Genomic DNA, 56,381 nt, shown 5'->3' on the forward strand with positions numbered 1-56,381 from the left:
AGGGAGAGACGCATGCGGCCGTCGACGACCTTCGACAGCGCTGACCCGACCGGTGTGCCGGGGCCGGCACCGGTGATGCGGGTACGATCCGCGTCCGCGCCGGCTCCGGACCGGCCGGTCAACGAGGACATCGTCTTCCGGTTCGGCCCGCTGGTCGGTGTCCTGGACGGCGCGACGGTGCCGGACGGCTTCGACACCGGCTGCGTGCACGGGCCCGAGTGGTACGTCCGGCACCTGGCGGCCCGGATCGGCGTCGCCGAGGCGGTGCGCCCGGCCGCCCGGCTGACCAGCAACCTGGCCGCGGCCATCCTCGCGGTGCGCGCCGACCACGGCGGGCAGTGCGACCTCGAGCATCCGGGCACCCCCTCCAGCACTGTCTGCCTCCTGCGGGACTGCGGCGACCAGGTGGACTATCTGGTGCTCTGCGACAGCCCGCTGGTCCTCGACACCGGAGGGCAGGTCAGCGTGGTCACCGACAACCGGCTGGACGCGGCGATGGCGGAGCTGCGGGAGACAGTGGCCGTCCTGCCGGGCGGCGCGGAGGACCCGGTGACCCGGTTCCGGCACGCCGTGACCGTCCAGCGGGAGCGGATGAACCGCACCCACGGCTACTGGGTGGCGGCCTCCGACCCGGACGCGGCCTTCCACGCGGTGACCGGGACCGCCCCCCGGCACGGTCCGGAGGCGCTCCGGCGGGCGGCGCTGCTCAGTGACGGCGCGTCCAGCGCGGTGGAGCAGTTCGCGCTGACCGACTGGGCCGGTCTGCTGGACCTGCTGACCGCTGACGGTCCGGCCGCGTTGATCGACCGGGTGCGGGACGCCGAGCGCGACCACCCCGACCGGCTGCGTCGACACAAGTCCACCGACGACGCTTCGGTGGTGTTCTGCGAGTTCGGGTAGGGGTTTTGGCGCCATGACACCCGGTCGGGTGACAACAGAGCGTGATGTGGAACACCAGGGCCGCCCGACCGGCCGGTACCGCTGTCCGGACCGCCAGTGGATGGCCAATGGGGTGGACTTCGGCCGATGAGGGCGGCAGACTGCGGCACGTGGCGGGTGCGGTCCGGCTGGAGCCGGTGGACGAACGGAACCTGGAGCCGTTGCTCTCCGTAGCGGCTGCGGAGGCGGAGCCGGGTGACGTGATGCCCCCGGTCGAGGCGCCCGCCGGCTGGTCGCTCGCCCGCCGTGAGGCGTTCCGCGAATTCCACCGGGCAAGCTTCCGCGGGCTGGACGGCCCGACCGGTTCGCAGATGTACGCCATCCTCGTCGGCGGCGAGGTGATGGGCATGGTCCGGATGACGCGCTGTGACGAGCCCGGCACTGTGGAAACCGGGATGTGGCTCGGCCGGTCGGCGCGCGGGCAGGGAATCGGCGCGGCCGCCCTACGGGAGCTGCTGAACGCCGCCGCTCGGGCGGGCATGCGGGCGGTGGTCGCCGAGACGATCCCGGACAACATTGGCGCGGTATCGGTACTGCGGAAGTGCGGCGCGAAACTGCGCGAGGACGACGGCAAGGTACGCGCCGAGATCTGTCTCGATTCGACGCCGCCCGCCTTCTGAGCTGCCGGTCGGGGCCGGCGGCGACCGGAGGGGTCGCCACCGACCGCCTGGGTCAGGCCGGCAGCCGAACGATGTCGTAGTCGGTGCTCGGCGTGGACTCCACGTCGAACCGGCCGTTCACCACGTACAACGCCGAGCCGAGCAGGTCGCCGGTGGCTGGCGAACGCAGCTGCGGGCCGGTGATCTCCCGCTGCACCACTCCGGCGGTGTATCCGGCGTTCATCCGGACCACCGCGACGACGTTGGTCAGGTTCCGGATCACGTAGAGGGTGCGTCCGCGCAGCACCAGCCCGTCGGCCCGCTCCACCGAGTAGCCGCCGAGGTCGACGAGTCGGCTGCCCCCGGTACGCGGGTCGACGCGCACCAGCCGGCCGGACAGCATCTGCGCGACCAGCAGATCGCCGTCCGGCAGCGCCACGATCCCGTTGTGGTAGACGTCCGGCGTGGCGGCCGGACCGCTGAGCGGCAGCACCCGGAAGGCGGTGGGGGCCGGAAGGCGGCCACCCGGGCCCAGCGGCACCACGTACAGCACCTGCCTCGCGGAGTCGGTGAAGTAGACCGCCCGCTGGGTGATCACGAGGTCGTTGACGTAGCTGCCCGGCACGTCGGTGAACTGGTAGTGGGCCAGCTTGGCGCCGGTGCCCGCGTCGTACACGCTCGCGCCGCCGCCGGAGAAGTCGGCGGTCCAGAGCCGGCCCTGTGGGTCGAGCTTGAGGCCCGCCTTGTCGGTGCCGGGTGTGCCCGGGATCAGCACCGAGCCGCGGCCGGTGCGTAAGTCACCCCGCCACACCGCACCGTCCAAAATGGACCCCACAAACACGGTGGTGCCCCGGCCGATCGTCAACCCTTCCGGGGTGAACCCGTCCGGCAACGCGATCCGGGCGGGGAACGGCTTCGCCGGATGGGCCGTCGCCGGTGCGCCGACCGAGATCAGGGTCGCCGCCGCCACGAGGGGGACGAGGAGGAGAGAGAGCCGCTTGCGCAAGGAACACCACCTGACGTCGCAGTGGATGACTCCACTGGGGAATGTGACGTACTAGGAACGTCCCGGGCGCGGCGGAAGGTTGCCCTGCTCTGATCATTCCCGGTCGGCGGCGTACGCGGCCAGGCCGGCGACCTGGGCCGGGTCCAGCGACGGTCGCACCCGGGCCCGTGCTGTCGACACGTGCTCGGCGGTGACAGTGGCGGCGGCGAGCGACTCCCGCATCGCGGCCAGCGCCGCCTCGCGGATCAGCGCCGCACAGTCCGCGGCGGAGAAGCCGGTCAGCTCGTCACCGAGGGCGGGCAGGTCGACGTCCGGTGCCAGCGGCACCTGTCGGGACGCTGCCCGCAGGATCTCCGCGCGGGCTGGCCCGTCCGGTGGTGGCACATAGACCAGCCGCTCCAACCGGCCCGGCCGCAGCAGTGCCGGGTCGACCAGGTCCGGCCGGTTCGTCGCACCGACCACCACCACGTTGCGGAGTGTCTCCACCCCGTCCAACTCGGTGAGCAGGGCGGCGACCACCCGGTCCGTGGTGCCCCCGTCGGTGGCCTGGCCACGCACCGGCGCCAGCGCGTCCACCTCGTCCAGGAAGATCAGCGTGGGGGCCGCCTCCCGGGCCCGACGGAACAGCTCGCGGACCGCGCGTTCGCTCTCACCGACCCACTTGGAGAGCAGTTCGGCGCCCTTGACCGACAGCACGTTGGCCCGCCCCGACCCGGCCAGCGCGGTGACCAGGTAGGTCTTGCCGCAGCCCGGTGGCCCGTAGAGCAGCACGCCGCGCGGCGGCTGCACGCCGAGCCGGGCGAAGGTGTCCGGGTAGGTCAGCGGCCACAGCACCGACTCGGTCAGCCTCTGCTTGACCTCGTCCAGGCCGCCCACGTCGTCCAGGGTCACCGAGGCGAGATCCAGTGTGGACGCCGCCATCGTGGTGGGCCGGACCACCTCCCGGGCGGCGGTGAAGTCGGCCATCGACACCGTTGGCGTCTCGGCGGACTTCTGCCGCAGCGCCGCGCGTACCCCGGCCTCCCGGACCAGGGCGGCCAGGTCCGCCGCGACGAACCCGGGGGTACGCGCGGCCACCTCGTCCAGCCGCACGTCGTCGGCCAGCGGCACCTGCCGGGTCAGCACTGTGAGCTGTTCGCGGCGCAACGCCTGATCCGGGAGCGGGACGCTGATCCGCAGCGACAGCAGGTCGGGCGCGCGCAGTGCGGGATCGACAGCTTCCGGTCGGCCGGTGGTGCAGACCACTGCGACGCCGGCGCGGATGCTCTCCGCCAGCACCTGACGGAACACCGTCGCCACCGGACCGGGCTCGTCGGCTGGTGCGAGCGCCTCGACGTCGGTGACCAGCAGTACCGCAGGCCCTTCCGCCCGGGCAGCCGATGCCGCGACCCGCAACCGCTCGGCGGCGGCCTGATTGGCCAGCGCGGCCACCTCCGGCGCCCAGATCGGGTGAACGCGGGCACCGACCCGGGCGGCCACGGCCCGGACCAGCGCCGACTTTCCGGAGCCCGCGGGGCCGACGAGCAACACCCCCAACGAGATGGTGGTGCCGAGCCGGCCCAGCACCTCCCGGTGGTGGAAGCCGAGGTCCAGCAGCTCGGTCAACTCCTCGGCCTGGGCCCGCAGCCCGGGCAGCTCGTCCACGTCGGGCGCGTCCTCCGCCGGAACAGAGTCGGCGCTCGTACCCGGCCGGATCGACGTGGTGCCGACCGGGGAGGGCCCGCCGTGTGTCGTCGCACCGTGCTCCCAGGCGACCGATGTGCCCATGGTGACCAGCGCGCCGGCCGCCGGCTCGACGGTGACCACGCTGAGCAGGGTGCTGGTCCAGGCGAAGCCGACGGTGTTGGCGAGGCTGCGTCGCGCCGCCTCGACCAGGCTGCGGACCGAAGCGTCCGGCAGCACATCCTGTGGCAGCAGCGACACGTCGTCCCCGGCGGTGAGCACCTTGCCCAGCAGGGCGAGCCGAAGCATCTCCGGGCTGACCGCCGCGACGACCCCCACCGGCCCGGCCAGGACGACCCGGCTCGCCGGCACCAACGGCACCGGGCTCACCCGCACCTGACCGCCGTCACGCAGACCCAGGTTGCCCAACGTCAGGTCATCGGCGTACAGCAGGGCGCTGCTCGATCCCGGCCCGGCCGCCGCCGCGATCCCGGCAGTCTCCCGGCGGCCGGCAAGGCGGACCGGGTCGCCGGGGCGCAGCCCCAGCGCGGTCAGCGCCTCCGGGTGCAGGCGGACGATGCCCCGTCGGGCGTCCAGCGCCGCCGGCCGCAGGCTCGCCGTCAAGGTCAGGTCGGGTTGCGCCACTGCCCGACCGTAGCCGCCGCCAGCCAGCCCCGCCGGTCAGCGGCGCGGATCCAGCTCGTCCAACAGCGTCGGGTCGCGTCGGATCAGCTCGGCCAACCGGGCCGCCGGGTCCGAGGTCAACCCGTCCGGACCGGGCGCCCAGGCGGGCACCGTCCGGCCGGAGAGCGGCCAGGCCGGCGGAGGTTCCACCGGCGTCGGCGGGGGAAGCGGTCCGACAGTGACGGCAGGCCCGTCCCAGGAGACCCGCATCGGGTACGTCCGCCCGGCGTGCTCCACCTGCACTGTCACCGCCAGCCCGGGGTAGGCGCCGACGACCTGGCGGATCGCCTCGGCCACCTCCTCGACCGGTCCCCATCCGGCCACCTCGCTCGGGGCCTCCACCCCCGCGTGCCGGCCCGGCCGGGCATTGCGGGCGTCGCCGCCGAGGCCGGGCGGGCTCGACGGTGCTGTGGTCTCGTCACGGTCGGTGGCCCGACGGCGCGACGCCTCCTCACGTCGGGCCAGCCGGGCCAGCGTCTCGTCCAGGTCGCCCCTCACCAGATCACCTCTTCCCGCCACGGCCGGAGCCGGTCGGCTCAGGCCCTCCTGTCCCGGGTAGCGCGGTCCAGCGCGCGGTCCAGGACGACCAGTAGGGCGTCCCGCACCGAGAGCCGGTCGCGGGCATCGAACTGCACCAGGGGTACATGATCGCCGATGGCCAGGGCCCAACGGATCTCGCCGAGTTCCAGGGCCAGTCGCCCGTCGAAGGCGTTGACCCCGACGACGAACGGCAGCCCGGCCCGCTCGAAGAAGTCGATGGCCGGGTAGCAGTCGTCCAGCCGGGCGCTGTCCACCACCACCAGCGCGCCGAGCGCTCCGCGGGCCAGGTCGTCCCACATGAAGCCGAACCGGGTCTGCCCCGGCGTGCCGAACAGGTAGAGCTTCAGGCTGCGGTCGATCGTCACGCAGCCGAAGTCCATCGCCACAGTGGTGGTGGTCTTGGTGGATCGGGCACCCGGGTCGTCCACGCCGATCCCGGCGCTGGTCATCTCGGCCTCGGTGGTCAGGGGCGCGATCTCGGAGATCGCACCCACCGTGGTGGTCTTGCCCACCCCGAAACCGCCGGCCACCAGGATCTTGACCGGGATCGGCGGTGCGCTCGGCTTACCGGCCGAGGGGGCCGACCCCGTGCCGGACGAGGGCCGGTACGGCGGCGGTGCGGTCGGCGGTGGGCCGGCCCGCCCGACTATCGGCCCGGTCCCCGGGGACATGCCGTAACGGGCGGCGGCGCTGTTCGCGGCGACCCCGCCGAGCGGGGCGACCGGCCATTCAGGAGATCGCACGGAGTCCATCAATCACTCGCAGGATGAGATCGGGGTCGACAGCGTCGTCGGTGTCGGTCACGTGCACGTCCAGGTGCCCGGCGGCGCGTAGATCGCCGACCAGGACCCGCGTCACGCCGAAGTGCAGTCGGGCGCGGGCCGAGATCTCGGCCACCGAGATCGGCTCGACGCAGAGCGCGATGATCGTCTGAAGTTCCGGTGCCAGCAGGGCGCCGGGTGGGCCGGCCCACCAGCCGCTGTCCATGCGGGCGGTCACCTGGGTCTCCAGCCCGATCGCCGGGTCGGCACCCGCAACCCGCCCGGAGGTGAGCACGAACGGACGGGGACCGGCCGGTTGGTCCCCGTCCGGCTCCGGCTCGGGCAGCGGTGTCGCCGCCGCTGCGTCCCCGGTCGGGAATGACGTGCGCAGGTACGGGCGGATCCGAACCCTGGGTTCCGGATCCGGATCCTCGCCGGCGACGTCGGGGGTCACTGCTGAACGGCGTTCTTCAACTCGACGATCAATCGCGGGGTCAGGGCGCCACCGGCCCGCCCGGCGAAGAGCGTCATCTCGTACGCGACGGTGCCCAGGTTCGCCGAACGGTCGGCGACCACCCCGAGCACGGAACCGCTGCTGATCGCGCTGATCAGCAGGTAGCCGTCGGCCATGTCGACGATCACCCGGTTCAGGCCGCCGAGGGCGTACCAACTGGCGGCCCCACCGGCGAGGCTGGTCATTCCGGACACGACGGCGGCCAACCGCTCCGCGTTGGACCGATCCTTGATCGCCGACATGGCCATCAGCAGACCGTCCGAGGAGACCGCGATCGCTTCCAGGACCCCGGCGGTGCTGGAGGTGAAGGAGTCCAGCAACCAGTTGAACGTACGGGCCTCCGGGCTGAGGTCCCCACTGGTGCTGGGCTGGCTCTGGTCGACATTTTCGTGCAGGAAGGGGCTGGTCACCGTGATGATCCTTCTTCGTTCCGGTGGTCGGGGCTGACTTCGCGGAGAGCGCGGGCGACGCCCGCCTCGAACTCGCTGATGAGGTCGCGGACCTCGGCCGGGTCACCGAGGTGGGTGCTGAGCGGTTGGCAGACCGGGATGGCGGTGAGGTTCGCTCCCGGCACCCGTCGACTCAACCGGGGTCGCTCCGGGGCGGCATCGGTCGAGCCACCACCACGCGGCACCGTGGGGCCGGCGCCTCCCGGGGTGCTGGGCAGGTCGACGGTCGTGCCCAAGTCCACCATGGCCGCCCCGGCGCCAGCCGTCGGGTCGCCGGCCGTCCGCGCCGACGCGGCGTCGAGGCCCGGCGTCACGTGCGACTCGGCGCGGCGTACACCGGCTTGGAAGGCCTCGACCAGCGCGCGGGCGGCGGCGGGGTCCGCGCCGGTGGCGTCCACCGGCCGGCTCGTCGCGGCGGTGGCGTGCAGCGTCGCCCCGGGCACCCGCTGCCGCACCCGTGGCCCGCCCGGCTTGCCCGCCGGTTCCGGGCTCTGGGGCTCGGGAACGGCCTGCTCCGGCTGGCCCTGACCGAACGCGTTCCAGGAAGGGCCGGCGTCGAGGCTGCGGTTGGCCCGGCTCAGCAGGTCGGAGTCGAAGCGGGCCGGCACGGCGACGGCCACCGCGCTGGGTCGCGCGTCCTGCTCGGGGTCGAGCGTCGCCGTCGTACGCCGGCCCCGATCGGGCACCGCGGCGCGGGCCACGGCGGCCCCGGCCCGGTCGGCGCGGCGCAGCACCAGCGACGTCGACGGGATCTCCAGTTGTGCGGTCACCCCACCGCCGCCGGTGGCGGCCAGGGCGGCCTGCCAGCCGTGCCGACGGGCCAGCCGGCCCACAACGAAGAGACCGAGCACCTCGGTCGGGGCCAGGTCGAGCCGTTCCCGGCGGGTGAACCGGGCGTTCTCCTCGGCCAGTCGTTGCTCGCTCATGCCGATGCCGTGGTCCACCACTGTCAGTCGTGCACCGAGGCCGGACGTCTCGGCGGCCACCAGCACCCGGGTGTGCGGCGGGGAGAAGACTGTGGCGTTCTCCATCAGCTCGGCCAGCGCCAGGACGAGGTCACCGACCACCGCCGGCGCGGCCGAGACGCCCGCCGGCACCTGCACCTCCACCCGGGTGTAGTCCTCGATCTCACCGAGCGCCAACCGGACCACGTCCGCCAACGGCACCGGCGCTGTGTGCGCGTCGGCCCCGGCCGAGCCGGAGAGCACCACGAGGCTGCCGGCGTTGCGCCGCAACCGGCTGGAGATGTGGTCGAGTCGGTACAGGTGCTCCAGGCGGCCCGGGTCGGCCTCCTGCTGCTCCAGCCGGTCGATCAGCGCGATCTGCCGACCCACCAGGTTCTGGGTACGCCGGCCGACGTGGCCGAACATCTGCGCCACGTTGCGCCGGCCGGCGACCTGCCGCTCGACCAGTTGGGCAGCGGTGTTCTGCACCCGGTCGAAGGCCCGCGCCAGGTCGCCGATCTCGTCGTTGGCCCCGACGTCCACCGGCTCCAGCCGGACCGCTTGAGGTCTCTCCGCCTCGTCGTCGGTGACCCGGACCAGCTCCGCCTCGGCGACCCGGGCGACCCGGTCGGCCGAGCGGGTGAGTCGGGTCAGCGGTCGGGCCACAGTCCGCGCGACCGCCACGCTGAGCAGCACCACCAGCGTCAGGATCAACGCCGTCGCCGCACCGACCAGGTACGCGGCGGTCAGCGCGCGCCGCTGCTCGGCCGTCACCGCGGCGAGCACGTCGGCGACCAGCTTCTTCTCGACGAACTGACCGAGCCGGATCATCGTGCGGACGGCCGGGAAGAGCGCCTCGATCGTCACGTCGCGGACCGCGGCGGCCGGGTCCCGGGCGCTTCTGATCAGGAAGTCGGGCTGGGTACGCGCGGCCACGGCGGCGTCGTTGAGCTGGGCCACAGTGAGCTGCTCGGGCGTGATCAGGCTGCGGAAGCGCGAGTTGTCGACCATCAGCGCGGCGATGCATGCCACGTACCCGGCGGTGGTGTCCGGAGTGCCGATCGCCTTGACCAGCAGGCTCAGGGTGGCGCAGGTGCCCAGGCCCTCGTCGGCGCGGAGCAGCCCGTCGAGGGCGAGCACCTGACGGCCCGGCAACGTGTCGGTGTCCACCCCGACCATCAGCCGCAGGGACTCGATGATCCCTTTGTTGACCGGACCGAACGCGTCCATCACCTGACCTGGATTGGCGGCCCGGACCAGGACTGCCGTGCGCAGGTCGATGAGGCTGGACACGCGGTCGAGGGCGCTGTCGACCTGGTCGGTCAGCGCGTCGCTCCGCGCCGCCCGGAGGTCGGCCACCCGGTCGTCCACGTCGGCGGACTTGCGGACCAGCTCGCTGCGTTCGACCCGGCCGAGCAGGAAGCCGACGGAGAGGATGCGTTCCTGCTGAAGGTCCTGGACCAGGCTGCCGACCCGGCTGGCGAGCCGGACCCGCTCGGCGGTGTCGCCGGCGCGCTGTGCCGCGGCGACCCGGTCGAGCATCACCGGCACGGCCAGGCCGACCATGCTGAGCAGCGGAATCACCACGAGCAGCGCGAGCTTGCCGCGGATCCGGAGCCTACCGAGCAGCATCGAACGCTCCCCAATGCGCGGTCTCCGGGTCGCGGGCCGCGCCGGCCGGTTGCAGCGCACGCGCCTCGTCGGCGGGCGGTTGCCACGGGTCGCGGTGTGGCGGGGTGTCGGGGCTCTCCGCGTGGGTGGCGGCCAGGGCGGCCCGACGCTGGGCCCGGCGACCGGCGGCGACCAGCAAGGCGGCGAGCCAGCCCAGCAGCAGGACGGCGACGACACCCGCCCCGGCGGTCAGCCAGCGGTCCCGGTTGAGCCGGTCGATGCGCTCGGCCAGCAGCGCGTCCAGCTCGGTGAGGATGACCGGCTGAAGTTGGCGGGCCGAGCGGTGCGAGTTGAGCGCTGCGGCACTCAACTGGCCCGGGTTGACCACGCCGGTGTCCTTGCCCGGCACGGAGTACGCGGCAAGCGCCTCCACCGAACGCTGGTAGGTGTCCAGCGGGGTCAGCACGTTGGCACCGAGGTCGGTGCTCTCCGAACCGTCCACGGCCGAGCGAAGGTTGTCGACGAGGTCGGCGGCGGGTGCCAGGGCGGACACCCGCAGGCCGGTCAGCTCCAGCAGGCCGCGCGGTTGCTCGGCGGCCGGCCGGCGGGAGACCAGCGTGGCGAGGTCGGCCAGCCGGCCGGCAGCGACCACCGCCTCGGGCAGTTCCTGGCCGGCGCTGTCCTGGAGGAAGAACGAGTCGGCCTCGGGGTCGCGGACCAGCCCGGAGCTCTCCCGGACCTTCCGGTGCAGGGCCAGCAGCAGGTCGGAGGCCTCACCGTAAGCGGTGAAGGCGGCTTCGGGGTCGGTGGCGCCCCGGCCGCGCAGCGCCTCCAGCTTGGCCCGTACGCCGGCCCAGCGTTCCTGGCTGAGCAGCTCCCCGCCGATGCGGGCGTCCACAGCGGCGACCTCCTCGACTGCCCCGTTCAACGCCTCCCGGGCCACGGGGCGCCCGTTGACAGCGTTGGACTGGGCCTCCACGAGGGCGTCGGTGACCGCCGCGAGTGCGGTGAGGTACTGCACGCCGAGCCGTTCCCGGGTGGTGAGGTCCCGGTCGTCGGTGACCTGCCGCCAGTTCGACGTGACGAGCAGGCCCAACGGTGCCAGCAGTGCTCCGATGAGCAGCAGAGGCAGTAGCCGGCCCAGCGTGGACGGCCGTCGACGGGCCCGTGGCGCGGGGACTGTCATGTATGTCTCCTCCGGCGTGGGGCGCTGATCGGCGCGGCGTCGGGCTAGCCGACAAGTCCCGTGCACCGGACCGGAAAACTAATCGAACCCTCGCCTGGTCAGACCTCACTCGGGGAGTCAGGTTCGCGTCACTTCGAGCCATGTCACCATTTGTCCGCGTTACCGGCACGCTCTGTGTCATCTGTGGGTGTGACATGGAGGGATCGGGGTGGATATCCGCGGAAGATCGGAATTCACGGGATCCGAACTCAACTCACTGTGCCGCGTCGGACGGTGCGCGCTCGCACCCGACCGCGCACCGATCGGGGCAACCGGACGAACGTACGGCGGATCTCAGCCAACGCTCAGGCTGCGGGCCGTACCGTGTGCCGCATGACATCGCCGTCGCCGGCCGCGTGGTTCCGGCGTGCCCTGCCCACCCGCCGCCGGGCGACCGCCGCCGCTGTGGTCGTCGTGCTGTTGGCCGCCGCCGTGACCTGGGCGGTGTGGCCACAGGGGCCGGGCGTACGCACCGAGAGCGCGATGCTCACCGTCCGGTCCGGACCGTCCGGCGACCAACCGGTGAACCTGGACACCACCCTCTACCTGCCGGACGACGCCTCGTCCGGTCGGAAGGTGCCGGCGGTGCTGCTGGCGCACGGGTTCGGCGGCACGAAGGAGTCGGTGCGCTCCGACGCGGAGGAGTTCGCCGGGCGCGGCTACGCGGTGCTCACCTGGACCGCGCGGGGCTTCGGTCGCAGCGGCGGTGAGATCCACCTGGACAACCCGGAGTACGAGGTACGCGACGCTGAGCGGCTGCTGGACTGGCTGGCCGCGCGGCCGGAGGTGCGCACCGACGCCGCCGGCGACCCGAAGGTCGGCGTGGTCGGCGGCTCGTACGGCGGTGGGTTGGCGTTGCTGCTGGCCGCCCAGGACCGTCGGGTCGACGCGATCGTGCCCATGATCACGTGGAACGACCTGTCCCGCGCCTTCCTGCCGGAGAGCACCGGCGGCGCGCCGACCGAGGGCGTGTTCAAGAAGGGCTGGGCCGGTCTCTTCTTCGGCGGGGGCGGCAGCGTGGGCTCCGGCCCGGCCGGGCTCTCCGGCGCGACCGCCGCCCAGCCGCAGGGCGCACCGGCGTCCGCCGGCCCGCCCAGCCCCGGGCCGGGCGCCGGTCCCGGCACCGGTAGCGGTGGCGCTCCGACCGGTGCCGCCGACCCGTCCTGCGGTCGCTTCGCCGCCGACGTCTGCGCCGCGTACCTCCGGATCGCCACCACCGGCCGCGCCGACCAGGCCGCCGTGGACCTGCTGCGCCGCTCCAGCCCGGCCGGTGTACTGGACCGGATCAAGGCGCCGACCCTGCTGGTGCAGGGCGAGGCGGACACCCTCTTCCCGCTCGGTGAGGCGGACGCGAACGCGCGCGGCATCGCCGCCACCGGCACCCCGGTACGGGTCGCCTGGTTCACCGGCGGGCACGACGGTGGCAGTGGACCCCGCTCGGACGAAGACCGGGTGAAGTTCCTGACCGTTCAGTGGCTCGACCACTACGTCAAGGGCGAGGGCGACGCTCCCGGCGACGACTTCACCTGGTCGCGGATCGCCGGCTTCGACGCGCTCGACAGGGGTCTCGTCGCCACCGGATTCCGCCGCGCCGACTACCCGGGCCTCGCCGGCAACGCCCGCCGGGAGGTGACGGTCGCCGGTCCGGCCCAGCCGATCGCGAACCCGCCGAACGGCAACCCGGCGGCCATCTCCTCGATCCCGTTCGCGGGCGGGCTCGCCTCGCTGCTGGACGGCGTGGCCGGTGACGTGCCCGGCCAGCACGCCCAGTTCGAGTCCACCCCGCTGACCGAGGCCGTGGACGTGGCCGGTGCGCCCACAGTCACAGTGCGGGCCGCGTCGCCGACCGGCGAGGCGGTGCTCTTCGTCAAGCTCTACGACGTCGACCCGGACGGCGCGGCCACCCTGCCGAACGGCCTGGTCGCCCCGATCCGGCTCACCGGCCTGCCGCAGCAGGTGCAGGACGCCCGCCCGGTCACCGTGACACTGCCCGGGATCGTCCGCCGGGTGGAGGCCGGGCACCGGCTGCGACTGGTGGTGGCCACCTCCGACCAGGCGTACACCACGCCCGCCGCGCCGACCGTCTACACGGTGGCCGCGGACGGCGCGGTCAGCCTGCCCACTGTCAGCGGTGAGCCGATCCCCACCGCCGCGACGATCTGGCGCTGGGTGCTCGCCGGCCTGCTCGCGGCCATCGTTATCGGGCTCGTCGTGGTCGTCGCCCTGGTCCGCCGCCGGCACCGCCGCCAGGACCGGTCGGTGCATCCGGAGTACGCGGACACACCGCTGGCCGTGCGCGCGCTGCGCAAGGAGTACGCGGACGGCTTCGTCGCCGTGTCGAATGTGGACTTCGAGGTGCACCCCGGCCAGGTGGTGGGTCTGCTCGGGCCGAACGGCGCCGGCAAGACCACCACCCTGCGGGTGCTGATGGGGCTGACCCAGCCGACCGCCGGGGAGATCTACGTCTTCGGTCGTCGGCTGGTGCCCGGCTCGCCGGTGCTGTCCCGGATCGGCGCGCTGGTGGAGGGGCCGGGCTTCCTGCCGCACCTGTCGGGTCTGGACAACCTGAAGGCGTACTGGCGGGCCACCGGGCGGCCGTGGGAGGACGCGCAGTTCGACGCGGCGCTGGAGATCGCCGGGTTGGGTGACTCCGTGCACCGGCGGATCAAGAACTACAGCCACGGGATGCGTCAGCGGCTCGCCATCGCCCAGGCCATGCTCGGCCTCCCCGAACTGCTGGTCCTGGACGAGCCGACCGACGGGCTGGACCCGCCGCAGATCGCCGAGATGCGCCGGGTGCTCCAGCGGTACGCCACGGACGGCCGGGCGGTGCTGGTCTCCAGTCACCTGCTGGCCGAGGTGGAGCAGACGTGCACGCACGCGGTGGTGGTGAACAAGGGCCGGATCGTGGCGTCCGGGCCGGTGGAGGAGATCGTGGGCGAGTCGCCGAGCGTGCTCTTCGACGTCAACGACCCGGTGGCGGCGCGGGCGGTGCTGGACCGGCTGCACGGGGTCCGCGTGTTGCCGGAGAGCGACGGCCAACTGGTCGTCGACACCAACGGCACGGCCCGCAGTGAGGTGGTGGCGGAGCTGGTGCGCGCCGGCATCGGGGTGGACCGGGTGGTGCCTCGGCGGCGCCTGGAGGACGCGTTCCTCGCCCTGGTGGGCGAGAACTCTCGGGGAAGCGGTGACCGGTGATGGCTGTTACTGACGCGGGTGAGGCCCGCGGTTACCGGCCGTCGGCCACCATGCCGTTCGTGGCGGAGTTCCGTCGGCAGGCGTCCCGGCGGCGGACCCAGCTGGCGCTCGGGTTCATGGTGCTGCTGCCGCTGATCATCCTGATCGCGTTCCAGTTCGACTCGGGCGGCGACGACGACAACGGTCGCAACGAGTTCGCCAGCCTGGTCGAGCTGGCCACCTCGGGCGGGCTCAACTTCACCCTGTTCTCGATCTTCGTCTCGGCGTCGTTCCTGCTGGTGGTGGTCGTCGCGCTGTTCTGCGGCGACACGGTGGCCAGCGAGGCGAGCTGGGGCAGCCTGCGATATCTGCTGGCGATCCCGGTGCCCCGGGCGCGGTTGTTGACGGTGAAGCTGGTGGTCGCGCTCGCGTACTCGGGGCTGGCCCTGATCCTGTTGGCCGGCACCGCACTGTTGGCCGGCACCCTGCGCTACGGCTGGTCGCCGCTGCGCAGCACCGTCGCCGCCGAGCTGGAACCCACCGAGGGGCTGCTCCGGTTGCTGGCCGTGCTGGGCTACCTGGCGGTCGTACTGCTGGTGGTGGCCGGCCTGGCGTTCCTGCTGTCGGTGACCACGGACGCCGCGCTGGGCGCGGTGGGCGGTGCGGTCCTGCTCTGGATCCTGTCCAGCATCCTGGACCAGATCACCGCCCTGGGCGCGCTGCGCGACTTCCTGCCCACCCACTTCAGCACCGCCTGGCTGGGTCTGCTGTCGACTCCGGTGCAGACCGACGACGTGGTACGCGGCTGCATCTCCGCGATCAGCTACGCGACGCTGTTCTGGGGGCTGGCGTTCTGGCGCTTCACCCGCAAGGACATCACCTCGTAGCGGGTCGGCTCACAGCCGGCTGTCGGGTGGGCTCACCGACGACGGCACCGCGCTCGGCGCCGGTGGCGGGGCCGGCCGGGTCGGTACCGGCGTGGACGGGTCGGCCTTCTTCCAGGCGCTGACGCCGATCCGGCCGGTGTTGCCGAGGTCGATCGGCCCGTCCGGGTCGACCTCCTCGGCCGGCTGCCCGGCGGCGGGCGCCACCGTCAGGAACTCGCCGTTGGTGGCCACCACCGTCGAGTCGGTGACCAGGTTGCGCCAGAGCACCACGGCGGTGGCCCGCTCGCCGGCGGCGAGGGTGACCTGCCGGGGTGGTTGGTCGAACCCCGAGGTGATCTCCTTGGCGCCGTTGACCACCCGCAGCATGACCGGCTCGCGCGCTTCGTCGAACACGTGCAGCACCGGGTACCCGTCGAGCTGGTAGGGGTGCGCGCCGCAGTTGACCAGCTCCAGGCCGAGGGCGCGCAGGCCCATAGCGGCGTCCCCGCCGGTCGACCGGATCCGAACGCCGGAGGCCGGGCACTCGGCCAGCGGGTCGGTGTTGGCGGTCGGGCCTGCTCCCGCCCTCGACCCTGGGGGCGGTTGGCTCGGATCTCCGGACTGGCCGCGATGGTCGCCAGGTACGCACGCGCCGAGAGTGAGAGCCGCCATGACCGTCGCGGACGCCGTACTGACCCGCCGCCGCGCTGCCGTCCCGCGAGAGGTCATCAGTAGATCCTCGCCCACGTAGAACCCACACCGTCACCCCGCCCCGCCCCCCGCCCGCGCCCCCGCCCCACCCCCCGCGCCGATCTTGCAGGTTCAGTCGCCGATACGCACGGAATGCCCGCTATCTCACGACAGCAAGTGCAAGATCGCGAAGATAGGGGCGGGCCCACCTCGTCGATCATGGAAGTAAGCGCTTTGTTCCCCGCCACAACTCCTTGATCGGCGGAGTGGTGCGGGAGCCCGTTGGGCGGCGGCTCTTCGCTGATGCCGTAGACGGTTCAGCTCCAAAGCGAGCGCCTGGGGCAGGTCGGACCCGCGGCGGCGTGGGCCGTGGCCGGGCGGGCCCGGGTGGGGGCGGGGCCAGGGCGGGACGGGGTCAGGCTGGCGGGCGCTGGGTGAGGACCGCGTCCAGGAGGCCGGGGTAGAGCTTGTCCAGCTCGTCCCGGCGGAGCCGGACCAGTCGGCTGGTGCCGGCGGCCCGGGTCCGGGTCAGGCCCGCCTCGCGCAGCACCTTCAGGTGGTGGCTGCGGGTCGCCTTGGAGACGCCGAAGTCGAAGCTGCCGCAGGCGGACTCGCCGCCCTCGGCGAGCGCCCGGACGATCTGTAGCCGCACGTCGTCGGCGAGTGCGGCCAACACGCTTGTGACCGGTACGGCGGTCAGGTCGGGCTCGTGCGGCTCCATGTGACCAGTGTAACCCTTGTTCGACAATCATCGAACAACACCCTATGGTCGGTGTCGTTGGTTCGATGATACTCGAACATTGGAGTTGCCGATGCGATCCCGCGCCACCGCGTACCCACTGGTCGCCGTGCTCGGCTGGGGCGTCATGTTCCCGATCCTGGCCAGCGCCCTCAATCGGGTCGACCCGCTCAACCTGACCACCGCGCGCTACCTGCTGGCGGCCGTCGTCCTGGTCGCCATCCTGCTGCTCCGCGAGGGTGCCGGCGCGCTGCGGCACGGTGGCCGGGCACTGGAGGTGGTGGTGCTCGGAGTGGTTGGCTTCGCGGGCTTCAACCTGCTCACCAACCTGGCGCTCGAACACGCCGCCCCGCAGCAGATCTCCCTCTTCGTGGCCACCACTCCGGTGATCACCCAACTGGTCCGCTGGGCCCGGGACGGCGTACGCCCGAAGCCGCTGCTGCTGGCCCTCTCCCTGGTGGCGCTCCTCGGCGTCGGTCTGGTGATCACGCGCGGCAGCCTGGCCGGGCTCGGCCAGTTCGGCCTCGGCGGGCTCATGATGATCGGCGCGGTGCTGGGCTGGGGCATCTACACCCACGGCGCCAGCCGGTTCGGCGAGTGGTCGCCGCTGCGGTTCACCACACTGACCGCGCTTGCCGGCACGGCTGCCATGCTCGTCCTGAGTATCGGCGCCGACGCCGTCGGCTGGCAGCACGCGCCGGCCGCCGCCGACCTCGTGGCGGTCGCCCCGCAGTTGGCGTACGCCGTGCTGGTGGGTGCCGTGATCGCGGTCCTGGCCTGGAACACCGGCGTGCAGCGACTCGGCGCCGCCAACGCCGCGCTGTTCATGAACCTGGTCCCGGTGACCACCTTCGCGGTGCAGATCGCCCGCGGCTACCGGCCGGAGCCCGTCGAACTGGTCGGGGCCGCCATCACGATCGCCGCCCTGATCGCCGCGAACCTCGCCGCCCGACCCCGGACCACGTCGCTGCCCCGGCCGAGCGCGGTGACGGACCCGATCGCGGTGACCGACCCGGTGGCCGTGAGCGCCCGCTGACCCACCGGCCCGCGGCGGCGGCAGGGGACAGCTCCGGTGGTCCATCCGTGGCAGGATGAACCGCCAGGACCAGCCGTTCCATCGATCCGTGGATGCCTGGTGAGGGGGCCGTTGTGACGTCGCTCGAAACCGAGGCCATGCGCAGGGCGGGCCAGACGATCAGCGAGGACGCGAAGTCGTTCGCCGACACGGTGCTGCCCAAGATCGCCTCGCTGACACTGCCGCGGGATGCCTTTCCGATGTTCGCGTGGAACCTGCCCGACGACTACGAGCGGGTCCGGCAGGGCGTGGGCGACGTGGCAGCGGCGCTCCAGAAGACGATGGACTCGATCGGCACCGCACTGACCACCATCGCCACCCACTACGAGGAGCAGGAGCGGGTGCGGGGCGAGAACTTCACATATCAGGATTGAACGGAGCCGCGATGTCCGACTCCTCGCTCTACTCCGACCGGGTCGACGACGACACCACCGAAAGCCTCTGGATGCTCGTCGGTGTCCTCGGCGCCGGGCTCGCCGCGGCCGTCTGGCCCACAGTTGGCGGTCCGGCGGTGGTGGCCGGCATCACCGCCCTTGTCGAGGTCAACATCCGCACGCCGGACCCATGGGAAAAGGGTTCCGAGGCGTGGAACGACATGAGCGACGTGTTCGAGCAGGCCAAGGCGGGGCTGACCCGGGCGCGAGGTGACGTCGACACCTACTGGGCCGATCAGGGCGCCGAGGCGTTCAAGGCGTTCCTGGAGACGCGCATCGAGCCCGCGCTCGACGCGATCGCTCAGGCGGCGAGCAACGTCCGCAATATGTGCGACGACATGCGGTGGGGTCTGATGACGAACCTGCTCAGCTACGTCGGTGTCACGGGAGCGACGCTGGTGGCGGCCGCTGTGGCCTATCTTTCCGGCCCCTACACACCCGCCGTGCAGTGGGCGATCGTCGGAGCCTGGGCGACATTCGCCATCACGACGCTCGCCGCCGTGCTGACCTTCGTGCAGCAGGTGTGGACGGCTGGGCGTGACGTCGCCGACGCCTTCAGCGTTCTGGAGAACATGTTCACCAGCGACAGTGACCGGATCGACACCACGAGCCTGCAGTTGCCCGAGCAGGTCCGGGTTCGCATCGCCGAGCCGAAGGGCTGGGTGAAGGAGTGAGCGACGTACCAGCCTTCGAGCACGCGACGCGCGAGGCGGAACGCGCTGCCCTGACCACTGGGTCGCTGCGAGCGATGACCGACCAGCTCAACGGGGTCCTCGCCCGGATCGCCGAGGCGCAGGAGACGGTCTACGAGGGCACTGACGACTCGGGCACAGTGGTGGTCAGGGCCACCGGCGCAGGCCGGGTCGAAGACGTCTACCTGAGCCCGCAGGCGGTCCGCGACCTCGACGCGCAGGCCCTCGGGGCAGCGTGCGTGACAGCCGTGGGCGACGCCAGGATGCGCGCCGCCCAGGCGCTGACCGCGACGATCGCCGAGGTTTCCGGGCAGCCCGTCCCGGCCGACGTTCCCGCGCCGGCTCCGCAGACGTACGACCCGGCTTCGGCTGCCGAGGCCCTGCGCGCCGCCGCCCGGAGGGCCAGATGAACCTCGATGCCCTGTCGGCGATCCGTCGTGACATCGCCGCCGCCATGGAGTCGGCGGCGGATTTCGCCGAACGGCCGGCGGGCGAGCAGTACCAGGCTGCGGCCGGCGACGGCGCGGTGATCGCCACCGTCGGAGCGGGCGGTCAACTGCTCGGCGTACGGATCACGCCGCAGGCCCGGCGTGCCGTGGACAACCTCACCCTCGGCGAGCACGTCCGCGATGCGATTCGAGCCGCCGAGGCCGAAGCCGAGCAGGCCCGCACAGCTCTGCTCGGGTCGCTGACCATCGGCGGCCGCTCGGTCGCCGAGATCCTGGCCAACCCGGAGGCCGCGATGCCCGGCACCATCCGACCGAGGCGGCAGCGATGACCCCCGCGCAACGCGCCGTGGTCACCATGGTGTCCGTCCTGGTCGCGCTCCTCGTCGTGTCGGGTGGGATCTGGCTGCTCAGCGGCAGCGAACGGCTCACGGGCGGCGCCATCGCGACCGCCGGCTGGATTCTCGTGGCCGCCATCGCCGTCCTCTGGGCCGTGGCCTTGTACCTCGGGCGTCGACGCCGGCGCTGACCAGCAGCGCGCCGACCGCCGGGATGCCGGCGGTCGGCTCACAGCGTGGGATCTGCGGTAGCAGCGACCGACAGCGTTGTCCTAGACTCGACGGCACAACTGAATACCTCATCCAGAGGGGCTGAGGGATACGGCCCGACGACGCCCCGGCAACCACCCCGCGCGCTCACCGCTGAGCGACCCGTGGGGCAGGTGCCAATTCCGTCCCCGCCGCACCGTGCGATGCGGGGAAAGATGAGAGGACTCTCGACATGACGTCGACGCTCGTCGCCTCCGGCATCGACACCTCCGCCAGCCCCGCCCGTGCCCTGGTCTGCCGTGCCTGTTCGGCCCGCTACCCGCTCGTCGCCCAGCACGCCTGTTACGAGTGTTTCGGCCCGCTGGAGGTCGACTACGACGCCGCCGCGCTGGCCACCGTGACCCGCGAGCAGATCGAGGCCGGCCCGAACAACATCTGGCGGTACGCCGCACTGCTCCCCGCCGGTCAGGACCCGGCCAGCCGGGTCACCCTCGACCCGGGGCTGACCCCCCTGGTGGCGGCCCCGCACCTCGCCGCCGAGCTGGGCATCACCGCGCCGCTCTGGGTCAAGGACGACAGCGCCAACCCCACCCACTCGTTCAAGGACCGGGTCGTCTCGGTGGCGCTCACCGCCGCCAAGGCGCTCGGCTTCAGCCGGTTCGCCTGCGCGTCGACCGGCAACCTGGCCAACTCGGTGGCCGCCCACGCCGCCCGTGCCGGAGCGCCCTCGGTGGTCTTCATCCCCAGCGACCTGGAGCAGGGCAAGGTCATCACCACCGCCGTCTACGGCGGCGAACTGGTCGCCATCGACGGCTCGTACGACGACGTCAACAGGCTCTGCGGTGAGCTGGTGGAGACCGACGAGTTCGAGGACACCGCGTTCGTCAACGTGAACGTCCGGCCGTACTACGCGGAGGGCTCCAAGACCCTCGGCTACGAGGTCGCCGAGCAGCTCGGCTGGCGGATCCCGGCGCAGGTGGTCATCCCGATGGCCAGTGGCGAGCTGCTCACCAAGATTGACAAGGCGTTCTCCGAGCTGGTGGAGATCGGCCTGGTCGAGGCGCCCGCCGACGGGTGGAAGGTGTTCGGCGCGCAGTCCGCCGGCTGCAACCCGATCGCCGTCGCCCTGCACGCCGAGACCGACACGATCGTCCCGGTCAAGCCGACCGGCATCGCCAAGTCGCTCAACATCGGCGACCCGGCGGCCGGCCTCTACGCCCTGGAGGCGGTCCGCCGCACCGGCGGCTGGATGGAGTACGCCGACGACGACGAGATCCGGGCGGGGATCCGCGATCTGGCCCGTACCACCGGGGTCTTCGCCGAAACCGCGGGTGGGGTCACAGTGGCCGTGCTGCGCAAGCTGGTCGAGTCCGGTCGGCTCGACCCGACGGCCGAGACCGTCGTGTTCAACACCGGCGAGGGCCTGAAGACCATCGACGCGGTGGCCGGCCAGGTCGGTCCGACCCACCACATCAAGCCCTCGCTGCGCGCCGCCCGCGACGCCGGCCTCCTCGGCTGAACGGGGGACCGAGTGGATCAGCCGGTAACTGGGTTTTCGCTGTGAGTGTGGAAAACCCGCCGCTACGGACTTGACGGCAGGAACCGGACGGCGCAAGATGCTCCGTGCGGGAGGGCATTTCGCCGAAGACTTTTGAAGTTCTTGCGACCCAACGCCGGAGGCGTTGTGCGAGTGTCCCTCCCGACCACGTTCGATCGGGCCAGCGATTAATCGCTGGCCCGATCGCTTTTCCAGGGTGCACCCTCAGCGGCATGAGCATCACGATCGCGTCGTTCGACGGCGCCGACCGGACTTCCGTCGACGAGGCGTACCGGCTCGGGGTGGCGGTCAACGACGCCGATCTGCCGGACCTGCCGCCCTTCTGCCGGCGCCGGTTCGACGCGTTGTTCCACACGCCGTTGCCCGGCACCCGGACGCTCTGGGCGCTGGCCCGACTGGACGGCGTCCCGGCCGGCTTCCTGCAACTGGACCTGCCGCAGCTCGACAACACCGACAACGCCACCGTCGAGCTGAAGGTGCGTCCGGAGCTGCGGCGCCGGGGCGTCGGTCGGGCACTGCACGAGTACGGCGTACGGCTGCTGCGCGAGCACGGCCGCAAGCGGGTCGTCGGGCTGACCGTCTCCGCGTTGCCCGACGGGCCGGCCCGGAGCGTGGCGGGCGCCGCGTTCGCCGCGTCGACCGGCGCCCAGGCCGCGTTGGTCGAGGTGCGTCGCCGGCTGGAGATCGCCGAGATCGACCGGGTTGCGCTCCGCGCGGCACTCGTCGAGGCCCAGCCCCGGGCCGAGGGGTACCGGTCGGTGTGCTGGCAGGGCGCCACCCCGCAGGAGTATCTGACGGACATCGCCTACCTGGACGGCCGGCTGATGATGGACGCGCCCCTTGGCGACATGCAGTGGGAGCCGGAGCAGGTGGACGCCGAGCGCATCCGCGGCACCGATCGGGCCCTGGAGGCCAAGGGCCGTCGGCGCTACCACCTCGGGATGCGACACGAGGCGTCCGGCCGGCTGGTCGCCTGGACGCTGCTGGAGGTTGGCGCCTCCGCCGACTGGCACGCGTTCCAGCAGATCACCATCGTCGATCCCGCACATCGTGGGCACCGGCTCGGCCTGATCGCCAAGGCGGAGAACCTGCACCACCTGCTCACCCACGAGCCGGCGGTACGCAGCATCGACACCGTCAACGCGGCCAGCAACAGCTACATGGTGGCGATCAACGAGCAGCTCGGCTTCCGTCCGGTGGACGCCTGGACCGACTGGCAGCTCACCCTCTGAACCGACCGTTCAGTCGTCGACCCGTTCCAGGCGCTCGGCCAGCTCGCCGATCGCGGCGTGGAAGTCGTCGTCGGGTGTGAACCGGTGGCCCTGCACCGGCGGGGGCACCGTGTCGGTCGGTGGGATGAGCAGTCCCCTCGGATCCCGTACCCGACGGTCGACCCGGGCGGCCGGGTCGTCGGTTCCGTCGACGAACGGGACGAACACCGCTCCGCCCACCGCGTCGGTGTACCGCCACAGGTTGATCCACCGCCAGGCCAACCGGCTGCCGACCTCGCGCAGCATCTCGTCACTGACGTACGCCGGGAAGATCCGCCGGTACCGGTTGCCGAGCGGGGCGCCGTAGGTGAGCAGTGCCACCCGCCGGCGGCAGTGGTCGGGCAGTTGAAGGATCGTCACCGCCGCGAGCACGCTGCCGTGACTCTGCCCGGACAGCACCACAGCGTTCCCGTCGGCGGTGAGTTGCCCGATCCGGCGGGTCAGCTCCGGGACCGCCCGCTCGACGTAGCACGGCGGGGCGAGCGGGTGCGCGGCACGCGGCCAGAAGGTGGCCAGTTCCCAGAGCACCCCGACCAGCCGGATCGCGCCGGATCGGTAGGCGACAAGTCCCATCACCGCGAGGACCGTGGCGAACAGCCCGATCAGCAGGGCGCCCAGGTCGGTCACGAAGATCACCGGCCGGGCCAACGGCTCGCCGCCCAGCCGCAGCGCCAGCGCGCCCGGCCCGGGACCGATCACCGAGAGCCCGGCCGCCGCGAGGGTGAGCAGCGCCAACACCACGTACGCGGTGGCCAGCAGCCCTCCGAGCCGATCCGTCAGCCGGGCACGCACTATCGCGTCGCGGACGGCCCGCACCCGCTCGGGGGCCGCCTGGGAGGCTTCCGGATAGTCCCGCCGGACCAGTTCCTCGGCCTCCCGACGGCGACGATGACGGCGAAGCCGGGGGACGAGCAGTGCCGTCACGGCCACCAGGAGCACGGCGAGGGTGAAGCCGAGGGTGACCCAGCGGTAGGCGATCGGCGGCGACAACGGTGGGGCGCCAGGCGGCAGCGGCCGTGCCGGCGTCGGGCTGGAGCCACGGTCCAGATACTCGGCGAGCCCGTAGGTCAGGCCCGAGGAGTACGCGACGCCCAGCCCGATCGCGACGGTGATCAGCACCGGCGCGCCCAGCCCGGCCAGCAGGAAGAGGGGACGGGGAAGGGAACGGCGCTGCACCACTACCACCAGGCCGAGCAGCGCGAGCAGCACCACCTGCCCGGCGAACAGCCCGGCGACCAGCATCCCGTACCCCGGCATCATCCCCTCGGCCGTCCACGGCGGCCGGGGCAGCAACGCGTACCCCAGTGTCAGCGCGGTGAGCGCGACGGCCACCCAGCGGATCGTCCGCGAGCTCCGCTGGTCCTGCTCTCCGCGCCGCTCGATCGCCGGCCGGCAGAGCAGCACCACCGCGCCGGCGAGCAGCGACACGTCCGCGGCCAGCAGCAGCCAGCCGGGCACTGTGGCGTCGTGCGGCGCCAGAACCAGCAGCAGAGTTACATCGAGCGTGCCAAGCGCCACAGCGACGTGAACCGAGCGCAGGCGGCGCAGCAGCGAGCGGGTGTCCCAGAAGGCTGGCGCGTCGAGCCGGTCCGCACCCACACCGGGCGCGTGGTCGCTGTCCTCGGGGAGCTGCCAGGTCCGGGCACCGAGCCGCCAGATCAGGACGATCGCGATGATCGGCGGTATGGCCAGCAGCGCGAGCCGCTGCCCGGGCGGCACGTCGCCCAGCCAGGAAAGCTCCCGCCGCCCCTCCAGACACCTCGGGTAGGCCGCGCACTGCCACGCGATCAGGTCGACTGACACCCCGACTGTGGAGAGCACGTACATCGCGGTCATCGTCGCGGCCAACAGTCGGCACAGCGCCCGCGCGGCGTGGCCGCCGCGGCCGGTGACCGGCAGCATCCAGACCGCGATGTTGCTGAGCATGAACGGCAGGAGCAGGACCAGGGAAAACGTTCGGGTGGCGGTGCCGCCGGTCAGCCTGCTCCAGCGGTACGCCTCAAGCGTCACCCCGTTGCGGTCCGCGGCGGCGCCGTAGCCGGGCCGGGGCCGGTAGAAGCCGGCGTTGTCGTCTCCCGCGACCCGCGCGACGATCGGTCGGTCGAGGATCGTCTCGGGCCCCTTGTCGGCGACCCCGTGCACCCGGATCTCGGTGATCCTCACCCGCCGCCCTTCCCTGGCCGGCTTCCCTGGCCTGGCCGGAGGCCCGCGGTTACCCGCTGCCGCCGCGAGCAACCCCGTGCCGTCGGGCATTCGCGCTACTGCTCGCGGACCGGACTCAGGCATGATGGCGGGCATGACGGAGACCCCGCATCCCCTGTACGACAGGCACGCCGACACCCTCAACCGTGCGCTGACCGCGATCACGGAGCGGGGCTACTGGTCCGCCTATCCCGAATCCCCCAGCCCCCGGGTGTACGGCGAGACCGCCGCCGCCGACGGCAAGGCCGCCTTCGAGGCGTACCTCGGCGGTGACTTCCCGCTCGACCAGCCCGGCGCGGGCGTTCGGGTCGCCACCGAGACGAGCCCGTTCGGGGTGGAGCTGGCGGTGCGGTACCCGCACGCCGGCCCAGGCGAACTGGTCGCCGCCGCCTCCGCCGCACTGCCGGCATGGCGTGACGCCGGCCCGCAGGCCCGGGTGGGCGTCTGCCTGGAGATCCTCGACCGGCTGCACAAGCACATCTTCGAGCTGGCCAACGCTGTGCAGTTCACCAGCGGGCAGGCGTTCGTGATGGCCTTCCAGGCCGGTGGCGCGCACGCGTTGGACCGGGCGCTGGAAGCGCTGGCGTACGCGTACGCCGAGATGACCCGGCACCCGGGCACGGCGGGCTGGGAGAAGGCCGCCGGCAAGGGCGACCCGCTGCGGATGACCAAGACGTTCCACGTGGTGCCGCGTGGGGTGGCGCTGGTGATCGGGTGCAACACCTTCCCGACCTGGAACTCGTACCCCGGGCTGTTCGCCTCGCTGGTCACCGGCAACCCGGTGATCGTCAAGCCGCACCCGCGCGCGGTGCTGCCGCTGGCCATCACCGTGAAGTACGCCCGGGAGGTGCTCGCCGAGGCCGGGTTCGACCCGAACCTGATCATGCTGGCGGCCGAGGCGCCCGGTGAGAAGCTCGCCAGCGACCTGGCCCTGCACCGCGCCGTCCGGATCGTCGACTTCACCGGCTCCACCGAGTACGGCGACTGGCTGGAGACGCACGCCCGGCAGGCATCGGTCTACACCGAGAAGGCCGGCCTCAACACCGTCGTCATCGACTCCACCGCCGACTTCGCCGGCATGTGCCGCAACCTCGGGTTCACGCTGACCCTCTACAGCGGGCAGATGTGCACCACCTCACAGAACATCCTCATTCCGGCCGGCGGCATCGAGACCGACCAGGGGCACAAGAGCTTCGACGAGGTGGCCGGCGGGATCGCCGCCGCCGTCGGCAAGCTCACCGCCGACCCGGCCCGAGGCGTGGAGCTGACCGGCGCCATCGTCAACGACGGGGTGCTGGAGCGGCTGGCCGAGGTGACCAAGGTCGGCGAGCCGGTGCTGGAGTCGCGGACCGTAGCCCACCCGTCGTACGCCGACGCGGTGGTTCGTACGCCGACGATCGTGAAGCTGACCGCTGACGACGCGGAGACGTACGGCCGGGAATGGTTCGGGCCGATCTCGTTCGCCATCGCGACCGACTCCACAGCTCACAGCCTGGAGCTGCTGCGCCGGACGGTCGGCGAGAAGGGCGCGCTCACCGCCGGGGTCTACTCGACCGACGAGGCCGTGCTGGACGCGACCGAGGCGGTGGCGGTAGAGGTCGGGGTGCACCTGTCCTGCAACCTCACCGGCGGTGTCTTCGTCAACCAGTCGGCGGCGTTCTCCGACTTCCACGGCAGCGGGGCCAACGCTGCTGCCAACTCGGCGCTGACCGACGGGGCGTACGTCGCCAACCGGTTCCGGATCGTGCAGTCTCGGCGGCACGTCTGAGTTTGGTTGTGGTTAGGGGTTTCCGGGGCAGCCCGCCCCGCTCCGGGCGGTCAGGCTTGATCCCTGCGCGGGTCGGGCTGCCTCGGAAACCCGCCGGGGGCGCGGTGCTCACCGATGTGTCCGGGCCTGGAGCCTCTGCTTTCCCCATGATCGTGCTCGATCCGGGATGTAGTGGCCTCTCGTTGGATGGTTACCACTACATCCTGGATCGAGCGTGATCATCACGGCCGGCGGGGGTGTGGGTCAGGCTGGTCGGCGCATCTGTAGCTCGTTCAGGGCTGGAATGGTCGGGTGGGGGACTCGTACCCCGGTGTCCTTGAAGCCCAGGCGCTGGTACGCGCGGTAGGCACGGTCGTTGCCGACCACCACCTCCAGCAGAAGCTCCGGTCGGCCACAGGCGCGCGACCAGGCGGCCACCCCGTCGATCAGCTCGCCGAGCAGGCCACTGCCGCGCCAGGTCGGCGTGACGTACACGGCGTAGATCACGGTCAGCCCCGGTTCGTTCGGGTGGGTCGTGCCACCGGTGTGCCCGACCAGCCGGCCGCCCGGGTCGGCGATGAACTGCGCGTTGCCGGCGCCGGCCGAGGTGTAGGCGACCCGGGCGGCGAACTCGTTGTGCGGTCGGGCCGCCGCGTCCGCGAGGGTCTCCAGGAAGGCCAACGGTGCGTCGGCAAGCATCTCCAGGCGCAGCGCCCGCATCCGGGCGGCGTCCTCCGGCCGGACCCGGCGGATCTCCGCGAGCCGTAGGGCCGGCGAGCCCATGTCGGTGGTCATGTCCGCATGCCTACCACAGGGGCGGGACGGCGTTTCGGGAGCTCGGCCCCATCCCGGTCACCTCGGGAGCGCCCTGCGACCCTTCCTCCATTTGGTAATGACGCTGACGAATCCGGTGGCTCGGGAGCCCGGCCGATCAGCGCGGCCGGGACGCACGGAAGTGTGTCCGATTTGTGGCCGTGCGCGTCCGTCACTCCTCGTGTAGCGTGCGATTTCGGTCACCGATTTCAATGGCGGTCATCGATCGCTGAGTCGGTGGTCGGGGGCGCCCGGCCGTGCCGTGCGCCGAGTCAGGCAACGCCGCGCAGAGTGAGGGAAGTGCACCGTGGCACAGGGCTCCGTGAAGTGGTTCAACGCCGAAAAGGGCTACGGCTTCATCGCCGTCGACGGCGGTCAGGACGTGTTCGTCCACTTCTCCGCGATCGAGATGGACGGTTACAAGGCGTTGGACGACGGTCAGCGGGTCGAGTTCGAGATCGCCCAGGGCCAGAAGGGTCCACAGGCAGAGCACGTACGCGTCATCGGCTGAGCTTCCTGGCCGATCGGCCCCGTGAGTCGGGGCTGCGGCTGGGGCGCGCAGCCGGGAAGATCGTGAACCGTTCCAGCCGATGCTGAGGAGCGTTCATGACCGACCAGCCACCCCCGCCCACTCCGTCCTCCGGGTCGGGGGAGCCGGACCCGTCCGATCCGTCTTCGTCCGCCGGCAGCCCCGGCCACGCTGGTCCGCCGCCCGGCTGGGGGCCGGGAATGCCTCCGGCCGGCCCGCCTTCCGGCCCCGCCGGTCCGCCGCCCGGCTGGGATCCCGCGCAGGGTGCCTGGGGTGCTGCCCCGCCGCCGCAGGGCTGGGTGTTCCCGCCCACCGGGGGTTATCCGCCCGGGTCGGGCCCCTACGGCGGGCAGCCGTGGTACCCGGGGGCGCCGGCCGGCTGGTACCCGCCGGGTTACGGGTTCGACCCGAACGACGCCCTGGTCACGCCGCCCGGTGCCGGCCTCGGCGGCTGGTTCAACAGGTGTGGGGGAGCGCTGCGCCGGGGCTGGCGACAGTTGGTGCCGATCATGCTGCTCACCCAGGTGTTGCCGGCGGCGGTGCTCTCGGTGATCTCCCTCGGGCTGGACCCGTCGGCGAAGTGGGCCGCGCAGGCCGAATCGACGTCGGCCCCCGCGCTGCCGGACAATTTTGCCGCCGAGCTGCTGAGCCTCCTGGTCCTGCTGGTCGGCGGGAGCCTGGTGGTCGGGTTGGTGCAGGCCGTCGGCTGGGCCGCCGGCACCTGGGTGATCACCCGACAGGCGGCCGGTCAGCCGGTCGATCTGGAGTCCGCGCTGCGCTACGGCCTGCGTCGGGCGCTCGGGCTGTGGGGTTGGACCCTGTTGGTCAGTCTGTTGATCGGCGTCGGTGTCTGTTTCTGCGTGCTGCCGGGCATCTACCTGGCCTTCGCGCTGAGCATGGCCGGCCCGGTCTATCTCTTCGAGCGCCACAACCCGATCGGTCGATCGTTCCGGATGTTCCACGACCGGCTCGGCCTGCTGCTCGGTCGGGTGGCCCTGGTCGCCGTGGCGGTGATCGTCGGCACCCTGATCCCCGGTGGCCTGGAAGGGGTTGGCACCTCCGCGTTCGGAACGGATCCGTTCTCCTCGGCGGGTACCGCCGCCGGGACGGTGGTGGTGATCGGGATCACCGCCGTGCTGGCCCTGCCGGCCCACCTTGCTCAGATGATCGGTCTGCTGGTGACGTACGCCGAGCAGCGCGCCCATGAGGCGCCGGTGAACACCGCTGGACTGGCCGCGGAACTCGGCTGAGCGGCGGCATCGTGCTTGCACTCGGCAGGGGAGAGTGCTAAACAAGTCATTGGCACTCGCATACCGTGAGTGCCAATGGTCGGGACGGTGGGGCCAGGTTGCACCGGCGTGGAGACGCCGGGGCGGCACATGGCCGGTCGTCGCGGGCTATCCGGCCCGGCCGAAGGACGTCGTCGTCGCCAGGTGGCGACGTCCCAAGGTGCGCACACCAGGCGGCCCATCCGGGGCACACATCTCGGGTGGCCCGTGAGTGTCCAGGAGGACAACGCCGTATGGCCAAGATGATCGCGTTCGACGAAGAGGCGCGCCGCGGCCTCGAGCGGGGCATGAACCAGCTCGCCGACGCCGTAAAGGTGACCCTCGGCCCCAAGGGCCGCAACGTCGTGCTCGAGAAGAAGTGGGGTGCCCCCACCATCACCAACGATGGTGTGAGCATCGCCAAGGAGATCGAGCTCGAGGACCCGTACGAGAAGATCGGCGCTGAGCTGGTCAAGGAGGTCGCCAAGAAGACCGACGACGTTGCCGGTGACGGCACGACGACGGCGACCGTCCTGGCCCAGGCCCTGGTTCGCGAGGGCCTGCGCAACGTGGCCGCTGGCGCCAACCCGATGGCCCTGAAGCGGGGCATCGAGGCCGCTGTCGCGAGCGTCTCGGAGGAGCTGTCCAAGCTCGCCAAGGACGTCGAGACCAAGGAGCAGATCGCCTCCACCGCCTCCATCTCCGCTGGCGACAGCACTGTCGGCGAGATCATCGCCGAGGCGATGGACAAGGTCGGCAAGGAAGGCGTCATCACCGTCGAGGAGAGCAACACCTTCGGGCTTGAGCTGGAGCTCACCGAGGGTATGCGCTTCGACAAGGGCTACATCTCGGCCTACTTCATGACCGACCCGGAGCGTATGGAGGCCGTCTTCGACGACCCGTACATCCTGATCGCCAACAGCAAGATCTCGTCGGTGAAGGACCTGCTCCCGATCCTGGAGAAGGTCATGCAGTCGGGCAAGCCGCTGCTGATCATCGCCGAGGACCTGGAGGGCGAGGCTCTCGCCACCCTGGTGGTCAACAAGGTCCGTGGCACCTTCAAGTCGGTCGCCGTCAAGGCGCCGGGCTTCGGTGACCGCCGCAAGGCCATGCTGACCGACATCGCCATCCTCGCCGGTGGCCAGGTCATCAGCGAGGAGGTCGGCCTCAAGCTCGACGCCGCCAGCCTCGACATGCTGGGCCGCGCCCGCAAGGTCGTGGTGACCAAGGACGAGACCACCATCGTCGACGGTGCCGGTGACGCCGAGCAGATCCAGGGCCGGGTCAACCAGATCCGGGCCGAGATCGACAAGAGCGACTCCGACTACGACCGGGAGAAGCTGCAGGAGCGGCTGGCCAAGCTGGCCGGCGGCGTTGCGGTGATCAAGGTCGGCGCGGCCACCGAGGTCGAGCTCAAGGAGCGCAAGCACCGCATCGAGGACGCCGTTCGCAACGCGAAGGCCGCCGTCGAGGAGGGCATCGTCCCGGGTGGTGGCGTCGCGCTGGTCCAGGCCGGCAAGACCGCCTTCGACAAGCTCGACCTGGTCGGCGACGAGGCGACCGGTGCGAACATCGTCAAGGTCGCGCTGGACGCCCCGCTGCGGCAGATCGCCGTCAACGCCGGCCTTGAGGGCGGCGTCGTGGTGGAGAAGGTCCGTAACCTCGAAGCGGGTCACGGTCTGAACGCCGCCAACGGCGAGTACGTCGACCTGCTGGCCGCGGGCATCATCGACCCGGCCAAGGTCACGCGCTCGGCGCTGCAGAACGCCGCTTCCATCGCGGCGCTCTTCCTCACCACCGAGGCCGTTGTCGCGGACAAGCCGGAGAAGAACCCGGCTGCCCCGGCTGGCCCGGGTGGCGGGGACATGGACTTCTGAGTCCAGTTCCGACACCGAACGGGGCGGGCCGCTGACGCGGTCCGCCCCGTTCGTCGTCAGGTCGGTAGTGGGCGCTGGTTGCGCCGCTTGTGTGCCCGGTTGTACGGCGGAAGCAGTTGGATGGGTGCGTCCACCATCTCCTGCGGCTCCTCGACCACCGACGGCTCACCGTCGGTGGTCATCTCGGCCAGTTGCTCGGCGTCGCCGTAGTCGAGCCGGTCGAACGGCAGTTGGCCGGGGAGTTCACCCACCGGTTTCCAGGTGATCGGCGTGCCGTCCTCGGTCTGGTTGTCATCCGTGGTCATGGCTGCCTCCTCTACCGAAACGGTAGGGGGCGTCGATGGCCGATGCGGGCGAATGGATCTATGTCCTGTTTGCCCCAGTTATGCCCTGGTCACGGTTCGCCGGTACAGGAAGAAGACCCGCTCGATCCACGCACCCGCGCTGCCCGAATAGAACGGCACCGGACCCACCCAGCCGATCTGTGCCCGGTCCAGCCCCGCCGCCCGCTGGTCGCGCAGGCAACGCCGCAACAGGACCCCACCGATGCCCGACCCCTCCGCGGCCGGCGCGGTGCCCATCGGCCCGAACCAGCTCGGCCGGGACGACCCGTAAGCGGCGAAGCCGAGCACCTCGCCGTCCCGCTCCGCCAGGTGGCAACCGGCGTCGGGGCGCCCCACCGACCCGGCCAGCTCGCCGTCCCACGTTCCGCCGAAGGTGGACCGGGCGAACGCGGTCAGCGTCGGCAGGTCCGCCGGCTCCGCCCGGCGTACTGTGACGCCCTGGTCGGCCAGTCGCCGCTCGGTCGCCTCGGTGGACCGCAGTGCCGGCGACCCGTCGTACGACAGGTCCGCGGTCATGTTCCAGGCGGTCCGGTCCTGCTGGTAGCCGAGCGCGAGGGCGGCGCAGACCGCCGGCGTGTAGCGGACGTCGATGCCCGGCCACGCGTAGTACGGCGGATTCCCGGCCAGCAGGACCTCGGTCGCCCCGCGCTCGGCGAGCACCCGTTCGGCCTGCTGGAGCAGCGCCCGGCCGACGCCCCGACGCCGCTGTTCCGCATGGACCGCTACCAGGTCCACGTGCCCGATCCCCGGCTCGATCGACGACACCGAGCAGATCAGCACCCCCACCAGGTCCGCACCCCGGTACGCGCCCAGCCCGACCACCGGCCGGTCGGCGGTGGCCCGGTTCCAGAGAACGTCAACGATGGCGGCCGCCTCGGCGGCGTCCTCGGGCAGGTCGAGAGCCTGCTGGCAGAGCTGTACGACGCTGGGGGCCAGGTCGGCGGTCAGCTCGGTGACGGTGATCTCGGCGTCCATGGTCGCCGACCCTAGATCACCGGGTGTCGAGTCGCACCCCCGGCTCAGCACTTCAGGAAGGAAACCTGCCTATTGCTGGGCGGCGCGAACCGCTGCGTAGGCGTCGACCTGCCCGGCACCGGTGACGTTCGACGGGGAACCGCAGGCGTCCGAGGGGCTGTCGGAGCGATAGGTGGGCGTGGCCGCAGTGGCGGTGTCCCGAAGGATCTGCCGGGTCCGGGTCACGTCGCCGACCAGCGCCGGGTTCGCCGACCACATCAGCGCGACCACCCCGGCCACCTGCGGGGTCGCCATCGACGTGCCGTCCAGCGCGGCGTACGTGCCGCCCGGCATGGCCGACACCACTCCCACCCCCGGTGCCAGCACGTCCGGTTTACCCGAGCCACCCGTCACCGGCCCGCGCGAGGAGAACTCGGCGACCCGCCGCTGGGCGTCCACCGCGCCCACTGTCAGCACGTCCGGGTACGGGGCGGGCGGATCGTCGATCGACGCGCACCACGGGCCGGTGTTGCCGGCCGCCGCGACCACGAAGATCCCGGCGGCGTCCAGGGCGGCGGTGGCCGGCCGCAGGACGCGCTGGTCGCAACCCTCGATGGGAGGGCAGCCCCACGAGTTGGTCAGCACCTGCGGGGCGCGCTCCGGACGGCCGTCGGTGAACGGGTCGCCGCCGGCCGGAAAGGGCGCCAACATGAACTGGAGACAGTCCAGGTAGTGCGCGGGGCTGCCGAGGTTGCGGTCCAGGTTGACGCAGCCCACCCACTGCGCGTCCGGTGCCACCCCGATGCCGTCCCGCCCGACCGCGCTGCCCACCGTGTGGGTGCCGTGCCCGCCCTGGTCGGTCGGGCTCCGGGTGTCGTCCCACGGGTCGTACCAGGAGTCGTCCCCACCACGGAACCCGGCTCGCAGCGCGGGGTGGCCGCCGTCCACCCCGGAGTCGGAGCTGCCGACCACGATGCCGGTGCCGGTCACCCCGAGCTGGGACCACACCCGGTCGGCGCCAATCTGGAGGATGTTCCACTGCGGGCCGGTGGGCTTGGGCGCGGTGCCCCGGCTCTGCCCGGCCGGGGCCGGCAGTGGCCGCAGGCGTTGGCTGACCAGCACCCGGGCCACCTCCGGTCGGCGGGCGAGCCAGGCCCGCACCGCCGGGCCGCCGTCCACCTCGACCGCGTTGACCAGGTAGTACGACACCGGGTCGAGGCGCAGCCGGTTCAACCCCCGGAGCAGGTCGCCCTGGCTCTGCTCGGCGGTCGACACCAGCCGCCGGTAGACCTCCGCCGCGCGGGCGTCGCGCCCGGCCCGGCCCGGCGCGGCGGCCGGAAGATCGCTCAGGTTGGCCTGCGCGCGCAGCACCACGAACAGCCGCTCGCCGTACAGGCCCGGCTGGCCGGGGCCGAGGTCGACCACGCCGAACGTCACCAGCAGCACCACGGCCGCCACCGCGGCGACCCGCCTGTTCGGGGTGCGCGCCGTCGGCCGGGCGAGCAGCACCGCGTACCCGATGGCGACCAGGACCGCGACGGCGAGCCCGACGCCGGCGGCGGCCGCCACCCAGAAGGGGATGTCCCGGGTGCCGACCAGCAGCAGGCTGATCTCTTCCGGGTCGGTGAAGGCCAGCGGGCCGAGCGCGGCCAGGCCCACGAGCCAGCCGGTCGCCGTTCGGCCGGCGCGGGTGGCCTCGGCCGGGTCGGCGGTGGGCCGCCAGGTCGCGGCCCAGAGCGCGGCCAGCGCGAAACCCACCGGCGGCACTGTCAGCAGGGCGGGCAACTGCGCGCCGGACTGGCCGGTCCCGGCCGCGAGCAGCAGCAGCGCCACCCCGGCGACCAATCCGCCGACCAGCACCAGCCGAGCCGGCCGGGGTGGTCGCCCAACCGCGAACGGGGCCCAGAAGGGGGCGTCCAGCAGAGTCGCGGCCAGCACTCCGAGCGCGGCGGCCGCCAGCAGTGCGAGCGCGGTCTCCAGGAAACCGCCGAGCGCGCCCAACCAGGCCCACGGCAGCAGCAGCGCCAACCCGGCGGCGACCGCGAGCAGCGGCACCGGGCCGAACCCGAGCAACCTCCGCCGCCGCCCGACCGGCTCCGCGTTCCCGGTGGCTGCGGGCGGCCTGGTGTCGCCGTCTCCGGTGGCCTCGGGCCGCGTGGCGTCGTCGCCGTCTCCGGTGGGTGCCGGGCCGCCGACCGAGCCAACCAGCCCGGGGTACGCCCATCGACGCGCCGACCAGCGCACGGCGAGCGCGCCGAGCAGCGCCGCACCGGCCAGCGCGGCGAGGTACGCCTCGTGATGCACCGGCGGCACGACCCGCAGCACCGTGAGCACGCCGAGCGCGAGTGCTCCGATCAGCCAGGCCCGCCCGGTGGCCCGGACCGCGGCCGACCGGGGCAGGACGGCCAGCAGCAGGGCGGGCGTGCCGGCCAGCACGACGGTGGCCAGGCCGAGCACCGGCCAGAGCCAGCCGAGCCGGTCCCGTCCGAAGCTCAGCAGCACCTGGTCGGTGAGCCAGCCACCGGTCTGGGTGCCCACGGTGATCGCGACCGTCCAGCAGCCGACCAGCACGGCAGCGACGACCGGCCACGGGGAACTGCTGTCGCTGAAACCGGGTTGCGCAGGTTGACCGTGCATCCGAGAACCTTACGACCACGACGAAGGGTTTCGACCTGAGCGTCGGGTTCCGGGGCTTCGCAGATCCGGGCAGATCGTGGCGAGACGTGTCGTGCGCTTCGGAGCAGGTAGGTGCGGTGCGGAGCGGGCGGCGAATGTCGACACTGTGGCTCGGCGGTTACGGTGGACGGGTGCGCGACCCCAATATCTCCCGATCCGTCGCCGGTCAGCTCTCACCGGTCCGCCGTGCGTCCGACCTGCGTCGACTGCGTGCCGAGCGCTTCGACGTGCTGGTCATCGGGGGCGGGGTGACCGGAGCCGGTGCCGCTCTGGACGCGGCGTCCCGGGGCCTGAAGGTGGCGCTGGTCGAGGCGCGTGACCTCGCTGCCGGCACCTCCAGCCGGTCCAGCAAACTCATCCACGGTGGCCTGCGCTACCTGGAGCAGTTGGAGTTCCACCTGGTCCACGAGGCGCTCACCGAGCGCGGCCTGCTGGCCACCCGGCTCGCGCCGCACCTGGTACGCCCGGTGCCGATCATGGTGCCGCTGCCGGCCGGGCGGGGTCTGCGGGACCTGCCGGCCCGGGTCTTCCGCCGCTCGTACTACGGCGCCGGGGTGGCCGCGTACGACGTCTTCGCCGGGGTCTTCGGCGGTGGCCGGGGCATGCCCCTGCACCGTCACCTGACCCGGGAGGGCGCTCGCCGGATCTTCCCGAGTCTGCGGGCCGACGCGCTGGCCGGGGCGATCCGCTACTACGACGGGCAGGTCGACGACGCCCGGCTGGTGGTCACCCTGGCGCGCACCGCGGCCAGCCTCGGCGCCACAGTGGTGAGCAGTGCGCGCGCCGTCGGGCTGATCCGTCAGGCGCGCGAGGTGACCGGCGTCCGCGTCCGTGACCTGGAGGCACCGCTCGGCTCGCCGGATGCGGAGTTCGAGGTGCAGGCCCGCACCGTCATCGCCGCCACCGGCGTGTGGAGCGACGACATGTCCCGGATGCTCAACGACGTGGGCCTGCGGCCCGGCGTCCGGGTGCGCGCCTCCAAGGGGGTGCACCTGGTGGTGCCCCGCTCGGCGATCACCGGCGAGACGGGGCTCATCCTGCGTACGGCGAGTTCGGTGCTCTTCGTCATCCCGTGGGGCGGGCACTGGATCATCGGCACCACTGACACCGACTGGCGGCTGGACCGTTCCCACCCGGCCGCCTCGGCCCGCGACATCGACTACCTCCTCCAGCAGGTCAACACCGTGCTGGAGCGGCCGCTGACCACCGCCGACATCGAGGGGGTCTACGCCGGGCTGCGGCCGCTGCTGGCCGGCGAGGCCGACTCGACCTCGAAGCTCTCCCGGGAGCACGCGGTCTTCGAGCCGATGCTCGGGCTGTTGCTGGTCGCCGGCGGCAAGTACACGACGTACCGGGTGATGGCGTCCGACGTGGTCGACCGGGCCGCTCGCCGGCTCGGTGGCGCCCGCTCGTCGCGTACCGCCGACCTGCCGCTGCTCGGTGCCGACGGGTACCCGGCGATGTGGCGGGACCGGGCCGACCTGGCGCGCCGGCACGGCGTGCCGGTGGGCGTGGTGGAGCATCTGCTGGAGCGGTACGGCACTCTCACCCTGGACCTGCTGGCGCTGGTCGACGCCGATCCTCTGCTGGCGTCTCCACTGGCCGGTGCTCCGGAGTACCTGGCGGCGGAGGTCGCCTACGCGGCGCGGGCCGAGGGCGCGCTGCACCTGGAGGACGTGCTGACCCGGCGGACCCGGATCTCGTTCGAGACCAGCCACCGGGGGCTGGAGTCGGCGGAGCACACCGCCGAGTTGATGGGCGCGGTGCTCGGGTGGGACGCGGCCACCCGGGAACGCGAGGTCGAGCACTACCGGGCCCGGGTGGAGGCGGAGCGGCAGTCCCAGCTGATGCCGGACGACGCGGCGGCCGACGCGGCCCGGCTCGGCGCTCCGGACGTCCGGGGTTACGCGGCCGACCGGGGCGACGACGATCAGGCGGAGCTGCGCCCGTCCGCTCGATGACGAATTGCGACGTTACCGATGGGTAACCATCGATACCGGCCCGGATGGTGGTTTCGAACGCTACCTACGGTGGGGTAGGTTTCCGCGCGTGCTACGCCGCGCGCGCCCTCGTCTGCTCTCACCCCTGCTCGCCGTCGCGCTCGTCGGCGCCCTGACCGGGTGCTCCCTCTTCGACGGAGACAAGCCGAGCACCCCGGTGACGCAACCGACCGCAGGCACGGCAGGTGGCGGCTCGCAGCTGGAGATCCCCACCACTGTCGCCGCCGGCCAGGTCAGCCTGCTCCAGCGGCTCGGCGAAGACGGGCCGATGCGCACCCTGAGCGTCGAACGGAACGGCGCGTGGCAGTGCGTCGACTGCGCCGGCGACGGCGTGACCTCCCGAGGCACCCTCGCACCGGAGCTGACCGAACGGCTCCAGGTGCTGCTCGCCAACCCGGCGCTCGCCGACGAGACCGACCAGGCCCGGCGGTACCGGACCACCTGCATCGACGCGCTGACGTCCAGCCTCATCACCTCGACCGGGCTGATCACCTCGCAGGACTGCCCGGGCGAGGAACTCACGCCGGTCGCCGGGGAGATCCTGCTGCTGCTCACCCAGGCGACCCCGGCCGAGGTCAAGGGCTGACCGCAGCCGGTCAGAGCACCTTGCCCGGGTTGAGCAGGCCGGCCGGGTCGAGCGCCAACTTGATCGCCTGATGGACCCGGACACCGACCGGCCCGATCTCCCGGGCCAGCCAGTCCCGCTTGAGCAGCCCCACCCCGTGCTCGCCGGTGCACGTGCCGCCCAGGTCCAGGCCGAGCCGCATGATCTCGTCGAAGGCCCGTCGACCCCGTTGCACGCTCGCCGGGTCGGCCCGGTCGACAACGATGTTCGGGTGCATGTTGCCGTCCCCGGCGTGCCCGACCACGCCGATCGGCACCTCGCACTCGGCCGCGATCCGGGCGACCCCGTCCAGGAGCGCCGCGAGCGCGCCGCGCGGCACCGCCACGTCGTCGATCACCAGACCGCCGTTGCCGCCCGGGTAGGTGTCCGCCGCGAACTTCTCCATGGCCGGGTGGGCCAGCCGGCGAGCCTGGAGCAGCGCCGCCGCCTCCACCGCGTCGGTGGCCGCGTAGACCTCGTCGGCGCCGACGGCCTCACACACCTCGGCCAGCACGGCCAGGTCGTCCGCCGCCCGGGAGCCGGTGTCGGCGGCGGCCAGCAACAGGGCCTGCGCGTCGGTCCGCAACCCCATCGGCTGGTACGCCTCGATCGCCCGCAGGTGGGTCTGGTCCAGCATCTCCAGCAGGCTGGGGGTGAGCCCGCGAGCCGCGATCTCGGCCACCGCCGCGCCGGCCGTTGCGGTCGATCCGAAGACCGCCACCAGGGTCAGTGAGTCGGCCGGGGCGGGGCGCAGCGCCACTGTCACCTCGGTGATCACGCCGAGGGTGCCCTCCGAACCGACGAACAGTCGGGTCAGGTCGTAGCCGGCCACCCCCTTGGCCGTACGCCGGCCGGTGCGCAGCACCTCGCCGGAGGCGAGCACCACCTCCAGGCCGAGCACGTACTCGGTGGTGACGCCGTACTTCACACAGCACATGCCGCCGGCGTTGGTGGCCACGTTGCCGCCGATGGTGGAGGACTCCCAGGAGCCGGGGTCCGGCGGGTACCAGAGGCCCTGTCTGGCCACCGCCCCGGCCAGCGCCGCGTTGACCACGCCCGGCTGGACCACGGCGATCCGGCTCACCGGGTCGATCTCCCGGATCTCGTTCATCGCGACGGTGCTGAGCACCACAGCGCCGTCCACAGCGTTCGCCGCGCCGGCCAGCCCGGTCCGCGCGCCCTGCGGCACCACCGGTACGCCGTGCCGCGCCGCCGCCTGGACCACGGCGACCACCTGCTCGGTGTCGCGCGGGCGGGTCACCACCAGCGGGACGCCGGCCGCGCACAGGTCGGCCTCGTCCCGCTGGTGCATGCGCAGCAGGTCCGGGTCGGTGAGCACGGCGTCGTCACCGAGCGCGGCGCGCAGGTCGTCGAGGAGCGCGGTGGGGGCCATGCGACCGAGGCTAAGTCGCCGACCGGCGATCATCAACATGATCGACTGGGCGGGATAACTTGGGCCCATGCTCTACCTGGACCGGCCGGCCTGGCCGTGGCGCGGTCGGCTCTGGTCGCACCTGATCAGTGACGTCTCATACGCCGAGCTGCACGCCTTCGCCGAAGCGCTCGGCGCGCCCCGGCGCGGGTTCGACCGGGACCACTACGACATCCCGGCCGACCGGTTCGCGGCGGCGGTGTGGCTCGGTGCCCAGGTGGTGCCGAGCCGGGAGCTGGTCCGGTTACTCCGCACCGCCGGGCTGCGTCGGCCGAAGCACCTGGTCAGCCCGCGGTCTCCGGCTCCCCGGTGAGCGCGGCCAGCTCGCGGCGCACGTTGCCCCGGGCGGGCTCTTCCCACCGGCTCGCCAGCGGCGGCGACCGGAACAGCGCGGGCAGCGCCAGCAGGCCGGTCAACACGGCGGCCCGCCCAGCCCGGAAGGCCGGCTCCGGCACGTGGGCGTACTCCTGGCGGATCGCCGCCGCGTAACGCTCGTAGCGGGCCGGCGGCGCGGCCAGCACTGCCAGGTCCGCATCGCACAGCAACACCCCGTCCCGGTCGCCCGGCGTCACAGTGTGTCCGGCGGTGAGCAGCACCAGCCGGTGCACCTCGGCCACCGTGGGCGTCGGCACCCCGAGCCCGGTGAGCACGCTCTCGGCCAGTGCGGCGCTGTCCCGTTCGTTGGTGTCGCCAGCGGCCCGGGGGTCGTAGACCGCGTCGTGGAACCAGGCCGCCAGCCGGACCACGTCGGCCCGAGCGGCCAGGTCGGCGTGCTGGTCCACCACGTCGAGCACCGCCGTCAGATGGGCCAGCGTGTGGTAGCGGCGGTGCGGCTCCCGCCAGCGGGCGATCACCTGTTCACCGGCCCGGGTCGTGTCCGGGTCGGGCCTCGCGCCGGCACCCCGGGCCGCCGCCCGCCACCGGTCCAACAGATCAACCACCGCCCGAGTCTGCCGCATGCGCCCACGACGCGCGGGAAGGGAGGGTTCAGCGGGCCCACCACGGGTAGTCGCGCCCATGGCCGTGGCCCGGGACAAGCGACCTCCGATGGTGCGACGTACCGCGCTGCGCGACGGATTGGTGGACATCGACGGCGCGCGGATCGCCGAGGCCACCGAACAGCTGCGCCACCGTGGCCGGGCCACCCTGCACGACCGACTGCACCGGGTACGGATGGCCGGCGGGCTCGCCGTGCAGGCCGGGCTGGCCGCCGGGCTCGCGTACCTGATCTCGCACAAGTTGCTCGGTAACCCGCAACCGGTCTTCGCGCCGATCTCCGCGGTCGGCACCCTGGCCGCGTCGGTCGGTCAGCGGTTCCGCCGGACCGTGGAGCTGATCGTCGGGGTGGGCGTCGGGGTGGCCGTCGGTGACCTCCTGATCTACCTGCTCGGCACCGGGGCGTGGCAGCTCGGCCTGGTGGTCACAGTGGCCATCCTGCTCACCATCTTCGCCGGAGCGAGCGTGGCCATCGTCATCCAGGCGGCGGCCACGGCGGTGCTGATCGTGACGCTGAGCCCGTCGACCCAGAACCTGGAGATCCCCCGCTTCGTCGACGCGTTCCTCGGCGGTGGGATCGCGCTGCTGGTCACGGCGGTGCTGCTGCCTCTGAACCCACTCCGAGTGATCAACCGGGCGGCCCGACCCGCCCTGGACCTGCTCGCCGCCCAACTCGACGCCACCGCCGACGGCCTGCGCAACCGGAACCGCGCTGCCATCCAGGGCGCGCTGGAGAGGCTGCGCAACAACAAGGAGGAGTTGGCCACGTTGGGCGAGGCGATCGAGGGAGCCAAGGAGACCGCCACCCTCTCCCCGGCCCGCTGGCACCGCCGCGACGAGCTGACCCACTACGCGGAGGCGGCCGACCCGATCGACAGGGCGATGCGCAACAGCGGCACGCTGATCCGCCGGTCCGTCACCTTGATCGAGGACGAGGAACCGGTGCCCGATCCGATGCCGGATGCGATCGGCCACCTCGCCGAGTCGGTCCGGCTGCTCAAGCACGAGTTCGCCGCCGGTGAGGAGCCGGAGAAGGCCCGGGAGCGGTCACTGCGGGCGGTCAGCGAGGCCGGGCGGGCGTATGGCGCCGGGGTGGGATTCTCCGGCAGCGTGGTGGTCGCCCAGATCCGCACCACCGCTAGCGATCTGCTGGTCGCCTCCGGCATCGAGCAGGAGGAGGCGAACCGGTGGATCCGCACCGCCTTCGGGGAGCAGGAGCGGCCGGTCGGTGAGCCCGCCGAGCCCGGCGAGACACCGAAGCCACCCACCGCCCCGCCGGTCGGCTGAACGCCGGCCTCAGCCCAGCTCGGCCAGCGCCGCGAGCAGCCGGTCCACCTCAGCGGCAGTGCTGCCCAGCCCGATGCTGGCCCGCAGCGCGGTGGGCGGCAGGTCCCGTCGGCCGGTCCGCCCCGCCGCCTCGCTGAGCAGACGCCGGGCCAGCGGGTGGGCACAGAACAACCCGTCCCGTACGCCGATGTGGTGCTCCGCGGCCAGCCGCGTGGCCACCTCGGTGGAGTCCCAGCCGGCGACCACGAACGAGACGATGCCGACCCGGGGCGCGTCCGGGTCGAAGGTGCGCAGCTCGACGACGTGCGGCAGGGCGGCGAGGCCGCCCCGCAGCCGGGCCAGCAGGGCCTGCTCGTGGGCGGCCAGCGCGCCCTGGTCCGCCTCGTCGAGCGCCTTGCACACCGCCGCCAGCGCAACCGCGCCGAGCAGGTTCGGGGTGCCGCCCTCGTGTCGGGCCGGACCGGTTGCCCAGGTCACGTCGTGGGTGGCCGGCCCGACGTGGCTGGTGGCCCCACCACCGGCCAGGTAAGGCGGGGCCGCGTCCAGCCAGTCGGCCCGGCCGATCAACACGCCCGCGCCGAACGGCGCATACAGCTTGTGGCCCGACACGGCCAGGTAGTCGACGTCGAGCGTGAGCAGGTCGACCGGGGCGTGCGGGGCGAGCTGCGCGGCGTCGAGCACGATCCGGGCACCGTGCCGGTGGGCCACCCGCGCCAGTTCGGCGACCGGCCACCGTTCACCTGTCACGTTGCTCGCACCGGTCACCGCTACCAGCACCGGCAGCGCGGGGCTGCTGCCCCGGCGCAGCTCGGTGAGGGCGGCGGCGAGATCGCGTACCGCCCCGGCGGGGTCGCTGGGCACCGGCAGCCGCACCGACCCGCGCGGCCAGGGCAGCAGGTTGGCATGGTGTTCGCCAGCGAACGTGACCACAGTCGTGCCGGCCGGCACGGCCCGCGCCAGCAGGTTGAGCGCGTCAGTGGTGTTGCGGGTGAAGATCACATGATCGTCGGCGCGGGCGCCGAAGAAGTCGCCGATCGTCTGTCGGGCCTGCTCGTAGGCGAGGGTGCAGCGCCGCGACAGCGCTCCCGCCCCGCGATGCACGCTGGCGTACCAGGGCAGCAGTTCGGCCACCGCGTCGGCGGCGGCCCGCGCGCACGGCGCACTGGCCGCGTAGTCCAGGTTGATCTCCCCGGGCACGCCGAGGACGTCGAGCGGCGCGGACTGCGCCGACGGCACTGTGGGCAGGCTGGGCAGCGAGGGGACGAGAGTGACGGACACGCCGGAACCTCCGGGGTCAGGGACCCCGGGTGCGACATCGGGACGGGGTCCGCGCTTGCCCAGCACACCGATCGGGCTGGGCCCGGTCATCACCCGGGGCACCCCACCGCGAACTCGACGAGGGTTGCCGGCCAGCAAGCCGGGGCTTGACGCTGGCGCTCGTGACCTGCCGGCAGCATAGCGGCTACCGATGCGCCCGAACCAGCCGGCGGCGGATGGCTACGCTGACCGCATGGCCGACACCCCGCCCGGTTCACCGCTGCCGCCGTCGCCCGCCGCCCCGCCTGCGCCCGCCGTCCCGCCCCTGGGTGAGACGCCCCGGATGCCGCTGCGCCGACTGGGCTGGCGGCGGTTCCTGGTGCTGGCCGGGGTGGTGCTGTTCATCGCCGGATGCGCGACGTTCACTGTCAACGAGATCGGTCAGGATCTCGGGCTGCAGGCGCTGCTGATCGGGGTGGCCGCCGCCATCCTGCCGGTGCCGGTGCTGGTCGCCTGCTACCTCTGGTTGGACCGGTACGAACCCGAGCCGCTGAAGTATCTGATCTTCTGCTTCGCCTGGGGGGCGTTCGTCTCCACCGCTGCCTCGCTCAAGGTGAACAGGTTCGGCGCCGAACAGTTCGCGGCCGTGGGCCTGCCGGATGCGCTCACCGGGGTGCTGGTGGCGCCGTTCATCGAAGAGCTGACCAAGGCGCTGGGCCCGATCCTGCTGCTGGTGTTCCGCCGCCGCGAGTGGTCCGGGATCACCGACGGCCTGGTCTACTGCGGGCTCAGCGCGGTCGGCTTCGCGATGGTGGAGAACATTCTCTACCTGGGCGGCTTGGGGTACGCGTCCGGCGCAGACCGGTACGGCCCGGCCACCGGCATCCAGCAGGTCATCGCGATCTTCATCCTACGGATCCTGCTGTTCGGGTTCGCCCATCCCCTTTTCACCTCGATGACCGGTGTGGGGCTGGGTATCGCCTCCCGGACGGCCGATCGGCGCATCCGGGTGCTCGCCCCGATCGCCGGCCTGCTGCTGGCGATGATGCTGCACGGCACGTGGAACCTGCTGCCCACGCTGACCCAGGCCACCGGCGAGGCCATGATCATGTTGTACGGCTTCCTGGGCCTCATGGTGCCGGTCTTCTTCGGCACCGTGGGGCTGGCGCTGTGGTTGCGCGCCTGGGAGGGGCGGCTCACCGAGCGGGTCCTGCCCGACTACGTCCGCGCCGGCTGGCTCAGCCCGCCCGAGGTGGCCGCCCTGAGCAGTCTCGGCCGACGGCACGCCGCCCGCAGTTGGGCGCGGAGGGTGGCCGGCGATGCCGGGGTGGGGGCGATGCGGGGTTACCAGTCCGCCGCCACCCGGCTGGCCCTGCTACGCGACGGTGCGCTGCGCGGCCTGGACCGCAAACCCGCCGACCAGGAGCGGACCGCCCGCGAGGAGCGGGAGCTGCTGGACGCGATCACCGAGTACCGGTCGTTCTTCGTGGGTCGGGACCCGCAGGCCCCGGCGGGGGTCTGGGACGGCAGCCGCTACCACCTGCGCTTTCCGGACGGCACACAGCGCGCCGTGGACGCACCGGACGAGCCGGTGGTGCCGATCCCGGTGGTGTTGGCTCCCGCCCCGGCCCCGGTGGGGTACGCCCCGTCCGGCTGGCCCGGCCTGCGCCCGGCGTCGCCCTGGCCGCCGACGCACCCCTGACAGCTGCGGGTTGGTCGGCGGTGCGGTTCAGGCCAGCAGCGACGTGAGGAAGTCACCGAGGCCCTGGAACATCGCGATCAGCGCGGCCCCGATCCCTCGGAACATCTGCGCGGCGCCGTCCGGCCGAAAGGCCATGAAGTAGATCAGGAACGCGACACTGCCCCAGGTCAACAGCTTCTTCACGAATACTGGCATCGTCCCTCCCCAGGGCCACGGTCGCCGGATGGCTTCCCGTCGTGCGGCTGGGCAAACGGTGCGCGACGGGGCCTGGTGGCCGGGGGAGGTGCGTCAGAGGTAGAGGCCGGTCGAGTCGTTCTCGATGCGCTCGGCGGCCACGGCGTGCACGTCCCGCTCCCGCAGCAGCACGTAACCGCGGCCGTGCAGCTCGACCTCGGAGCGGTCGTCCGGGTCGAAGAGCACCCGGTCGCCGGAGACGATGGCGCGGACGTTCGGCCCCACCCCGACCGCTGTGGCCCAGGCGAGGCGCTTGCCGACCGCGGCGGTCGCCGGAATGACGATGCCGGCGGTGGAGCGGCGTTCGCCCTCGCTGCCCTCCATCCGCACCAGCACGCGGTCGTGCAGCAGGCGGATCGGCAGGCCGGCGTCGAGATCGTTGTCGACGGTCACGCCGCAGACGCTACCGTGTGGCCGACGGTGGCCTGCCGACGGTTACGCCGGAGGTGGTCGGGGCATTGTGTGGCGGAACCGCCCTACGGTGTCGGGAACGGACGTATGCTGTCCGACCTGTCGCCGTTGGCGGGCCGGGTTTTCTGCCAGGAGGTGCGCTTGAGCCGCTTCGAGCGGGTACGCGGGCGGCTTCGCCGCGCCTACCAGTCACGACAGGAGTCGGCGCGCGTCGACGAGGGCCCCTCGGGTGACGCGTTGAACGACGCGTCGGAGGCGGCCCGGGTGGCGTCGCCGGCCGTGCCGGGGCCGACCGCGCCGCCGAGCGCCACGGTCTACGGCGCGCAATCTCCGGTGGACCTGCACAGCTCCACCTCCAGCCGGGACGACGCCGACGTTCCGCACGGGCTGCGGATCGCCGCCGCGTGGTGTTGGCGACTGATCGTGATCGGTGTGGTGGCCTGGGCCCTGCTGCGGATCGTCGGCACGATCAAGATCGTGATCATTCCGCTGGCCATCGCGCTGCTGCTCTCCGCGCTGCTCGCCCCGGCGGTGGGCTGGCTGCTGCGGGCCCGGCTTCCTCGGTCGCTGGCGACGGCGGTGGTGCTTGTCGGCGGCCTGGTCGCGGTGATCGGCACGCTGACGCTTGTGGTCAACGAGTTCATTCGTGGCGTACCGGAGCTGAGCGAAAAGTCGTCGGAGGGTGTCCGGCAGATCCAGAACTGGCTGAAGACGGGCCCGCTGCACCTCTCCGACACCCAGCTCGACAGGTACATCGACGAGGCGCAGGCCTGGATCAACTCCAACACCTCCAATCTCACTAGTGGCGCGCTGAGCACCGCCGCGACGCTGGCCGAGGTGCTGACCGGCACGCTGCTGGTGCTCTTCGCGACGTTCTTCTTCCTGCGCGACGGCAACCGGATCTGGCGCTTCCTGGTCCGGCTGCTGCCGGTGGCCGCCCGGTGGAAGGTCGACGACGCGGGTCGCGCCTCCTGGCACACGCTCGGCGCCTACGTCCGCGCGACAGTGCTGGTCGCCTTCATCGACGCTGTCGGCATCGGCATCTTCCTGGTCGTCTTCGACATTCCGTTCGCCTTCCCGCTGGCCGCGCTGGTCTTCCTCGGCGCGTTCATCCCGATCGTCGGTGCGGCGCTCTCCGGCGGCGTGGCGGTGCTGGTGGCCCTCGTCGACAGCGGCCCGGTCACCGCGTTGATCATCCTCGGCGCGGTGATCGGCGTGCAGCAGATCGAGGGGCACGTGCTGCAACCGCTGATCATGGGCCGGGCGGTCGCCCTGCACCCGCTCGCGGTGATCATCGGTATCGCCGCCGGTGTCGTACTGGCCGGCATCACCGGCGCGCTGGTCTCCGTGCCGCTCATCGCGGTGCTGAACACCGCGGTCCGCCGGCTTGCCGCCCGTAGGGTCCCGGACACCCCGCCCGACGCCGTGGTCGTCGCCTCCCAGGCCCCCTAGCGCGTCAGGCCTTGGCCAGGCGTTCCAGGGCGCCTCGGGCCACCTCGGGGCGGGTCGTGTACCAGAACGGGGGCAGTGAGCGGCGCAGGAACGGCCCGTAGCCTCGGGCCGTCTCCAGCCGGGAGTCCAGCACCGCGACCACGCCCCGGTCGCCGGTCGCCCGGATCAGCCGGCCCACGCCCTGCGCCAGCCGGACCGCCGCGATCGGCACGCTGACCGCCGAGAAGCCGGAGCCGCCGCCAGCGTCCACCGCCGCCGCACGGGCCGCCGCCAGCGGTTCGTCCGGGCGGGGGAAGGGCAGCCGGTCGATGACGACGAGCTGGCAGGCGTCACCCGGCACATCCACCCCCTGCCAGAGCGACATCACCCCGAACAGGCAACTGGCGCGCTCCTCGCGGAAGCGACGCACCAGCAGCGGCAGCGCCTCCTCGCCCTGGAGCAGCACCGGCAGGTCGGTCCGCGCGCGCAACAGCTCCGCCGCCTGCTGCGCGGCCCGCCGGGAGGAGAAGAGCCCGAGAGTACGACCACCGAGCGCCTCGACCAGCCCGAGCAGCTCCTCTCCGGCAGCCTCGGGCAGCCCGGAGACGCTGGGGCGGGGAAGGTGCGCGGCGACGTACAGGATGCCCTGTCGGGCGTAGTCGAACGGCGAGCCGACGTCGAGTGACCGCCAGCCGGGGCCCTCGGTGGCCGGTACGACGGCGTTGGCTGTGACGTCGCCAGCGAGGCGGCGACCCGGCGCCTCGGCGGCCGGCCGGCCGGGGCCGGTGCGGGCGGCCAGCGCTGCCGCGGCGGGGGTCGGCGGGGCGGGCGGTGGCGCGTCGAGCCCGAGGGCGCGGGCGACAGTGTCGAACCGGCCTCCCAGCGCCAGGGTCGCCGAGGTGGCCACGACGGTGCGTTCGTCGTACAGGTGGGTGGCGAGGGTGCCGGCCACCGACAGCGGCGCGACCACCAGTGCCCGACGGTTGCCGCTGTCGTTCTTCTCCACCCAGGCCACGTCGTGGTCGCCCTCCTCCAGCAGCCGCTGGGCGGTGGTGGAGAGCTCGTCCAGGGCAGCCTTGGCCTGCTGTTTGCGGACCGGGTCGGGGTCGTCGGACTTGACGTCGCCGATCGCGTCCAGGGCCGAACGGGTCGCCGCGTCGAGCAGCGTGCACGCCTCCCGCAGTGGCGTCGGCAGCCCCGAGGTGATCCGCCCGGCCGGCGCCTCGGCAAGCCCGACCGCCAGGGCGTCACCGGCGGCGGTGAGCGCCTCGGCGGTCTCCGGGCGCAGCAGCGTACGGGCCCGCCGGGTGGTCCGGTCGATCAGCTCCGGCACCAGCTCCGCCTGTGCGGCGGAGGAGACCCGGTCGGCAAGCTCGTGCGCCTCGTCGACGATGAGCAGCTTGTGCGGCGGCACGATGTGCCGGTCGGCGAGCATGTCGACAGCGAGCAGGCTGTGGTTGGTCACCACGATGTCGGCCTCCCGGGCGCGGGCCCGCGACGCCTCGGCGAAGCACTCCTGCCCGAACGGGCAACGGGTCGCGCCGACGCACTCGCGGGCCGGCATCGACACCAGCCGCCAGGCCTGGTCGTCGACGCCTGGGTCCAGTTCGTCCCGGTCGCCGGTGGCGGTCTTCTCGGCCCAGTCGCGCAGCCGCTCGACCTGCTTGCCCAGCCGGCCCGCCTCACCGAGCCACTTCGTCCCGCCACCCGGGCGTGCCGCGGGGGCGTCGAAGAGGGTGTCCTCCGGCTCCTCCTCGGTGGAGTTGTCCAGTCGGGCGAGGCAGAGGTAGTGGTGGCGGCCCTTGAGCACGGCGAAGGTGGGCCGCCGGCCGAGCACCGGCTCGACCGCGTCCGCGAGCCGGGGCAGGTCGTGGTCGACCAGCTGGGACTGCAACGCCAGGGTGGCGGTGGAGACCACCACCGGGCCGTCCACAGTGAGCGCCGGCGCGAGGTAGGCGAGCGACTTGCCGGTGCCGGTGCCCGCCTGCACGAGCAGGTGCTCGCCGCCGGCCACGCACTCCTCGATCGCCGTGGTCATCTGTAGTTGGCCGGGGCGCTCCGCGCCGCCGGGCACCGCGCCGACCGCCGCTGCCAGCAGTTCGGTGCCACTGGGCCGGGCGCCCCGCCGCCGGCTCTTGGCCCGAGCCGACGGGGTGGCGGAACCGGTGGCGGTGCGGGGCGGAGTCACCGTGCGACGGTACCCGGCGCCGCCGACACCGACAGCGCCCATCCGCCGCGTGGCGCGAATGCCGACCGGGGTGGCGTTGCGGCCGACCCCGTCCGGTTACGGCCGCGCTACGACGCGTTGGGCTGTATCGGTTAGGGTGCGAATCATGCCGAGCGACATGGTCCGCGTGATCTACCGCAAGTACGACGGCAGCGCCCACCGTGACTACCCGGCCCGCCGGCTCACCGAGGACGATCTCGGCGTCTGGCTCGGCGTGCCCGAGGGCACCGAGTCGGTCTACCACGGCCGGCCCTCGGTGGAGAAGATCCCGTTCGTGCTGCTGGTGCCACATCGCGCCTGGTGGACGGCCATGTTCAACCCCCCGCCCCGCACCAGCGAGGTCTACTGCGACATCGCGACCCCGGCCCGCTGGGAGTCCGACGACACCGTCCACCTGATCGACCTCGATCTGGACGTCGTCCGGCGGCGGGCCACCGGCCTGGTGGAGCTGCTCGACGAGGACGAGTTCGCCGAGCACCGGGCCCGGTTCGGCTACCCGGACGACGTGGTGGCCGAGGCCGAGGCCGCCGCACAGCGGCTGTTCGGGGCCCTGGGCGACGGCACCGAGCCGTTCGCCACCGCGTACCGAAAGTGGTTGGCACTGGTGGTCTGAGGCCGCACGCCCGGGCCGGGCTCGCTCACCAGCGTGGCGGCCAGCCGTCGTCGGCGTCCAGCGGCGGCAGGTCGGTCAGCTTCTCCGGGTTGAGCTGGTTGTAGATCGCGGTGATCCGGCCCTGGTCGACAGTGAACGCGGTGACCAGGCGGATCGGTCGGCCGTCGCTGTGCGAGGTCTCCAGTTGCAGGCCGAGAATGCCGTCGACGAGCACGGGCCGAGCCAGCACCCGGTCGGTGTACCGGCCGGTCCGGCCGAACAGACCGAGCGTGAGGCGGGCCACGGCGTCCGCGCCGAGCACCGGCCGACGGGCTGCCGGGAAGTGCCCGCCCGAGTCGCCGACGAAGACCACGTCCGGTGCGAGCACCTGGAGGAGCTGGTCCAGCTCGCCGGACTCGGTGGCGGCGACGAACGCCTTGAGCACCCGACGTTGCTCGGCCGGGTCGGCGGTGTGCCGGGGTACGTCCGGCGAGGTGACCGCCCGTCGGGCCCGGGAGGCGAGCTGCCGGGCCGCCACCTCGGTGGTGCCGAGCACCCCCGCGACCCGGGCGAACGGCAGCGCGAACACGTCGTGCAGCACGAGGGCGACCCGTTGCTCCGGCGCGAGCCGCTCCAGCACCACCAGCAGCGCCGTGCCGACCTCGTCGGTGCGAACCGCCCGCTCCGCCGGGTCGGGCGCGTAGCCGTCGGCCGGCGGCCGGCCGCCCAACAGGCTCACCACCGGCTCCGGCAGCCACTGCCCCGGGTACGCCTCCCGGCGGACCCGGGCCGAGCGGAGCACGTCCAGGCAGATGCGGGCGCAGGTGGTGGTCAGCCACGCCGACAGGTCCCGGATCTCGGCGCGGGCCGCCGGGCTGGCCAGCGCCCCGGCGTAGCGCAGCCAGGTCTCCTGCACCGCGTCCTCCGCCTCGCTGCGGCTGCCCAGCATCCGGTGGGCCACCGCGACCAGTCGGCCCCGCTCGGCCTCGAACTCCGTCGCCAGCTCCCGCACGACCCACCACCCCTTCCGGTCGGCGTCCCGGCCTACATCCTCCCGCCGAGCGGGCGCGCCGGCAGCCCCGATACGGCCCGGCGGACCGGTGCCTGCCGTCGGCGCGGGTGCGGCGGTGCCGATCAGCGGGCCCTGTCCAGAGGTGGCTCTCGGCGGGCGGAACGGCTGCGGGTGGGCGATGATCCGTGCATGAGCGCACCCCAGCAAGGGCAGATCGTGGCACCGGACGGCGGTTCAGTGCGGGAACTGCTGCGGGTCACCGCGCCGGTGGATCTCGGCGCGATCGACCCGCGGTCCATGCCCGGCATGCCCGGGCCCGCGGGCCGCGGCGAGCACCGCAAGACCTGGGCGCGGGAGCAGGTGGAGCTGGTCGGCGAGGAGTTGGGCCGGCAGCAGGAGATGCTCTTCGCGATGGCCAAGACCGGGTCGGAGCGGCCGGCGCACCGGGTGCTGCTGGTGCTCCAGGCCATGGACTGCGGCGGCAAGGACGGCACGATCAAGCGGGTGGCCGGCGCGATGAACCCGCTGGGCCTGCACATCCGCTCGTTCGGGCCGCCGACCCGCCAGGAGCTGCGGCACGACTTCCTCTGGCGGATCCGCCGGGAGCTGCCGCCGCCGGGGTACGTGGGGATGTTCAACCGCTCGCACTACGAGGACGTGTTGATCGCCCGGGTCGGCTCACTGGTGCCGGAGACGACCTGGCGAGCCCGTTATGACGAGATCAACTCGTTCGAGCGGGAGCTGACCGAGGGCGGCGTCACCGTGATCAAGGTGATGCTGCACATCTCGTACGCCGAGCAGGGCAAACGCCTCATGGACCGGCTCACCGACCCGCGCAAGCACTGGAAGTACAACCCCTCCGACATCGATTCGCGGGGGCACTGGGACGACTATCAGGCCGCGTACGCCGAAGCCCTGAGTCGGTGCGGCACGGACGCCGCGCCCTGGTTCGTGGTGCCGGCGGACCGCAAGTGGTACCGGGACTGGGCGGTGGCCCACCTGCTGCGTGAGACGTTCGACACGCTCGATCTCGGGTATCCGGCTGCCGATTTCGACGTTGCAGCGGAGCGGAGGCGTCTCCTCGCTGGGGGAGCGGGTGCGGGTGGGACGGCCGAGATGAACGGCAGGTGAACGACCGGTGAATGACGCCTGGCCAGGGGTGGGCCGGCGAATTCCCGGTTCGGCCGTTTCCTAGCATTCACCGAGCGGGCACCCGTTGGGCGCCGCCACCCTTCCACCGACGCGACGAGGTCTGTGCTGTGAAGTTTTCCTTCCGCCCCACCGAGGGCGCCTTCTACGAGCTCTTCACCAGGGCCGCGCAGAACCTGGTCCGGGGCACCGCGCTGCTCAACGAGCTGGCCCTGCCCGGCGTGGACGTGCAGTCCGTCAGCGAGCGGCTGACCGAGGTCGAGCACGACAGCGACCAGATCACCCACGACCTGTACAAGAAGATCAACTCGACCTTCATCACCCCGTTCGACCGGGAGGACATCTACCGGCTCGGCTCGCTGCTGGACGACGTGATGGACCACCTGGAAGCCGTCGGCGACCTGCTCTACCTGTACGGGCTGACCGAGCTTCCGGCGCTGCCCCGCGAGCTGCACGAGATGGTCAACGTGCTCGACCAGCAGGCCAAGCTGACCGCCGACGCGATGCCCCGGCTGAAGTCGATGAAGGACCTCGAGGACTACTGGATCGAGTGCAACCGGCTGGAGAACGAGGGCGACCGGATCAACCGGCAGCTGCTCGTCCGCCTCTTCTCCGGTGAGTACGACGCGTTGACGGTGCTGAAGATGAAGGAGGTCGCCGACGAGCTGGAGGCCGCCTGCGACGCCTTCGAGCACGTGGCCAACACCGTCGAGACCATCGCGGTCAAGGAGTCCTGAACCTGTGACTGTGACACCCGAACTCATCGCCGTGCTGGCGGTGATCGGGGTAGCCCTGGCGTTCGACTACACCAACGGCTTCCACGACGCCGCCAACGCGATCGCGACAAGCGTCTCCACCCGGGCGCTGACCCCTCGAATCGCCCTCGGCCTCGCCGCGGTCGGCAACTTCATCGGCGCCCACTTCGGCGCCGGTGTGGCCAAGACCGTCGGTGACGGCCTGGTAACCCTCCCCACCGGGGTGAGCAGCCTCGGCGTGGTCTTCGCCGGGGTGCTCGGGGCGATCGCCTGGAACCTGATCACCTGGTACTTCGGTCTGCCCTCGTCGTCCTCGCACGCGCTCTTCGGCGGCCTGGTCGGCGCGACCCTGCTGTCCAGCGGCGGCATCGTGCAGTGGGTCAACATCGGCGAGAAGGTGCTGCTGCCGATGGTGCTGTCGCCGATCGTCGGCCTCACCCTCGGTTACCTGCTGATGCTGGCGATCCTGTGGCTGTTCCGGAAGGGGCAGCCGGGCAAACTCAACCGGGGCTTCCGCTGGGCGCAGACCGCCTCGGCGGCCGCCATGTCGGTCGGCCACGGCATGCAGGACGCCGCCAAGACCATGGGCATCGTGGTGCTGGCGCTCTATACCGGTGGTTTCCAGGAGAGCAAGACGCACATTCCGGGCTGGGTGTTCTGGACCTCGGCGACGATGCTGGCCCTCGGCACGTACGCCGGTGGTTGGCGGATCATCAGGACCCTCGGTCGCAAGATCATCGACCTGGGGCCGCCGGAGGGCTTCGCCGCCGAGACCGTCGCCAGCGCTGTGCTCTACTTCAACGCCCTGGTGTTGAAGGCCCCGATCTCCACCACCCACACGATCACCTCGGCGATCATGGGTGTCGGCGCGACCAAGCGACTCTCCGCGGTCCGCTGGAACGTGGCCGGCAACATCGTGCTCGCCTGGATCATCACGTTCCCGGCCGCCGCACTGATCGCGTGCGTCACGTACCTGCTGGTCCGGCCGCTCTTCGGCTGAGTTTCCGGAAGGGCCCCCAGCCACGGTCCCGCCGTGGCCGGGGGCCCTTCCGCCGTTCAGACGTACCGCACGCCGATCTGCTCGCGAACCGTGTCCAGCAGGGTCATCACCTCAAGAGTCGTGGCATGCGGCACCGCCGGGCTCTCGGTCAGGCCGGCGGCCAGGCAGCGCTGCACCTCGATCGCCTCGTACTGGTAACCGTTGCCGGCCCCGTCGGCGACGATCGTCTCCGGCTCGGCGCCGGCCCGGTGCACTGTCACCGAACCCGGCCGAAAGAACGGCTCCGGCAGGTCGATCCGGCCAGTGGTGCCGGTGATCGAGGCGGTCTGGCCGCTCAACCCGACCATGCCGCAGCTCAGCGTCGCCAGCGCTCCGGTGTCGTAGCCGAACAGCATGCCGGTGTTCTCGTCCGTCCCCTCCGGGCCGAGCTGCGCCCAGGACCGGATGTGCTGCGGCACCCCGAGCAGCAGGTGGGCCAGGCTGATCGGGTAGATCCCCAGGTCGAGCAGGGCGCCCCCGCCCAGCGCCGCGTTGCGCATCCGATGCTCCGGCGGGAACGGCCCGGCCACCCCGAAGTCGGCCCGGACGCCGGTCACAGTGCCGATCGCACCGTCCGCGATCAGCTCGACCACCCGCAGGATCGTCGGATTCAGCCGCATCCACATGGCCTCCATCAGGAAGACCCCGGCGGCGCGGGCTGTGTCGATCAACTCGGTGCTGGTGGCCAGGTCGAGGGTGAACGGCTTCTCCAACAGCACCGCCCGCCCGGCGGTGAGGCAGGTCATCGCCGCCTCGTAGTGCGCGGAATGCGGGGTCGCCACGTAGATCGCGTCCACCTCCGGGTCGGCGGCCAACTCCACCCAGGAGCCGTACGCGCGCTTCGCGCCGTACGTGTCGGCGAAGCGCCGCGCACTCTCCGCGGCGCGGGAACCGACAGCTACCAACTCGGCGTCCGGCACCAGCCGGAGGTCTTCGGCGAAACGGCTGGCGATGTGGCCGGTGGCCAGGATGCCCCAACGAGTCATGCCGGAACGCTAGCCGAGCCAGGTGAACCGCCCGCCGCCCGGCCGCCGGCCATCTCATCCGTCGGAGCCTCGGAGCGCTCTCGGCCGTCCCGCCGCCCCTGTCGTCCTGCCGCTTCCCGTCCCGCGCGGTGCCGACCCCTCTTACCCACGTCCTTTGCTCTGCTTCAGCGGACGCAACAGTGACGGGGCAATTTTGTTGCCTGGGTTGAAGCAGAGCAAAGGATGCGTGTGGGGGTCGAGCCGGCCGGCCAGCACCGGCCGAGCGGGGAACTAGGCTCGCGGGCATGACGATCGACAGTGACGGCTTCGCCGCCCCGGCCGCCCTGGTCGAGCACGCCCGCCGGTTCCAGGCCGAGGGCGGCACCCCGGCGACGCCGCGGGTCGCGGCCACAGTGCTGCTGCTGCGTCCCATCGACACCGACTTCGAGGTGTACGTCATCCGCCGGGTCGCCGCGATGACCTTCGGCGGGATGTACGCCTTCCCCGGAGGCGGGGTGGACCGCTCCGACTCGGAGGCGCACCTGGACTGGGCCGGCCCGGCGCCGGGCGAGTGGGCGGACCGGCTCGGAGTGGCATCGGAGGCCGCCCAGGCGGTGGTCTGCGCCGCCGCGCGGGAGGTCTTCGAGGAGGCCGGCGTACTGCTCGCCGGCCCGAACCGGGAGACGGTGGTGGGCGACGTCAGCGGCGACGACTGGGAGGCGGCCCGGCAGGACCTGGAGGGACGCCGGCTGGGCTTCGCCGCGCTGCTCGCCGACCGTCAGCTCACCCTGCGGTCGGACCTGCTGCTGCCGTGGAGCCGGTGGATCACCCCCGAGTTCGAGCCGCGCCGCTTCGACACGTACTTCTTCATCGCCCTGTTGCCGGCGGGCCAGCGGACCCGCGACGTCTCCGGCGAGGCCGACCACACCCTGTGGATCCGGCCGGCGGACGCGCTGGCCCGCGCGCAGGCCGGCGAGCTGACAATGCTGCCACCGACAGTTGTCACGCTGGCCCAGGTGGCGGCGGCCGGCGACCTGGCGGGGGTGGCGCGGGCGGCGGCCGACCGGGACGCCGCCACCCCGGTCACCCCGCGCCTGGACCTGCCCCCGGACGGCGAACCCCGCTTCGTCCTGGGCTGACCGCTGCCCGCGCGCTCTGTGCCCGCGCCTTGGGCGCTCGCCTCTGGCGCGCCGCAGGCCCGCTCCTACCGAAGATCGCGCTCGAACATGCAAGTAGTGGCCTCCGCTGCGCGGTGAGACCACTACACCCTTGATCGAGCACGATCTTGGCCGCGCCGCGCCGCGCCGCCGGTGGGTCGCGCCGCCGGTGGGTCGCGCCGCCTCCGGGTCGGGAACCGCGTCGTGGTACGCAGAAGGGCGTCGGCCAGGTCGACCGACGCCCTTCGCGGACCAGGAGTCAGCGGCTCAGCCGAAGCGGCCGGTGATGTAGTCCTCGGTCTTCTTCACGCTCGGGTTGCTGAAGATCTTCTGGGTGTTGTCGTACTCGATCAGCCGGCCCGGGTCGCCGGTCTTCTCGATCGAGAAGAAGGCGGTCCGGTCCGAGACCCGCGCGGCCTGCTGCATGTTGTGCGTCACGATGATGATCGTGAACTTGTCCTTGAGCTGGAACATCAGGTCCTCGATCGCCAGCGTGGAGATCGGGTCCAGGGCGGAGCACGGCTCGTCCATCAGGACGACCTGCGGCTCGACCGCGATGGTCCGGGCGATGCAGAGCCGCTGCTGCTGACCGCCGGAGAGGCCCGCGCCGGGCTTGCCCAGCCGGTCCTTGACCTCGCCCCACAGGTTCGCGGCGCGCAGGGCCTTCTCGGCCGCGTCCTCCAGGATCGACTTCTTGCGGACCCCGTTGAGCTTCAGTCCGGCCACCACGTTCTCGAAGATGCTCATGGTGGGGAACGGGTTCGGCCGCTGGAAGACCATGCCGATGGTGCGCCGGACCGCTGTGACGTCCACGTCCCGGTCGTAGATGTCCTGGTCGTCGATGGTCAGGCTGCCCTCGACCCGGGCCCCGGGCAGCACCTCGTGCATCCGGTTGATCGACCGCAGGAACGTCGACTTGCCGCAGCCGGACGGCCCGATGAGGGCGGTGACCGTCTTCGGCTCGACGGTCAGGTTGATGTTCTCGATTGCCTTGAAGCCGCCGTAGTACGCGGTGACGTTCGAGGCGGAGACGCGCTTGGCCATGGTGGTACCTCCGGGGTTCATCGGCTGAGCCTGTTGCGACGGGCCAGCAGCTTCGCCGCGATCGTCAGGATGAGCACGAGGGCGACCAGGGTGAGTGCCGCGGTCCACGCCCGTGCCGGGGCGTACTTCGACGCGTCACCGGCCTGCTGGTAGACGAAGAGGGACAGCGACGACTGGCTGTTCTCGAAGGGGTTGGTGTTGATCGCGGCGCCGCCGCCGGCGACCAGCAGCACCGGCGCGGTCTCGC

At 72.4% G+C, this 56,381-nt stretch carries 52 protein-coding genes, 2 pseudogenes and 2 riboswitches (2 of these 56 only partly in view); of the genes and pseudogenes, 28 read left to right on the plus strand and 26 right to left on the minus strand.

Annotated features, from left to right (window positions below):
- The 3 genes from NIE79_RS00520 to NIE79_RS00530 all read left to right on the plus strand — a co-directional run.
- On the plus strand, positions 1-44 hold the end of the coding sequence (locus tag NIE79_RS00520; protein ID WP_238676607.1) for a DUF3618 domain-containing protein. 556 nt of this gene lie to the left of the window's left edge; 44 of the gene's 600 nt are visible here — the last part of the coding sequence; its start codon lies off the left edge, out of view; the stop codon is at positions 42-44.
- Entirely contained in the window at positions 13-900 is an 888-nt protein-coding gene (locus NIE79_RS00525; RefSeq protein WP_238676608.1) for a hypothetical protein, read from the plus strand. Before NIE79_RS00520 ends, NIE79_RS00525 begins: the two co-directional genes overlap by 32 nt.
- Before the next feature lie 149 nt (positions 901-1,049).
- On the plus strand, positions 1,050-1,559 hold the full coding sequence (locus tag NIE79_RS00530; RefSeq protein WP_238676609.1) for a GNAT family N-acetyltransferase: 510 nt from the start codon (positions 1,050-1,052) through the stop codon (positions 1,557-1,559).
- Between the two features lie 52 nt (positions 1,560-1,611).
- On the opposite strand, the gene NIE79_RS00535 is transcribed toward NIE79_RS00530, so the two are convergent.
- The 8 genes from NIE79_RS00535 to NIE79_RS00570 all read right to left on the minus strand — a co-directional run bounded on the left by NIE79_RS00535 (position 1,612) and on the right by NIE79_RS00570 (position 10,895).
- The gene (locus tag NIE79_RS00535) at positions 1,612-2,544 is read right to left on the minus strand and encodes an SMP-30/gluconolactonase/LRE family protein (RefSeq protein WP_238676610.1); all 933 of its coding nucleotides are present in this window, start codon (positions 2,542-2,544) and stop codon (positions 1,612-1,614) included.
- A gap of 93 nt (positions 2,545-2,637) precedes the next feature.
- Positions 2,638-4,851 carry an AAA family ATPase gene (locus NIE79_RS00540; protein WP_238676611.1) on the minus strand — a complete coding sequence of 738 codons (2,214 nt, stop codon included), beginning with the start codon at positions 4,849-4,851 and terminating at the stop codon, positions 2,638-2,640.
- Positions 4,852-4,887: 36 nt separating this feature from the next.
- Positions 4,888-5,388, minus strand: coding sequence for a hypothetical protein (locus NIE79_RS00545; RefSeq protein ID WP_238676612.1), 501 nt, complete (start codon positions 5,386-5,388; stop codon positions 4,888-4,890).
- A gap of 38 nt (positions 5,389-5,426) precedes the next feature.
- Positions 5,427-6,182: a GTP-binding protein gene (locus tag NIE79_RS00550; protein ID WP_238676613.1), complete on the minus strand. Its 756-nt coding sequence runs from the start codon at positions 6,180-6,182 to the stop codon at positions 5,427-5,429.
- Positions 6,160-6,645: a DUF742 domain-containing protein gene (locus tag NIE79_RS00555; RefSeq protein WP_238676614.1), complete on the minus strand. Its 486-nt coding sequence runs from the start codon at positions 6,643-6,645 to the stop codon at positions 6,160-6,162. Before NIE79_RS00555 ends, NIE79_RS00550 begins: the two co-directional genes overlap by 23 nt.
- A complete protein-coding gene (locus NIE79_RS00560; protein WP_238676615.1) occupies positions 6,642-7,115 on the minus strand; it encodes a roadblock/LC7 domain-containing protein in 474 nt (157 codons plus the stop codon). Before NIE79_RS00560 ends, NIE79_RS00555 begins: the two co-directional genes overlap by 4 nt.
- The gene (locus NIE79_RS00565) at positions 7,112-9,730 is read right to left on the minus strand and encodes a nitrate- and nitrite sensing domain-containing protein (protein ID WP_238676616.1); all 2,619 of its coding nucleotides are present in this window, start codon (positions 9,728-9,730) and stop codon (positions 7,112-7,114) included. Before NIE79_RS00565 ends, NIE79_RS00560 begins: the two co-directional genes overlap by 4 nt.
- The gene (locus NIE79_RS00570) at positions 9,717-10,895 is read right to left on the minus strand and encodes a hypothetical protein (protein WP_238676617.1); all 1,179 of its coding nucleotides are present in this window, start codon (positions 10,893-10,895) and stop codon (positions 9,717-9,719) included. Before NIE79_RS00570 ends, NIE79_RS00565 begins: the two co-directional genes overlap by 14 nt.
- 372 nt (positions 10,896-11,267) lie before the next feature.
- Here NIE79_RS00570 and NIE79_RS00575 point away from each other — a divergent pair, with 372 nt between their 5' ends.
- Positions 11,268-14,132: an alpha/beta fold hydrolase gene (locus tag NIE79_RS00575; RefSeq protein WP_238676618.1), complete on the plus strand. Its 2,865-nt coding sequence runs from the start codon at positions 11,268-11,270 to the stop codon at positions 14,130-14,132.
- Positions 14,132-14,998: an ABC transporter permease gene (locus NIE79_RS00580; RefSeq protein WP_238676619.1), complete on the plus strand. Its 867-nt coding sequence runs from the start codon at positions 14,132-14,134 to the stop codon at positions 14,996-14,998. Before NIE79_RS00575 ends, NIE79_RS00580 begins: the two co-directional genes overlap by 1 nt.
- 9 nt (positions 14,999-15,007) lie before the next feature.
- Here the strand turns inward: NIE79_RS00580 and NIE79_RS00585 are convergent, their stop codons facing one another.
- Positions 15,008-15,706, minus strand: coding sequence for a DUF4232 domain-containing protein (locus NIE79_RS00585; RefSeq protein WP_308193115.1), 699 nt, complete (start codon positions 15,704-15,706; stop codon positions 15,008-15,010).
- 376 nt (positions 15,707-16,082) lie between these two features.
- Positions 16,083-16,388, minus strand: a complete 306-nt coding sequence (locus NIE79_RS00590) for an ArsR/SmtB family transcription factor (protein WP_112601087.1) — start codon at positions 16,386-16,388, stop codon at positions 16,083-16,085.
- Positions 16,389-16,479: 91 nt separating this feature from the next.
- Here NIE79_RS00590 and NIE79_RS00595 point away from each other — a divergent pair, with 91 nt between their 5' ends.
- From NIE79_RS00595 to NIE79_RS00630, 8 genes are all read left to right on the plus strand, one after another.
- Positions 16,480-17,442: a DMT family transporter gene (locus NIE79_RS00595; RefSeq protein ID WP_238676621.1), complete on the plus strand. Its 963-nt coding sequence runs from the start codon at positions 16,480-16,482 to the stop codon at positions 17,440-17,442.
- 113 nt (positions 17,443-17,555) lie between these two features.
- A complete protein-coding gene (locus NIE79_RS00600) occupies positions 17,556-17,855 on the plus strand; it encodes a hypothetical protein (protein ID WP_238676622.1) in 300 nt (99 codons plus the stop codon).
- 11 nt (positions 17,856-17,866) lie between these two features.
- Positions 17,867-18,589, plus strand: a complete 723-nt coding sequence (locus NIE79_RS00605; RefSeq protein ID WP_238676623.1) for a hypothetical protein — start codon at positions 17,867-17,869, stop codon at positions 18,587-18,589.
- A complete protein-coding gene (locus tag NIE79_RS00610) occupies positions 18,586-19,017 on the plus strand; it encodes a YbaB/EbfC family nucleoid-associated protein (RefSeq protein ID WP_238676624.1) in 432 nt (143 codons plus the stop codon). Before NIE79_RS00605 ends, NIE79_RS00610 begins: the two co-directional genes overlap by 4 nt.
- Positions 19,014-19,385, plus strand: a complete 372-nt coding sequence (locus NIE79_RS00615; RefSeq protein ID WP_238676625.1) for a YbaB/EbfC family nucleoid-associated protein — start codon at positions 19,014-19,016, stop codon at positions 19,383-19,385. Before NIE79_RS00610 ends, NIE79_RS00615 begins: the two co-directional genes overlap by 4 nt.
- On the plus strand, positions 19,382-19,582 hold the full coding sequence (locus NIE79_RS00620; RefSeq protein ID WP_238676626.1) for a hypothetical protein: 201 nt from the start codon (positions 19,382-19,384) through the stop codon (positions 19,580-19,582). The genes NIE79_RS00615 and NIE79_RS00620 overlap by 4 nt, the downstream gene beginning before the upstream one ends.
- A 105-nt stretch (positions 19,583-19,687) precedes the next feature.
- Positions 19,688-19,823: riboswitch (SAM riboswitch) on the plus strand.
- Between the two features lie 10 nt (positions 19,824-19,833).
- Complete coding sequence (thrC, locus tag NIE79_RS00625; protein WP_238676627.1) at positions 19,834-21,120, plus strand: threonine synthase; 1,287 nt, start codon at positions 19,834-19,836, stop codon at positions 21,118-21,120.
- Positions 21,121-21,371: 251 nt separating this feature from the next.
- A complete protein-coding gene (locus NIE79_RS00630) occupies positions 21,372-22,391 on the plus strand; it encodes a GNAT family N-acetyltransferase (protein WP_238676628.1) in 1,020 nt (339 codons plus the stop codon).
- 9 nt (positions 22,392-22,400) lie between these two features.
- On the opposite strand, the gene NIE79_RS00635 is transcribed toward NIE79_RS00630, so the two are convergent.
- Entirely contained in the window at positions 22,401-24,593 is a 2,193-nt protein-coding gene (locus NIE79_RS00635) for a hypothetical protein (protein ID WP_238676629.1), read from the minus strand.
- 133 nt (positions 24,594-24,726) lie between these two features.
- On the opposite strand from NIE79_RS00635, the gene paaN reads away from it, so the two are divergent.
- Positions 24,727-26,400 (plus strand): phenylacetic acid degradation protein PaaN, encoded by a 1,674-nt coding sequence (gene paaN / locus NIE79_RS00640; protein WP_238676630.1) that lies wholly within the window; start codon positions 24,727-24,729, stop codon positions 26,398-26,400.
- 243 nt (positions 26,401-26,643) lie between these two features.
- On the opposite strand, the gene NIE79_RS00645 is transcribed toward paaN, so the two are convergent.
- Complete coding sequence (locus NIE79_RS00645) at positions 26,644-27,174, minus strand: GNAT family N-acetyltransferase (RefSeq protein ID WP_238676631.1); 531 nt, start codon at positions 27,172-27,174, stop codon at positions 26,644-26,646.
- A gap of 325 nt (positions 27,175-27,499) precedes the next feature.
- On the opposite strand from NIE79_RS00645, the gene NIE79_RS00650 reads away from it, so the two are divergent.
- The 3 genes from NIE79_RS00650 to groL all read left to right on the plus strand — a co-directional run bounded on the left by NIE79_RS00650 (position 27,500) and on the right by groL (position 30,866).
- A complete protein-coding gene (locus NIE79_RS00650; RefSeq protein WP_124815530.1) occupies positions 27,500-27,703 on the plus strand; it encodes a cold-shock protein in 204 nt (67 codons plus the stop codon).
- 95 nt (positions 27,704-27,798) lie between these two features.
- The gene (locus NIE79_RS00655; protein ID WP_238676632.1) at positions 27,799-28,971 is read left to right on the plus strand and encodes a hypothetical protein; all 1,173 of its coding nucleotides are present in this window, start codon (positions 27,799-27,801) and stop codon (positions 28,969-28,971) included.
- Between the two features lie 272 nt (positions 28,972-29,243).
- On the plus strand, positions 29,244-30,866 hold the full coding sequence (gene groL, locus NIE79_RS00660) for a chaperonin GroEL (protein ID WP_088950420.1): 1,623 nt from the start codon (positions 29,244-29,246) through the stop codon (positions 30,864-30,866).
- Positions 30,867-30,922: 56 nt separating this feature from the next.
- On the opposite strand, the gene NIE79_RS00665 is transcribed toward groL, so the two are convergent.
- From NIE79_RS00665 to NIE79_RS00675, 3 genes are all read right to left on the minus strand, one after another.
- The gene (locus tag NIE79_RS00665; protein WP_238676633.1) at positions 30,923-31,171 is read right to left on the minus strand and encodes a hypothetical protein; all 249 of its coding nucleotides are present in this window, start codon (positions 31,169-31,171) and stop codon (positions 30,923-30,925) included.
- 78 nt (positions 31,172-31,249) lie between these two features.
- The gene (locus NIE79_RS00670) at positions 31,250-32,185 is read right to left on the minus strand and encodes a GNAT family N-acetyltransferase (RefSeq protein WP_238676634.1); all 936 of its coding nucleotides are present in this window, start codon (positions 32,183-32,185) and stop codon (positions 31,250-31,252) included.
- A 69-nt stretch (positions 32,186-32,254) separates the two neighbouring features.
- On the minus strand, positions 32,255-34,801 hold the full coding sequence (locus NIE79_RS00675; RefSeq protein WP_238676635.1) for a S8 family serine peptidase: 2,547 nt from the start codon (positions 34,799-34,801) through the stop codon (positions 32,255-32,257).
- A gap of 185 nt (positions 34,802-34,986) precedes the next feature.
- Between NIE79_RS00675 and NIE79_RS00680 the strand changes: the two genes are divergently transcribed.
- Complete coding sequence (locus NIE79_RS00680) at positions 34,987-36,801, plus strand: glycerol-3-phosphate dehydrogenase/oxidase (RefSeq protein ID WP_238676711.1); 1,815 nt, start codon at positions 34,987-34,989, stop codon at positions 36,799-36,801.
- Positions 36,802-36,889: 88 nt separating this feature from the next.
- Entirely contained in the window at positions 36,890-37,426 is a 537-nt protein-coding gene (locus NIE79_RS00685) for a hypothetical protein (RefSeq protein WP_238676636.1), read from the plus strand.
- A 10-nt stretch (positions 37,427-37,436) separates the two neighbouring features.
- Here the strand turns inward: NIE79_RS00685 and NIE79_RS00690 are convergent, their stop codons facing one another.
- Positions 37,437-38,837, minus strand: a complete 1,401-nt coding sequence (locus tag NIE79_RS00690) for an FAD-binding oxidoreductase (RefSeq protein ID WP_238676637.1) — start codon at positions 38,835-38,837, stop codon at positions 37,437-37,439.
- Positions 38,838-38,904: 67 nt separating this feature from the next.
- On the opposite strand from NIE79_RS00690, the gene NIE79_RS00695 reads away from it, so the two are divergent.
- Positions 38,905-39,189, plus strand: coding sequence for a DUF4031 domain-containing protein (locus tag NIE79_RS00695; RefSeq protein ID WP_238676638.1), 285 nt, complete (start codon positions 38,905-38,907; stop codon positions 39,187-39,189).
- Here the strand turns inward: NIE79_RS00695 and NIE79_RS00700 are convergent.
- Positions 39,161-39,817: an HD domain-containing protein gene (locus NIE79_RS00700; RefSeq protein ID WP_238676639.1), complete on the minus strand. Its 657-nt coding sequence runs from the start codon at positions 39,815-39,817 to the stop codon at positions 39,161-39,163. The genes NIE79_RS00695 and NIE79_RS00700 overlap by 29 nt on opposite strands.
- Before the next feature lie 106 nt (positions 39,818-39,923).
- Here NIE79_RS00700 and NIE79_RS00705 point away from each other — a divergent pair, with 106 nt between their 5' ends.
- On the plus strand, positions 39,924-41,159 hold the full coding sequence (locus NIE79_RS00705; RefSeq protein ID WP_238676640.1) for an FUSC family protein: 1,236 nt from the start codon (positions 39,924-39,926) through the stop codon (positions 41,157-41,159).
- A 9-nt stretch (positions 41,160-41,168) separates the two neighbouring features.
- On the opposite strand, the gene NIE79_RS00710 is transcribed toward NIE79_RS00705, so the two are convergent.
- Positions 41,169-42,437: an aminotransferase class V-fold PLP-dependent enzyme gene (locus NIE79_RS00710; RefSeq protein WP_372471387.1), complete on the minus strand. Its 1,269-nt coding sequence runs from the start codon at positions 42,435-42,437 to the stop codon at positions 41,169-41,171.
- 46 nt (positions 42,438-42,483) lie between these two features.
- A riboswitch (SAM riboswitch) is annotated at positions 42,484-42,604 on the minus strand.
- A 23-nt stretch (positions 42,605-42,627) separates the two neighbouring features.
- On the opposite strand from NIE79_RS00710, the gene NIE79_RS00715 reads away from it, so the two are divergent.
- Positions 42,628-44,118, plus strand: coding sequence for a PrsW family intramembrane metalloprotease (locus NIE79_RS00715; protein ID WP_238676641.1), 1,491 nt, complete (start codon positions 42,628-42,630; stop codon positions 44,116-44,118).
- A 27-nt stretch (positions 44,119-44,145) separates the two neighbouring features.
- Here the strand turns inward: NIE79_RS00715 and NIE79_RS00720 are convergent, their stop codons facing one another.
- A complete protein-coding gene (locus NIE79_RS00720; RefSeq protein ID WP_167362445.1) occupies positions 44,146-44,313 on the minus strand; it encodes a hypothetical protein in 168 nt (55 codons plus the stop codon).
- 93 nt (positions 44,314-44,406) lie between these two features.
- Positions 44,407-44,745: a GroES family chaperonin gene (locus NIE79_RS00725; RefSeq protein WP_238676642.1), complete on the minus strand. Its 339-nt coding sequence runs from the start codon at positions 44,743-44,745 to the stop codon at positions 44,407-44,409.
- 105 nt (positions 44,746-44,850) lie between these two features.
- On the opposite strand from NIE79_RS00725, the gene NIE79_RS00730 reads away from it, so the two are divergent.
- Positions 44,851-46,215 carry an AI-2E family transporter gene (locus NIE79_RS00730; protein ID WP_238676643.1) on the plus strand — a complete coding sequence of 455 codons (1,365 nt, stop codon included), beginning with the start codon at positions 44,851-44,853 and terminating at the stop codon, positions 46,213-46,215.
- Positions 46,216-46,219: 4 nt separating this feature from the next.
- Here NIE79_RS00730 and NIE79_RS34150 read toward each other — a convergent pair.
- Together NIE79_RS34150 and NIE79_RS34155 are read right to left on the minus strand one after the other, a co-directional pair.
- Positions 46,220-46,915, minus strand: a pseudogene (locus tag NIE79_RS34150) (ATP-dependent DNA helicase); the annotation flags it as partial.
- A gap of 111 nt (positions 46,916-47,026) precedes the next feature.
- Positions 47,027-48,424: pseudogene (locus NIE79_RS34155) on the minus strand (ATP-dependent DNA helicase); the annotation flags it as partial.
- Positions 48,425-48,527: 103 nt separating this feature from the next.
- Here NIE79_RS34155 and NIE79_RS00740 point away from each other — a divergent pair.
- Entirely contained in the window at positions 48,528-49,034 is a 507-nt protein-coding gene (locus NIE79_RS00740; RefSeq protein ID WP_238676645.1) for a DUF402 domain-containing protein, read from the plus strand.
- A 25-nt stretch (positions 49,035-49,059) separates the two neighbouring features.
- Here the strand turns inward: NIE79_RS00740 and sigJ are convergent, their stop codons facing one another.
- The gene (sigJ, locus tag NIE79_RS00745) at positions 49,060-50,025 is read right to left on the minus strand and encodes an RNA polymerase sigma factor SigJ (protein WP_238676646.1); all 966 of its coding nucleotides are present in this window, start codon (positions 50,023-50,025) and stop codon (positions 49,060-49,062) included.
- 189 nt (positions 50,026-50,214) lie between these two features.
- Here sigJ and NIE79_RS00750 point away from each other — a divergent pair, with 189 nt between their 5' ends.
- From NIE79_RS00750 to NIE79_RS00760, 3 genes are all read left to right on the plus strand, one after another.
- Positions 50,215-51,156: a PPK2 family polyphosphate kinase gene (locus tag NIE79_RS00750; protein ID WP_238676647.1), complete on the plus strand. Its 942-nt coding sequence runs from the start codon at positions 50,215-50,217 to the stop codon at positions 51,154-51,156.
- Positions 51,157-51,284: 128 nt separating this feature from the next.
- Positions 51,285-51,911: a DUF47 domain-containing protein gene (locus tag NIE79_RS00755; RefSeq protein ID WP_053655020.1), complete on the plus strand. Its 627-nt coding sequence runs from the start codon at positions 51,285-51,287 to the stop codon at positions 51,909-51,911.
- A gap of 10 nt (positions 51,912-51,921) precedes the next feature.
- Positions 51,922-52,929 (plus strand): inorganic phosphate transporter, encoded by a 1,008-nt coding sequence (locus NIE79_RS00760; protein ID WP_238676713.1) that lies wholly within the window; start codon positions 51,922-51,924, stop codon positions 52,927-52,929.
- A 56-nt stretch (positions 52,930-52,985) separates the two neighbouring features.
- Here the strand turns inward: NIE79_RS00760 and NIE79_RS00765 are convergent, their stop codons facing one another.
- Positions 52,986-53,954 (minus strand): Gfo/Idh/MocA family protein, encoded by a 969-nt coding sequence (locus tag NIE79_RS00765; protein ID WP_238676648.1) that lies wholly within the window; start codon positions 53,952-53,954, stop codon positions 52,986-52,988.
- A 284-nt stretch (positions 53,955-54,238) separates the two neighbouring features.
- On the opposite strand from NIE79_RS00765, the gene NIE79_RS00770 reads away from it, so the two are divergent.
- Entirely contained in the window at positions 54,239-55,072 is an 834-nt protein-coding gene (locus tag NIE79_RS00770; RefSeq protein ID WP_238676649.1) for an NUDIX hydrolase, read from the plus strand.
- Between the two features lie 285 nt (positions 55,073-55,357).
- On the opposite strand, the gene pstB is transcribed toward NIE79_RS00770, so the two are convergent.
- A complete protein-coding gene (pstB, locus tag NIE79_RS00775; RefSeq protein ID WP_112584183.1) occupies positions 55,358-56,134 on the minus strand; it encodes a phosphate ABC transporter ATP-binding protein PstB in 777 nt (258 codons plus the stop codon).
- A 17-nt stretch (positions 56,135-56,151) separates the two neighbouring features.
- Positions 56,152-56,381 carry the final stretch of a phosphate ABC transporter permease PstA gene (gene pstA, locus NIE79_RS00780; protein WP_238676650.1) on the minus strand. The gene runs 859 nt beyond the window's last position, so 230 of the gene's 1,089 nt are visible here — the last part of the coding sequence; its start codon lies beyond the right edge, outside the window; its stop codon occupies positions 56,152-56,154.

Source organism: Micromonospora trifolii (assembly GCF_022229005.1).
Lineage (GTDB): Bacteria > Actinomycetota > Actinomycetes > Mycobacteriales > Micromonosporaceae > Micromonospora > Micromonospora trifolii.

Coding starts and splice junctions, on each gene's coding strand:
- NIE79_RS00525 (WP_238676608.1), top strand. CDS start 13: ATGCGGCCGTCGACGACCTTCGACAGCGCTGACCCGACCGGTGTGCCG.
- NIE79_RS00550 (WP_238676613.1), bottom strand. CDS start 6,182: ATGGACTCCGTGCGATCTCCTGAATGGCCGGTCGCCCCGCTCGGCGGG.
- NIE79_RS00565 (WP_238676616.1), bottom strand. CDS start 9,730: ATGCTGCTCGGTAGGCTCCGGATCCGCGGCAAGCTCGCGCTGCTCGTG.
- NIE79_RS00570 (WP_238676617.1), bottom strand. CDS start 10,895: ATGACAGTCCCCGCGCCACGGGCCCGTCGACGGCCGTCCACGCTGGGC.
- NIE79_RS00575 (WP_238676618.1), top strand. CDS start 11,268: ATGACATCGCCGTCGCCGGCCGCGTGGTTCCGGCGTGCCCTGCCCACC.
- NIE79_RS00580 (WP_238676619.1), top strand. CDS start 14,132: ATGGCTGTTACTGACGCGGGTGAGGCCCGCGGTTACCGGCCGTCGGCC.
- NIE79_RS00585 (WP_308193115.1), bottom strand. CDS start 15,706: ATGACCTCTCGCGGGACGGCAGCGCGGCGGCGGGTCAGTACGGCGTCC.
- NIE79_RS00590 (WP_112601087.1), bottom strand. CDS start 16,388: ATGGAGCCGCACGAGCCCGACCTGACCGCCGTACCGGTCACAAGCGTG.
- NIE79_RS00595 (WP_238676621.1), top strand. CDS start 16,480: ATGCGATCCCGCGCCACCGCGTACCCACTGGTCGCCGTGCTCGGCTGG.
- NIE79_RS00605 (WP_238676623.1), top strand. CDS start 17,867: ATGTCCGACTCCTCGCTCTACTCCGACCGGGTCGACGACGACACCACC.
- NIE79_RS00615 (WP_238676625.1), top strand. CDS start 19,014: ATGAACCTCGATGCCCTGTCGGCGATCCGTCGTGACATCGCCGCCGCC.
- NIE79_RS00620 (WP_238676626.1), top strand. CDS start 19,382: ATGACCCCCGCGCAACGCGCCGTGGTCACCATGGTGTCCGTCCTGGTC.
- thrC (WP_238676627.1), top strand. CDS start 19,834: ATGACGTCGACGCTCGTCGCCTCCGGCATCGACACCTCCGCCAGCCCC.
- NIE79_RS00630 (WP_238676628.1), top strand. CDS start 21,372: ATGAGCATCACGATCGCGTCGTTCGACGGCGCCGACCGGACTTCCGTC.
- paaN (WP_238676630.1), top strand. CDS start 24,727: ATGACGGAGACCCCGCATCCCCTGTACGACAGGCACGCCGACACCCTC.
- NIE79_RS00645 (WP_238676631.1), bottom strand. CDS start 27,174: ATGACCACCGACATGGGCTCGCCGGCCCTACGGCTCGCGGAGATCCGC.
- NIE79_RS00655 (WP_238676632.1), top strand. CDS start 27,799: ATGACCGACCAGCCACCCCCGCCCACTCCGTCCTCCGGGTCGGGGGAG.
- groL (WP_088950420.1), top strand. CDS start 29,244: ATGGCCAAGATGATCGCGTTCGACGAAGAGGCGCGCCGCGGCCTCGAG.
- NIE79_RS00665 (WP_238676633.1), bottom strand. CDS start 31,171: ATGACCACGGATGACAACCAGACCGAGGACGGCACGCCGATCACCTGG.
- NIE79_RS00670 (WP_238676634.1), bottom strand. CDS start 32,185: ATGGACGCCGAGATCACCGTCACCGAGCTGACCGCCGACCTGGCCCCC.
- NIE79_RS00675 (WP_238676635.1), bottom strand. CDS start 34,801: ATGCACGGTCAACCTGCGCAACCCGGTTTCAGCGACAGCAGTTCCCCG.
- NIE79_RS00690 (WP_238676637.1), bottom strand. CDS start 38,837: ATGGCCCCCACCGCGCTCCTCGACGACCTGCGCGCCGCGCTCGGTGAC.
- NIE79_RS00695 (WP_238676638.1), top strand. CDS start 38,905: ATGCTCTACCTGGACCGGCCGGCCTGGCCGTGGCGCGGTCGGCTCTGG.
- NIE79_RS00705 (WP_238676640.1), top strand. CDS start 39,924: ATGGTGCGACGTACCGCGCTGCGCGACGGATTGGTGGACATCGACGGC.
- NIE79_RS00715 (WP_238676641.1), top strand. CDS start 42,628: ATGCGCCCGAACCAGCCGGCGGCGGATGGCTACGCTGACCGCATGGCC.
- NIE79_RS00720 (WP_167362445.1), bottom strand. CDS start 44,313: ATGCCAGTATTCGTGAAGAAGCTGTTGACCTGGGGCAGTGTCGCGTTC.
- NIE79_RS00730 (WP_238676643.1), top strand. CDS start 44,851: ATGCTGTCCGACCTGTCGCCGTTGGCGGGCCGGGTTTTCTGCCAGGAG.
- NIE79_RS00740 (WP_238676645.1), top strand. CDS start 48,528: ATGCCGAGCGACATGGTCCGCGTGATCTACCGCAAGTACGACGGCAGC.
- NIE79_RS00750 (WP_238676647.1), top strand. CDS start 50,215: ATGAGCGCACCCCAGCAAGGGCAGATCGTGGCACCGGACGGCGGTTCA.
- NIE79_RS00765 (WP_238676648.1), bottom strand. CDS start 53,954: ATGACTCGTTGGGGCATCCTGGCCACCGGCCACATCGCCAGCCGTTTC.
- NIE79_RS00770 (WP_238676649.1), top strand. CDS start 54,239: ATGACGATCGACAGTGACGGCTTCGCCGCCCCGGCCGCCCTGGTCGAG.
- pstB (WP_112584183.1), bottom strand. CDS start 56,134: ATGGCCAAGCGCGTCTCCGCCTCGAACGTCACCGCGTACTACGGCGGC.